This window comes from Nocardia sp. NPDC056952, from assembly GCF_042674185.1.
Lineage (GTDB): Bacteria > Actinomycetota > Actinomycetes > Mycobacteriales > Mycobacteriaceae > Nocardia.
This window is the reverse complement of the sequence record NZ_JBHURA010000003.1, coordinates 287,510-344,888: the sequence shown is the minus strand read 5'-3', so window position 1 is coordinate 344,888 and position 57,379 is coordinate 287,510. Positions and strand designations below refer to the sequence as shown.

General features: G+C 66.1%; 51 protein-coding genes and 3 pseudogenes (2 of these 54 cut by a window edge). 28 read left to right on the top strand and 26 right to left on the bottom strand.

The genetic code is table 11. The features are described from left to right. Positions 1-279, bottom strand: the 5' end (the start) of a protein-coding gene (locus ACFTS5_RS13225; RefSeq protein ID WP_378630605.1) for a hypothetical protein. Its footprint begins 567 nt before the window's first position; 279 of the gene's 846 nt are visible here — the first part of the coding sequence; the start codon lies at positions 277-279; its stop codon lies beyond the left edge, outside the window. Between the two features lie 432 nt (positions 280-711). Between ACFTS5_RS13225 and ACFTS5_RS13220 the strand changes: the two genes are divergently transcribed. After that, positions 712-1,371: a hypothetical protein gene (locus tag ACFTS5_RS13220; protein WP_378630603.1), complete on the top strand. Its 660-nt coding sequence runs from the start codon at positions 712-714 to the stop codon at positions 1,369-1,371. Between the two features lie 53 nt (positions 1,372-1,424). Here ACFTS5_RS13220 and ACFTS5_RS13215 read toward each other — a convergent pair whose 3' ends face one another. Further along, on the bottom strand, positions 1,425-1,991 hold the full coding sequence (locus ACFTS5_RS13215) for a TetR/AcrR family transcriptional regulator (protein WP_378630601.1): 567 nt from the start codon (positions 1,989-1,991) through the stop codon (positions 1,425-1,427). An 86-nt stretch (positions 1,992-2,077) separates the two neighbouring features. Between ACFTS5_RS13215 and ACFTS5_RS13210 the strand changes: the two genes are divergently transcribed. The 3 genes from ACFTS5_RS13210 (at position 2,078) to ACFTS5_RS13200 (ending at position 4,113) form a co-directional block, all read left to right on the top strand. Continuing rightward, positions 2,078-2,647 carry a hypothetical protein gene (locus ACFTS5_RS13210; RefSeq protein ID WP_378630599.1) on the top strand — a complete coding sequence of 190 codons (570 nt, stop codon included), beginning with the start codon at positions 2,078-2,080 and terminating at the stop codon, positions 2,645-2,647. Positions 2,648-2,688: 41 nt separating this feature from the next. Further along, positions 2,689-3,486 (top strand): SDR family NAD(P)-dependent oxidoreductase, encoded by a 798-nt coding sequence (locus ACFTS5_RS13205; RefSeq protein WP_378630597.1) that lies wholly within the window; start codon positions 2,689-2,691, stop codon positions 3,484-3,486. A 129-nt stretch (positions 3,487-3,615) separates the two neighbouring features. Continuing rightward, entirely contained in the window at positions 3,616-4,113 is a 498-nt protein-coding gene (locus tag ACFTS5_RS13200; protein ID WP_378630595.1) for a DUF6764 family protein, read from the top strand. A 189-nt stretch (positions 4,114-4,302) separates the two neighbouring features. Here ACFTS5_RS13200 and ACFTS5_RS13195 read toward each other — a convergent pair whose 3' ends face one another. After that, a complete protein-coding gene (locus ACFTS5_RS13195; RefSeq protein WP_378630593.1) occupies positions 4,303-5,238 on the bottom strand; it encodes an NADP-dependent oxidoreductase in 936 nt (311 codons plus the stop codon). Positions 5,239-5,315: 77 nt separating this feature from the next. Continuing rightward, a complete protein-coding gene (locus ACFTS5_RS13190) occupies positions 5,316-6,197 on the bottom strand; it encodes a DODA-type extradiol aromatic ring-opening family dioxygenase (protein ID WP_378630591.1) in 882 nt (293 codons plus the stop codon). Positions 6,198-6,316: 119 nt separating this feature from the next. Between ACFTS5_RS13190 and ACFTS5_RS13185 the strand changes: the two genes are divergently transcribed. The 3 genes and pseudogenes from ACFTS5_RS13185 to ACFTS5_RS13175 form a co-directional block, all read left to right on the top strand. Next, the gene (locus ACFTS5_RS13185) at positions 6,317-6,790 is read left to right on the top strand and encodes a MarR family winged helix-turn-helix transcriptional regulator (protein WP_378630589.1); all 474 of its coding nucleotides are present in this window, start codon (positions 6,317-6,319) and stop codon (positions 6,788-6,790) included. Between the two features lie 44 nt (positions 6,791-6,834). Then, positions 6,835-6,933 (top strand): annotated as a pseudogene (locus tag ACFTS5_RS13180) (gamma-glutamylcyclotransferase); the annotation flags it as partial. A 328-nt stretch (positions 6,934-7,261) separates the two neighbouring features. After that, positions 7,262-7,549: pseudogene (locus tag ACFTS5_RS13175) on the top strand (SDR family NAD(P)-dependent oxidoreductase); the annotation flags it as partial. 35 nt (positions 7,550-7,584) lie between these two features. On the opposite strand, the pseudogene ACFTS5_RS13170 reads toward ACFTS5_RS13175, so the two are convergent. Then, positions 7,585-9,309 (bottom strand): annotated as a pseudogene (locus ACFTS5_RS13170) (CocE/NonD family hydrolase); the annotation flags it as partial. Between the two features lie 390 nt (positions 9,310-9,699). On the opposite strand from ACFTS5_RS13170, the gene ACFTS5_RS13165 reads away from it, so the two are divergent. Continuing rightward, on the top strand, positions 9,700-10,374 hold the full coding sequence (locus tag ACFTS5_RS13165) for a TetR/AcrR family transcriptional regulator (RefSeq protein ID WP_378630587.1): 675 nt from the start codon (positions 9,700-9,702) through the stop codon (positions 10,372-10,374). 7 nt (positions 10,375-10,381) lie between these two features. Here ACFTS5_RS13165 and ACFTS5_RS13160 read toward each other — a convergent pair whose 3' ends face one another. Continuing rightward, the gene (locus ACFTS5_RS13160; RefSeq protein WP_378630585.1) at positions 10,382-11,407 is read right to left on the bottom strand and encodes an AraC family transcriptional regulator ligand-binding domain-containing protein; all 1,026 of its coding nucleotides are present in this window, start codon (positions 11,405-11,407) and stop codon (positions 10,382-10,384) included. 160 nt (positions 11,408-11,567) lie between these two features. Between ACFTS5_RS13160 and ACFTS5_RS13155 the strand changes: the two genes are divergently transcribed. Then, positions 11,568-11,915: an Lsr2 family protein gene (locus tag ACFTS5_RS13155; RefSeq protein ID WP_378630583.1), complete on the top strand. Its 348-nt coding sequence runs from the start codon at positions 11,568-11,570 to the stop codon at positions 11,913-11,915. Positions 11,916-12,055: 140 nt separating this feature from the next. On the opposite strand, the gene ACFTS5_RS13150 is transcribed toward ACFTS5_RS13155, so the two are convergent. The 5 genes from ACFTS5_RS13150 to ACFTS5_RS13130 all read right to left on the bottom strand — a co-directional run bounded on the left by ACFTS5_RS13150 (position 12,056) and on the right by ACFTS5_RS13130 (position 17,492). Beyond that, on the bottom strand, positions 12,056-14,056 hold the full coding sequence (locus ACFTS5_RS13150; protein WP_378630581.1) for a CocE/NonD family hydrolase: 2,001 nt from the start codon (positions 14,054-14,056) through the stop codon (positions 12,056-12,058). Between the two features lie 423 nt (positions 14,057-14,479). Beyond that, the gene (locus ACFTS5_RS13145) at positions 14,480-14,617 is read right to left on the bottom strand and encodes a hypothetical protein (RefSeq protein ID WP_378630580.1); all 138 of its coding nucleotides are present in this window, start codon (positions 14,615-14,617) and stop codon (positions 14,480-14,482) included. Positions 14,618-14,921: 304 nt separating this feature from the next. Further along, complete coding sequence (locus ACFTS5_RS13140) at positions 14,922-15,680, bottom strand: SGNH/GDSL hydrolase family protein (protein ID WP_378630578.1); 759 nt, start codon at positions 15,678-15,680, stop codon at positions 14,922-14,924. Between the two features lie 233 nt (positions 15,681-15,913). Next, positions 15,914-16,819 carry an esterase/lipase family protein gene (locus tag ACFTS5_RS13135; RefSeq protein ID WP_378630577.1) on the bottom strand — a complete coding sequence of 302 codons (906 nt, stop codon included), beginning with the start codon at positions 16,817-16,819 and terminating at the stop codon, positions 15,914-15,916. 256 nt (positions 16,820-17,075) lie between these two features. Further along, positions 17,076-17,492, bottom strand: a complete 417-nt coding sequence (locus ACFTS5_RS13130; RefSeq protein WP_378630575.1) for a BlaI/MecI/CopY family transcriptional regulator — start codon at positions 17,490-17,492, stop codon at positions 17,076-17,078. A gap of 666 nt (positions 17,493-18,158) precedes the next feature. Here ACFTS5_RS13130 and ACFTS5_RS13125 point away from each other — a divergent pair. The 3 genes from ACFTS5_RS13125 (at position 18,159) to ACFTS5_RS13115 (ending at position 21,217) form a co-directional block, all read left to right on the top strand. Next, positions 18,159-18,572: a hypothetical protein gene (locus ACFTS5_RS13125; protein ID WP_378630574.1), complete on the top strand. Its 414-nt coding sequence runs from the start codon at positions 18,159-18,161 to the stop codon at positions 18,570-18,572. An 81-nt stretch (positions 18,573-18,653) separates the two neighbouring features. After that, the gene (locus ACFTS5_RS13120) at positions 18,654-19,799 is read left to right on the top strand and encodes a PLP-dependent cysteine synthase family protein (RefSeq protein WP_378630572.1); all 1,146 of its coding nucleotides are present in this window, start codon (positions 18,654-18,656) and stop codon (positions 19,797-19,799) included. Beyond that, entirely contained in the window at positions 19,796-21,217 is a 1,422-nt protein-coding gene (locus tag ACFTS5_RS13115; RefSeq protein ID WP_378630571.1) for an MDR family MFS transporter, read from the top strand. Before ACFTS5_RS13120 ends, ACFTS5_RS13115 begins: the two co-directional genes overlap by 4 nt. Positions 21,218-21,289: 72 nt before the next feature. On the opposite strand, the gene ACFTS5_RS13110 is transcribed toward ACFTS5_RS13115, so the two are convergent. After that, entirely contained in the window at positions 21,290-22,234 is a 945-nt protein-coding gene (locus ACFTS5_RS13110; protein ID WP_378630569.1) for a M56 family metallopeptidase, read from the bottom strand. A 170-nt stretch (positions 22,235-22,404) separates the two neighbouring features. Further along, positions 22,405-23,685: a lipase family protein gene (locus ACFTS5_RS13105; RefSeq protein ID WP_378630568.1), complete on the bottom strand. Its 1,281-nt coding sequence runs from the start codon at positions 23,683-23,685 to the stop codon at positions 22,405-22,407. Positions 23,686-24,167: 482 nt separating this feature from the next. Here ACFTS5_RS13105 and ACFTS5_RS13100 point away from each other — a divergent pair, with 482 nt between their 5' ends. Continuing rightward, positions 24,168-25,724, top strand: a complete 1,557-nt coding sequence (locus tag ACFTS5_RS13100) for an FAD-dependent oxidoreductase (RefSeq protein WP_378630566.1) — start codon at positions 24,168-24,170, stop codon at positions 25,722-25,724. 56 nt (positions 25,725-25,780) lie between these two features. Here the strand turns inward: ACFTS5_RS13100 and ACFTS5_RS13095 are convergent, their stop codons facing one another. Then, on the bottom strand, positions 25,781-26,617 hold the full coding sequence (locus ACFTS5_RS13095) for an LLM class F420-dependent oxidoreductase (protein WP_378630564.1): 837 nt from the start codon (positions 26,615-26,617) through the stop codon (positions 25,781-25,783). A 451-nt stretch (positions 26,618-27,068) separates the two neighbouring features. On the opposite strand from ACFTS5_RS13095, the gene ACFTS5_RS13090 reads away from it, so the two are divergent. From ACFTS5_RS13090 to ACFTS5_RS13080, 3 genes are all read left to right on the top strand, one after another. Then, complete coding sequence (locus tag ACFTS5_RS13090) at positions 27,069-28,763, top strand: S8 family peptidase (protein ID WP_378630563.1); 1,695 nt, start codon at positions 27,069-27,071, stop codon at positions 28,761-28,763. Positions 28,764-28,777: 14 nt separating this feature from the next. Beyond that, complete coding sequence (locus tag ACFTS5_RS13085) at positions 28,778-30,127, top strand: hypothetical protein (RefSeq protein WP_378630561.1); 1,350 nt, start codon at positions 28,778-28,780, stop codon at positions 30,125-30,127. A 271-nt stretch (positions 30,128-30,398) separates the two neighbouring features. Further along, positions 30,399-32,687: a S8 family serine peptidase gene (locus ACFTS5_RS13080; protein WP_378630559.1), complete on the top strand. Its 2,289-nt coding sequence runs from the start codon at positions 30,399-30,401 to the stop codon at positions 32,685-32,687. Positions 32,688-32,776: 89 nt separating this feature from the next. Here ACFTS5_RS13080 and ACFTS5_RS13075 read toward each other — a convergent pair whose 3' ends face one another. Together ACFTS5_RS13075 and ACFTS5_RS13070 are read right to left on the bottom strand one after the other, a co-directional pair. After that, positions 32,777-33,220 carry a hypothetical protein gene (locus ACFTS5_RS13075; protein WP_378630558.1) on the bottom strand — a complete coding sequence of 148 codons (444 nt, stop codon included), beginning with the start codon at positions 33,218-33,220 and terminating at the stop codon, positions 32,777-32,779. Between the two features lie 196 nt (positions 33,221-33,416). After that, a complete protein-coding gene (locus tag ACFTS5_RS13070) occupies positions 33,417-34,052 on the bottom strand; it encodes a TetR/AcrR family transcriptional regulator (RefSeq protein ID WP_378630556.1) in 636 nt (211 codons plus the stop codon). Positions 34,053-34,160: 108 nt separating this feature from the next. Between ACFTS5_RS13070 and ACFTS5_RS13065 the strand changes: the two genes are divergently transcribed. Further along, on the top strand, positions 34,161-35,840 hold the full coding sequence (locus ACFTS5_RS13065) for an alkaline phosphatase D family protein (RefSeq protein ID WP_378630555.1): 1,680 nt from the start codon (positions 34,161-34,163) through the stop codon (positions 35,838-35,840). 375 nt (positions 35,841-36,215) lie between these two features. Continuing rightward, on the top strand, positions 36,216-36,923 hold the full coding sequence (locus ACFTS5_RS13060; RefSeq protein ID WP_378630553.1) for a histidine phosphatase family protein: 708 nt from the start codon (positions 36,216-36,218) through the stop codon (positions 36,921-36,923). A 502-nt stretch (positions 36,924-37,425) separates the two neighbouring features. Here ACFTS5_RS13060 and ACFTS5_RS13055 read toward each other — a convergent pair. Continuing rightward, positions 37,426-38,511 carry a hypothetical protein gene (locus tag ACFTS5_RS13055; RefSeq protein WP_378630551.1) on the bottom strand — a complete coding sequence of 362 codons (1,086 nt, stop codon included), beginning with the start codon at positions 38,509-38,511 and terminating at the stop codon, positions 37,426-37,428. Between the two features lie 333 nt (positions 38,512-38,844). Then, positions 38,845-39,495 (bottom strand): TetR/AcrR family transcriptional regulator, encoded by a 651-nt coding sequence (locus tag ACFTS5_RS13050; protein WP_378630550.1) that lies wholly within the window; start codon positions 39,493-39,495, stop codon positions 38,845-38,847. A 109-nt stretch (positions 39,496-39,604) separates the two neighbouring features. Here ACFTS5_RS13050 and ACFTS5_RS13045 point away from each other — a divergent pair, with 109 nt between their 5' ends. From ACFTS5_RS13045 to ACFTS5_RS13030, 4 genes are all read left to right on the top strand, one after another. Then, entirely contained in the window at positions 39,605-41,032 is a 1,428-nt protein-coding gene (locus tag ACFTS5_RS13045) for a cytochrome P450 (protein ID WP_378630548.1), read from the top strand. Then, the gene (locus tag ACFTS5_RS13040) at positions 41,029-41,220 is read left to right on the top strand and encodes a ferredoxin (RefSeq protein WP_378630546.1); all 192 of its coding nucleotides are present in this window, start codon (positions 41,029-41,031) and stop codon (positions 41,218-41,220) included. The genes ACFTS5_RS13045 and ACFTS5_RS13040 overlap by 4 nt, the downstream gene beginning before the upstream one ends. A 261-nt stretch (positions 41,221-41,481) precedes the next feature. Next, complete coding sequence (locus ACFTS5_RS13035; RefSeq protein WP_378630545.1) at positions 41,482-42,378, top strand: SMP-30/gluconolactonase/LRE family protein; 897 nt, start codon at positions 41,482-41,484, stop codon at positions 42,376-42,378. A gap of 218 nt (positions 42,379-42,596) precedes the next feature. Continuing rightward, positions 42,597-43,040: an SRPBCC family protein gene (locus ACFTS5_RS13030; protein ID WP_378630543.1), complete on the top strand. Its 444-nt coding sequence runs from the start codon at positions 42,597-42,599 to the stop codon at positions 43,038-43,040. Positions 43,041-43,257: 217 nt separating this feature from the next. Here ACFTS5_RS13030 and ACFTS5_RS13025 read toward each other — a convergent pair whose 3' ends face one another. Together ACFTS5_RS13025 and ACFTS5_RS13020 are read right to left on the bottom strand one after the other, a co-directional pair. Further along, positions 43,258-43,992, bottom strand: a complete 735-nt coding sequence (locus ACFTS5_RS13025) for a flavodoxin family protein (protein WP_378630541.1) — start codon at positions 43,990-43,992, stop codon at positions 43,258-43,260. A gap of 158 nt (positions 43,993-44,150) precedes the next feature. Further along, positions 44,151-44,588 carry a VOC family protein gene (locus ACFTS5_RS13020; RefSeq protein WP_378630540.1) on the bottom strand — a complete coding sequence of 146 codons (438 nt, stop codon included), beginning with the start codon at positions 44,586-44,588 and terminating at the stop codon, positions 44,151-44,153. A gap of 153 nt (positions 44,589-44,741) precedes the next feature. Between ACFTS5_RS13020 and ACFTS5_RS13015 the strand changes: the two genes are divergently transcribed. Beyond that, a complete protein-coding gene (locus ACFTS5_RS13015) occupies positions 44,742-45,509 on the top strand; it encodes a hypothetical protein (RefSeq protein WP_378630538.1) in 768 nt (255 codons plus the stop codon). A gap of 131 nt (positions 45,510-45,640) precedes the next feature. After that, on the top strand, positions 45,641-47,200 hold the full coding sequence (locus tag ACFTS5_RS13010; RefSeq protein ID WP_378630536.1) for an alpha/beta fold hydrolase: 1,560 nt from the start codon (positions 45,641-45,643) through the stop codon (positions 47,198-47,200). Here ACFTS5_RS13010 and ACFTS5_RS13005 read toward each other — a convergent pair. The 5 genes from ACFTS5_RS13005 to ACFTS5_RS12985 form a co-directional block, all read right to left on the bottom strand. After that, the gene (locus ACFTS5_RS13005; protein ID WP_378630533.1) at positions 47,140-47,838 is read right to left on the bottom strand and encodes a response regulator; all 699 of its coding nucleotides are present in this window, start codon (positions 47,836-47,838) and stop codon (positions 47,140-47,142) included. The two genes, ACFTS5_RS13010 and ACFTS5_RS13005, sit on opposite strands and share 61 nt — an antisense overlap. After that, positions 47,835-49,010, bottom strand: coding sequence for a sensor histidine kinase (locus ACFTS5_RS13000; protein WP_378630530.1), 1,176 nt, complete (start codon positions 49,008-49,010; stop codon positions 47,835-47,837). Before ACFTS5_RS13000 ends, ACFTS5_RS13005 begins: the two co-directional genes overlap by 4 nt. Before the next feature lie 136 nt (positions 49,011-49,146). Continuing rightward, positions 49,147-49,998 (bottom strand): CPBP family intramembrane glutamic endopeptidase, encoded by an 852-nt coding sequence (locus ACFTS5_RS12995; protein ID WP_378630528.1) that lies wholly within the window; start codon positions 49,996-49,998, stop codon positions 49,147-49,149. 142 nt (positions 49,999-50,140) lie between these two features. Beyond that, positions 50,141-50,797: a response regulator gene (locus ACFTS5_RS12990; RefSeq protein ID WP_378630526.1), complete on the bottom strand. Its 657-nt coding sequence runs from the start codon at positions 50,795-50,797 to the stop codon at positions 50,141-50,143. Next, positions 50,794-51,933 (bottom strand): sensor histidine kinase, encoded by a 1,140-nt coding sequence (locus ACFTS5_RS12985; RefSeq protein WP_378630523.1) that lies wholly within the window; start codon positions 51,931-51,933, stop codon positions 50,794-50,796. The genes ACFTS5_RS12990 and ACFTS5_RS12985 overlap by 4 nt, the downstream gene beginning before the upstream one ends. Positions 51,934-52,092: 159 nt before the next feature. On the opposite strand from ACFTS5_RS12985, the gene ACFTS5_RS12980 reads away from it, so the two are divergent. Together ACFTS5_RS12980 and abc-f are read left to right on the top strand one after the other, a co-directional pair. Beyond that, positions 52,093-52,581 (top strand): DUF6326 family protein, encoded by a 489-nt coding sequence (locus ACFTS5_RS12980; protein ID WP_378630521.1) that lies wholly within the window; start codon positions 52,093-52,095, stop codon positions 52,579-52,581. A 235-nt stretch (positions 52,582-52,816) separates the two neighbouring features. After that, positions 52,817-54,424: a ribosomal protection-like ABC-F family protein gene (gene abc-f, locus ACFTS5_RS12975; protein ID WP_378630518.1), complete on the top strand. Its 1,608-nt coding sequence runs from the start codon at positions 52,817-52,819 to the stop codon at positions 54,422-54,424. A gap of 46 nt (positions 54,425-54,470) precedes the next feature. On the opposite strand, the gene ACFTS5_RS12970 is transcribed toward abc-f, so the two are convergent. Further along, on the bottom strand, positions 54,471-56,192 hold the full coding sequence (locus ACFTS5_RS12970) for an ABC transporter ATP-binding protein (protein WP_378630516.1): 1,722 nt from the start codon (positions 56,190-56,192) through the stop codon (positions 54,471-54,473). Between the two features lie 112 nt (positions 56,193-56,304). Here ACFTS5_RS12970 and ACFTS5_RS12965 point away from each other — a divergent pair, with 112 nt between their 5' ends. Beyond that, positions 56,305-56,865, top strand: coding sequence for a TetR/AcrR family transcriptional regulator (locus ACFTS5_RS12965; RefSeq protein WP_378630513.1), 561 nt, complete (start codon positions 56,305-56,307; stop codon positions 56,863-56,865). A 138-nt stretch (positions 56,866-57,003) separates the two neighbouring features. Next, a protein-coding gene (locus tag ACFTS5_RS12960; RefSeq protein WP_378630511.1) for a serine hydrolase domain-containing protein crosses the window boundary here: on the top strand, positions 57,004-57,379 show its 5' portion. The gene runs 902 nt beyond the window's last position; the window shows 376 of its 1,278 coding nt (coding positions 1-376); the start codon lies at positions 57,004-57,006; its stop codon lies beyond the right edge, outside the window.

Sequence of the window (57,379 nt, the reverse complement as noted above, 5' to 3'; positions counted from 1 at the left end):
GCCGCCGGTGCTGAGGTCACGATACTGCTGCTCGGTCAGCGCGTCGGCTCTGTCGAGACCCACCTGACCGGCGATCGTGTCGGCCAAGGCCTGACCGAGCGGCTGGTTGAGCTGGTCCGGACTCGTCAGCAGCGGTGGTGCGACGTGTTCATAGGCGGGCGCACCGGCGAAGGGGATCGCGAATCCGGTGTCGGAGGTGTTTGCCATAGGTTGCCCGGAGACGGCCTGGGTAGCCGTCAAGGAGAGCAGGCACGCACCGATCAGTGCCAGAACCGACATGACTCCGCGGCGGGCGGACGATCCGCGCCGATGCCCCGGGATCGCTATCCGCGTATTGCCCATCGTCGACCTCTCAGAGCGCTGTCGTAGGAGGTGGAAACCCATTTCCAAGTCAGTCAAAGCCGTCCCCGGCGCCCCTGTCAAGCCCCGCGCCACGTCGCGAAGAGGACGCGCGCGTCCCCCTGACCGGATCGACGGACCGGCTCACCCACTCGCGGCGACATGCCTTTGCGGATAAATTGCCGTCGAGACTTCGACTCGAGGGGAACAGCAGCGTCTGTGTCCGGATCGCACTGAGCACGCTGCCGTCCGACCGAAACAATATCGGCGAAGGAATCCGCGGCGGGCGGTGACAAGAGGCGCTCGACCAGCACTATTCACGTCGCTGGTGCGCAGCCCTTCGCAGAAGTTCAACATCGGTACTGTGCGTGCATGAAGCAGGAGCCGTCCGGCTACGAACTCTATTTGGCGCGCACCGCCCCTGCGCGGCGCTGGGACGATCGAGACAGGGCGCTGCACAACGATTCCCGGATTGTCGACCGCTCGACTGCGGCGTTTCGAGAGGCCTACTACGCCGAGGACTCCCGGCGTGCGCGGCGAGCACAAGAGGAATTCGACGCGCGGAGTTGGGAATTCGTCATCGATCCGGCGATCGACGAGTGGGCGCGAGCATGGGTCGTCGGCGCACCGGCGGCCTTGCAGCTACGCCGGTCGACGTTTCCGGACTGGGCCGATCTGCTCGGTTTCCGCACCCCCGACTTCGAGATCGAATCGGCACTGGAAACGCTGATCAACCGTGCGGCGGCCGGCGGTCTGGTGCGCTCTCCCCACCCGGGCGTTCTCGCTACGGCCTACTCCAGTCGTCATCCGTACACCGAACTCACCGACGGAGTGGGCTACGGCTTCTATCCGGCGGACACCGAAGAGCTGATCGTCCACGGGTCGGCCGCAGTGCGATACGAGGACTTCGACAGCAGACCCGAACACGGTCCGGGTGCCGTCGTTGCCGCGATCCGAATGGTGATGGACACCTTCCGACAGCCTCGGTCTGGGCATATGCAGCCAGGGAGGTATTGGCAGCCCCCAGGTTGACCATGTCGGGGCAAACGATCCGCTCGTAACAACCCGATCTCGACGACTGCCGGTCAGCTTGTCCCGGTTCGGCTGGAGGCGGCGGTGAGGCTGTGGACGAGCAGGTCGATGACGGCTCGCTTGCCCGCGTCGTCGCGCTGGTGAGTGAGGAGGCCTTCGATGACGAAGGTTCCGATGGCGGTCATGGCGGCGAGGTCGGCCTCGGCGGCGCCCGCCCTGCGGAGGTCGTCGGCGAACAGGGCGTCAGCCAGCTGATGGAACCCGGCGTGCCAGGTGTCGATGACGGGCGAGGCCGGGGCGCGGGTGTGCACGGTGTTGACGAGCCCGTGTAGCCGTTCCAGCTGGTCGACCACCCACAGCAGCCGGTCGTTCAGCGGCAGGCCGTCGACCGACGCGTAGGTCGCGAGCGCTTCGGCCAAGACGCGATCCAGGACAGCGATGAGCAGCTCGTCCTTGTCCTGGAAATACCAGTAGATCGTATTGACGGCGACTCCTGCGCTGCCGGCGATCCGTGCCGTGGACGCCGACTCGAAGCCGTCGTCGATGAACAGCCGTTGCGCGGCGACGATGATCTCTTCGCGCTTCTCCTCGCGGTTCTGTGGGCGTCGATTCCGGGGCACCCCATCATCTTATCTTGAGTGGTGCTCAAGAAAACGCTACGCTTCTTGAGCACCACTCAAGAACCGAGAGATGAGGTGGGTTTCCCTTGGACACCGACAGTGTGGCCGCCGAACTGCGAGAGCTGGACACCGACGGCCTGCTTGCCCTTTTCACCACTCTGGAAGCCCCCACGATCAGCGAGCTCAACGGCGAGTACGCCGCCTGGCTGCTGGCCCAGCCGAACCTGTTCGCCGAGGTGACCGGAAAGGTGGCCGTGGCCAACCCGCTCGGTCCGTGGCTGTGCAAGGCATTCCGGCCCGTCGACGAGAACGGCGGGCGCGGCTACAACACTTTCGGTGAGTTCGGCCGAGTCCGGCAGCGCTACCCGATGCGCACACTGCTGGCCCCGTCCCGCTACGACGGCGCTCCGGCCTACACGCTCATCTATCGCGCCTACACCTCGATATGCGGCTCGCTCCATATGGTGGACGAGGTGCGGCGTGCCGCGCCCGGCGTCTACCTGGGCATGGGCACCTGGGGATTCACCGACGCTCAGCGCCGCGTGCCCCGCCCCTTCCTGCTGACCGGCCCGGTCGGCTCCTACCGCGGTGACATCGGCAATGCCCGCCATGACTTCACACCCGGTCCCCGCGAGCTGCCCGGCCCACCCGCCTGAACACCGCCCACCTGTCGGCCCCCATCCGAAACGAAGGACCCATGACCACATCCCCCCGCACCGCCCTGATCACCGGCGCGTCGGCCGGCATCGGCGCGACGTTTGCCCACCATCTGGCCGCAAGCGGCTACCAGCTGCTGCTCGTCGCCCGCCGCGCCGACCGGCTTCAGGAGCTCGCCACGCAGCTGACCGAACGCCACGATGTGCGCTGCGAGGTGTTCGCCGCCGATCTCACCGACCCCGCCGCACCCGCCGCGATCCTGGATTACCCCGCCCAGCAGGGCTTGGACGTCGACGTCCTGATCAACAACGCGGGCCTGTCGGGCAAGACCGCGTTCGCCGACACCCCATGGGACGCCCTGGCCGGGGAGATCCAGCTGATGGTGACCGCCCCGACCGAACTCGCTCGCCTGGTCATCCCCGGCATGAAGGAACGCCGCTGGGGCCGCATCATCAACCTGTCCTCGGTCGCGGCGTTCGCCCCGCCGGGAGCCGGTCTGCTCTATACCGGCATCAAGTCCTACGTCCTCAACACCTCGCAAGCCCTCGACATGGAACTCAAGCCCCACGGCATCCATGTCACCGCGCTGTGCCCCGGCTTCACCCGCACCGAATTCCACGACGTCATGGGCACTCGCGACGCAGCCGACCACCTGCCCCGGATCCTCTGGCAGCAGCCCGAAGCCGTCGTCGCCGAAGGCTGGGCCGCGGTGATGAAAGGCAAACCCGTGTGCATCCCGGGCATCGTCAACAAGATCTCCGCCGCCGCCATGAAGCCCCTGCCCATCCGCCTGGGCTACCTCGCCGGAAAGACTCTCAACCCCTTCAAGAACAGCTGAGCCTCTTGCATCGAATTTGCATCGTTAGGTGCGTAGGCTGAAGGTTGTCCAACTCAGATTTCAGCTCGGCCGGGCAGCCTCGTGGGTTGTGGGGTGCGAGCGACACGATCGAGAGCGAGGGTGACCCCAATGTTCAACTTCACTGCTAGGCGCGCCGCGGCCCTATTGGTAGGTGCGGGTGCGGTTTCACTGTCAGCTCTGGCCGGCGGCCCGACAGCGAATGCCGCGCCGGTCGCGGCCTGTCCGGCTCCCGGCGCTACTGCTGCCCAGGCAGACGAGGAGGGTGCGTCCTGCGCCGCGGAAAGCGAGGCCATGGGGGCGGCCGCGGCGTACGGACTCGGTGGCAACGCCGACGCCGACGCCGCGCCGACCAGCCTGTCGCTCGCGATCGCGGCGAACGGCGGCGAGGCTGCCTCCGCCTCGCAGTACCTGTCCGGACCGGCCGCGATCGCGGTGGGGCCGGGCGCCATGGCGGCCGTCACCGGCGTGCGACCGGGACTGTCCATCGGCATCGCCGGTCCCGGAGCCACGGTGACTGTCACCGGGACCTCGACGCCCACCTGCACGGGCGGGCCCGGATTCGCGGGTGACTTCCAGACCCTGCAGGGATGCGTGTCGATGGGCTGATGCCCTCGATCCGGCAAGACCCGACCAGGATCTTGCATTCCACCTGGTCGGCGGCGGGCTCGCCCGGGCGGGTCGTTCGGCGGTATTCACCGAAAGATGCAGCAGGACAGGCAACTCCAGGCAGTGCGGTGTGCTCGATGGAGAGGGTGCTTCCCGTCTAGCGGGAAGCCCCACCTCGGTCGAGTGCGATCAGGGGGCGAGCACGATGGTCTTCCCGGTCAGGCGGCCCGCGCCCGCGTCCGCGTGCACCTCGGCCAGCTCCGCGACCGGGCGACGGTCGGCGATGTGCAGGTGGAGCTTGCCGGCGTCCACCTTGGCGACCAGCTCGCCCAGTTGGGCCCCGTCACTACGGACCCACAGACTCTCGCTGCGGACCCCGCGGGCGGTGTCCTCGGGAATCGGGCCTGCCGAGCTTACGGCGATCCCGCCGTCGGCGACATAGTTCGTCAACTGTGCGAGTTCCTCGGGGGAAACGCGCACATGGTTCACCACGACCTGGAACGGACCACCCACCGCGTCCGGACCGTCGGCGAGGCTGAGCGGGCCTTCGACCCGGACTGCGCCGTAGCCGCCGAGTCGGTCCGCGTGTTCCGGCGCGTCCACCGCGGTCACGTGCGCTCCCGCATCGACAGCGAGCTGCACCACCAGGCTGCCCACCGCACCCGCCGCCCCGTTGACCAGGACCGTCTGACCCGGCTTCAGCTCGGCGAGCTCGAATGCCAGCTGCCAGGCCGCGAGGCCGGTCAGCGGCAGCGCCGCGGCGTCGGCCAACTCGATCGTCCGCGGTGCCGCGGTGAGGGACTCGGCGGGAACCAGCGCGAATTCGGCTGCGCCGCCCGCGGAGTCGAGGGGCAACATCGCCACGACCCGGTCGCCGATCGCCAGGCCTGTCACGTCCGCGCCGAGTTCGACGACGGTGCCCGCCAGGTCGATGCCCGGCACATACGGCAGCACGATCGGGAGCATCTGCGCCAGATGCCCCGCGCGGATGTGATCGTCGACCGGGTTGAACGAGGTGGCGACGACCTGCACGAGTACCTGCCCGGGCGCGGGGACCGGACGTTCGACGTCGTCGTAGCGCAGGACTTCGCTGGTGCCGAACTCGTGAAAACGGATGGCCTTCATGGAACTGTCCTCCAGAGTGTGCGATCTCGTCGCCGCGGGGATGAGGCGATCGAGCGGGAAGGGAAAGTCGAACCGGCTCAGGTCAGTTGGACCGAGCGGATGGAGTTGCCCATGACCAGGCGGTCGATGGCGCTCACCGCGCTGGCGGGGTCCGCAGCGGCACCGACGGTCAGCAGCAGCGGAACGAAGTGTTCGGCCGTCGGGTGGGCGACCGCGACACCGGGCGCCTTCGTGCGGTAGTCAGCCAGAGCATCGACGTCGCCGCGGGCGAGAGCATCGACTGCCCATTCATCGAAAGCTGTTGTCTCGGTGGCGAGCTCTGGACGGCGGAAGACGGCGAAGCTGTGTGTCATGAAGCCCGAGCCGAGCACGAGGATGCCTTCTTCCCGTAGCGACCGTAGGCGTGCGCCGAGTTCGAGGAGCGCACGGGGATCGAGGCTGGGCATCGAGAGCTGGACGACCGGGACATCAGCAGCGGGGTACATGGCCATGAGCGGGATGAACGCGCCGTGGTCCAGGCCGCGGTCGGCGAATTCGTGCACGGGTGCTGGGCCCAGCAGACCGGTGAGTCGGCGGGCGAGGCCGGTGGCGTCCGGGGTCGCGTAGGGAAGGGTCTTGTAGTGGGGGTCGAAGCCGCTGAAGTCGTAGTAGAGCGGAGTGCCTGCCACGGCCGCGGTGACCGCGGCCGGTGCTTGTTCCCAGTGGGCCGAAACAACAACGATGCCACGGGGTTTGGGCATCGACTGAGCCCAGGCGAAGAGGTCGCTGAGCCACTGCGGATCGTCGAGGGTGAACGGGGCACCGTGGCTGACGAACAGGCTCGGCAGCGGCCCGTCGGCCTCACTCCACAGGGGTTGTTCGCGCGCCTGTGGCATGACACGGGCGAGGAGATCCGTGTAGGCGGCAGCAGGCTCACCCGAAGCTCGGCCGTTCGCGGAGAAGCGGCGGCTTGTTGTCATCAATATCAGCTCCTTAAGTTGCCCTGGAAAGTATTTTCACTTGCCTAGGCAAGTAACAAGGTAGCGCACAATGACTTGCCCAGGCAAGTACATGTTTCCTGGGCAAGTACGATGAGCGCATGAACACCCCGTCACCCTGGCTCGATGAGGACCAGCAGGAGCTGTGGCAGGCGCTCCTCACGGTCGTCACCGCCCTCCCCGCAGCTCTCGACCGTCAGCTACAACGCGATGCGGGCATCTCCAACTTCGAGTACGGGGTGCTGGCCAGGCTGTCGATGGCCGACGACGACACGATGCGCCTGAGCGACCTCGCCCGGGTCTGCGACAGCACCCAGCCCCGGCTGTCGAAAGCCATGGACCGCTTCGAAGCCCGCGACTGGGTCACCCGCCGACCCGACCCCAGCGACGGCCGATACACCTTCGCCACCCTCACCGACGGCGGCCGCCGCAAGCTCGCCGACAGCGCCCCGGAGCACGTGGCGCAGGTGAAGCGGCTCGTGTTCGATCCACTGACCGCCGCTCAGCGCCGCAACCTCGGGACCGCACTCACCCGCATCGCCGCCACCGTGCGCGGGGAACTCGAACGGAGCTGAGCCGACTCAGCCCCCATCCGCCGCATCGACTCGATCGCCGAGAGGGCAGCGATGCGCACCCGGCCCTGCGCCCGGCAGGCTGTGCCACCAGTATCCCCGGCACCGTATTCACCATCAGCGCAACCGATCTCGCGGCGGCGGACGAGTCCGACCAGGTCCCCATCACCGAGAACCGGCGCTTCGAGCGACGGCCGAGACGTGATGGAATCCGTTGCTCACGATTCGCCGAATACACCTACAGTGTTATTACTCTGAGGGCATAGCGCCGGGCAATCCGCTCGACCGCGATAGTCACCACAGGTGACCGAGTAGCGCGATCTCACCGTAGCTTCCCCATGTCGCTCCCGGTCAAATAGATGTCGCGATGGGTCAAGAATCTCCCACCATCGCTTTTGATACTGGACGTATGAGAACCATCGTGACGAAGTCCGCTGCCGGACCTTCTCTGCGAAGGGTCGCGAGGATCCAGCATTGAACCTTCAAGACAGAGTGGCGGTGGTAACCGGCGCTGGATCGGGCATCGGACGTGCGCTCGCAGTCGAGCTCGGGCTCAAGGGCGCCCGGCTCGCGATCAGCGATATCGACGAACACGGACTGGCCGATACGGAGCGTCGACTTCGAGCGAATGGTGTCGTCGTCGACACGCAGCGACTCGACGTGACGGACCGTATGGCGTTCTTCGCGTATGCCGATCGCGTGCAGGCGCTGTTCGGTGTGGTGAACGTTGTCATCAACAATGCCGGCCTGACTGCAATCGGAAGAAGTGCGGGGATCATCATTCCCCGAGGGAAATTGGCGGCGTAGACGTCCACCCGCAGCCGATGCCCGGGTTGCAGGATCGCATCGGTGGGGATCAGCCCGATATCCAGTGAGGTCGGCTGACCTGGCACGACCGGCCGTCGATCTTCGAGGGTGATTTTCGGGAACGGAGCGGTGTAGTCACCGTTGGCCAGGCGCTCGCTCTTGCTGTCGTCGTTCTCGCGCAGCGACGCGGTGAGCTGCCCCGCGGTCAGGACGGTCGAAGTTCCGTCTGGGGCAACATCGTTGAGAGTGGCCGACCAATACCCGTCCGTCGCGTCCAGAACGGTATTGAGGTGGACGTTCACCGGGCCGGAGATCACGGTCGGTTCGGTGACCGGATTGCCGGTGAAGGTGAGCGCGGCGGTTTCGGCGAGACGAGAGTCTTTGCCGCACGCGTCGATTATCCCGACGATTCCCGCCGTGCCCTGAGCGCTGTCACGCGAGCAAATGGTGGACAGCCCCGGTGCCACCGTCAGCGTAGTCGGGATAGCGGGCGGGGCCGGGTTGAGCGAACCGTCGTGCACCACATCGCCTGTGGTACCGCTCGGCGCCGCGGACAGGTACTGGCGTGCGTAGGTCATTCCGGCGCGGGGGAATTGGCCGTCACTCGTCCAGCCACCGCCCTGCTGGAACAAAGTCACCGGACTGTACCGATCGACGCCGTTGTCGATCCCCTTGAGCCACTTGTCGAACCAGGCCCGCTGCAGAACGTCGATGCGGGGCGGCGCCCCGGCGACCCCCAACCCCGCGCCGGTCGTGCTGTGGTACCAATCGCCCATCAGGAGTTTCTTCTGATCCGTCGGCAGCGGAATCGCGTTGATGATTTCCGGTTCGGAGTTGGCGAATATGTCGTGCCAGCCGCCGATGACGAAGGTGGGGACTTCGATCTTTTCCGGATGTCCGGTAACGCCTGTGCGGAACTGCCCTTCGGGGTCCAAGTACGCTTCCAGATCCGGCGGAATATTGTCGACGGATGTCACAACGAGTGCTCGTATCAAGGTGTCGATAAATGTGATCGGATTGGCTACCCGGTCCGCGAGCCACTTCCAGTCGAACGTGCCGTTCGCTATCGATGCCAGATCAGGAATCCATTTTCCGACGTTGACTGCCGCCAGCCACAGGGGAATGAACCCCACGTCGAATCCGCCGCCAGGCGCCACGGTGTCGCGGAGCAGGTCGCTTCCGGGGATCGTGGCGAACACCGCCTGCACCGAAGGTGGCCGTTGCTCCGCGCCTTGGAGCGCGCTGATCCCGCCGTTGGACACCCCCGACAACCCGACCCGGCCGTCGGACCAGGGTTGATCGGCCGCCCACTCGGCGATCTCGGAGGTGTCCTGCTTCTCACGTTGGCTGAAGGTCTCCCACTTGCCTTGGGAAAAGCCGGTTCCCCGAACGTCGGCGACGATCTGGGTATATCCGCTTCGAATCAGATTGCGATCGACCGCGACCGTGCGGGCCAGGCCGCCAGAGGCGACTTTGATCTGGTCGCCGAGGGCCGAGAACGGTGTTCCGTTCAGATTGAAGAGGTCGAATCTGTTCATCAGTGTCACCAGCGAGTCGTACAGGTACGGGATCGACACCGCCGACTCGAGAAGCATGTACAAAAGCTTCGTGTAGGGAGTCATATTGACAATTGTCGGCAGCGGCTCTTGCACGATCCGGCCTGCGGCGTCCATCGGGCGATACACATTGGCTTTGATCACGACGCCGTCGCTCATCGCGATCGGCACATCCCAATCGACGTGTACGCCAGGGTAGGTCGGCGGTGCGTCGGCAGTCGCCGTCCAGGCTGCGGCCATCGCGGCATCGCCGAGGTCTGCCCGCGTAGCGGGCGCTACGAGAAGGCTTGCCGCCATCGTGGCCGTAACCACCACGGCACTCGTGACAACTCTTCGAAACGGCAACTTCATCGCACCCCGACCAGCCCTTCATTGACGGCAAACAAGACGAGAAACATCGGAGTACCCCACACCCGACAGAGAGGTACTGTAGCGTTCCCCACATTCGATCACAAGGGTCGCCCGCACCCTTCCGAGCCAGACCGCGGTGACCCCGCGAGCAGCTCATCGACTGCCGATCGTCGCGGCTCGCGTTGATACCCTCACTGGGTGAACGCCCCGATGCCCGATCAACGGTTGCCCCGTGGCCCGCACCGGATGACGCGTGCCGAGGTCGCCGAGTCGCAGCGGGGCCGACTCCTGCTCGCGATGCTCGATGCCATCGCATCGCACGGCTACAACTCTGTGACCGTCGCCGACCTCGTGTCGCGCGCGAGGGTCTCTCGGCGGACCTTCTACGAACTGTTCGATTCGAAGGAAGATTGCCTGGCCGCGGCGTTCGAAACGATCTTCCGGATTGTCGAGGTGCGGCTCACGGACGCGATCAAGGGTGCGGGACAGCTGAACTGGCGCGAGCTGATCCGAACCTCGTTGGCCGCCTACCTCGATATCCTCGCCGAGGAACCTGCGGTCGCCCGCGCCCTCCACGTCGAGGCGCTCATCGCAGGCCCAGCACTTGCCGTCTACCGCGCCCAATTGATGAGCGAACTCGCGAACCGCATGCGCGCGGCCCGCGAACTCGCCGTTCAGCAAGGCGAGCTCACCGGTTCTCTGCCCGACGGTGACTTCGATTTCCTGATCGGCGGCATCGACGATCGCATTCGGGACTGCCTTCGGACTCGCGGTCCTTCGGCACTGCCTGCACTGGGGCCACCGCTGTCGCGCGTCACCTTGAGACTTCTCGGCGACTCACCCGTCGACGGCACGGCACAGGTGGGTCAGTGACGCTCTCTCAACGCTGTTCCGCCACTTCTCCCCGGCGGACACCGCTGGGGGTCGTCCCCCACCATCGCCGACAGCAACGAGCCAACGCGGATTGTTCCGAAAGCCCGACCAGCGCAGCCACTTGACTCAGCGGCATCCTGGTCGTCGTCAGATATAGGTACGTTTGGCGGCGGCGTACGTTGTCCAGGATTTCACTGAACGAAACACCTTCGGCAGTCAGCTGGCGTTGAAGGGTCCGTGGATGCATCGCCAGCAGCCGGGCGACGCTCTCGACTTCGGCATTGCTCGTTCCCAACGATTCCTGCAAGATTCCGCGGACACGCGGCGCGATCGCGCCTCCAGGGCCGTGCGGCTGCTTCGACAAGAGTGCCAGGGCGATCGGAAGCAGCTCCTCGTCGCTGCCGGCAACCGGCATCGTCTGCAGGCGGAGAGGGACACGCAGCAGTGCGTCGGGCCGGTCGCATCGAACCTGCGCCCCGAAGAACTGCTCGTACCGTGCGATGGGCACGCGTGGCGAGTACGGCAGCTCGACCGACAGCAAGCTGTAGCTTCCGCCGACCAGGAATCGGATCGACCTGTGAATCAGCCCGAGGCACAGATCAGTGCCCTGAATCGGATTCGGCCTGCCCCGAACAGACCCGAATCGCAAGGCGACAGCACCGTCGGCGCCGTACGGGTCAGGTACGCGGGTGACGTTGAGTGGGCGGGCGTGCATGAACAGATATCGCGAGGTGTACTCCAGAGCATCGGCCAAGGTGGCGGTGTTGCGCACCGCCAACCACAGGGGCCCCAGCACGTTGAGGTCCTGACGACCGGCGATCCGAAGACCCAGATCATGGCAGTCCAGGTCGTGGGCGGCGATTTCGAGCGCGCGGGCGATCGCTACGTCGGATACGAGCATGTCGTCGATGTCGAGAGCGGATACCGGCAGACCGGCCAGTTCCGCATAGTGGTCGGCATTGCCTCCCAACTCCGCCACCGTTGCCCGGAATCCGCGTAGCCCGGCCGAACGGATCAAGTACTCATCGCTCATGTCATCCATCGTCAAGTTACTGTCGTGTCAGGTCAAGAAATGCCCGATCTCGCCAAAGATACTGAAGGTGTGATCCTGCGCGGGGTGACGTCTGCCATCACCAGGCCGCGCGACGAATGATAATTCCCCGCGCTCGCAAGCACTGGAAAGGACCGTTCGAGTGACATGGTCACCGCCCAGCGGCATCGCCGATGACATCGACTACGAACGCGTTGCGGATGAGACCGTTTCTTTTTCTCTCGATGGCGTCGACTACGACATCCGATTGTCTCCGAAGAGCGCGCACAGGCTTCGTACGACACTATCGTGGTGGTCCAGCAAGGCGCGCCGAATCGGCGTTGCCGACTCACGCGAGATCGCGTCAGGATCATCGCGAGAGGTTGACGAAAATTCAAGTGCCGCAATTCGACAGTGGGCGCGATCCAATGGATATTCCCTGTCCAGCCGCGGCAGGATATCGAACGAAATAATCCGAGCCTACATACACGCGATCGAACAACGCGCCTAGCCATTACCCACGCAAGCGATGTGAAGGGCAGCGGTGCACGCGTGTGTGCCGGTGAGCTCCGCTTGGTTGCCGTGCGCGGTGGGAGAGACCGGAATCTCCCCCACCGCAGCATGGAACAGTCGCTGAGACTTCGCGCAGCCTCAGGCGATCGGGCGGTCGCTGGGCACGTTCACCCAACTCGGCGCCGACGGATCGAGCACCACGGTCTCGGGCCTGAATCCCGCGACAGATGTGCTCGGGCCGGTCGGCAGTCCCTTCAACAGATTCAACGCGAACACGTCGACGCGAAGACGGTGACCAGGTCGCAGTACCAAGTCGGTGGCGTGAGAACCGATCTCGAGCACGGTGGGTTGTCCGGGCACGACCGGTTCGGGCTTGCTGATGTCGATTTCGTAGAAGGGATCGATCATGTCCCCGTTCGGCGCCACCACAGACTTCGACGGATCGTAGCGGCGCATCGTGCTGACCAGCTGGCCGCTGCTGACGACGGTGGAGGTCCCGTCGGGTGCGACATCGGTGACCATCACGGAGAAGTATCCGTCCGGCGTTTCGGTGGTGGTATTCAGGTGGACGTTGATCCGGCCGCTGATCCGCGTCGGTTCACTGACCGCGGACGAGGTGAACGACAGAGCGTTCGACTCCGCGAGCCGGTTGTCCTCGGCGCAGCCGGTGAAGATGCTCAGCACGCCGACGCTGGCCTGGGCGGCATCGCGCGAGCAGATCGTCGACAGGCCGGGGCTGATCGTCCAGTTCTCCCGCCGGTCGCCTGGCGCTGTCGTGAGCGAGCCGTCACGTACCGCGTGTGCCGCTGTTCCGCTCGGTGCCGGGTTCAGGTACAGGCGACGGTAGCTCTGACCACCGACGGGGTAGTCATCACTCTGCACCCAACCGTTGCCGTAGGAATGAATCGTCGCGGGCGCGTAGCGGTCGATGCCGTTGTCGATTCCCTTGAGCCACTTGTCGAACCACGCCTTTTGTAGCGTGTTGATTCGCGGTGGCTCGCCGGGGCCGCCCATATCGGAGCCGACCGTGAAGTGGTATCCGTCGCCGATGATCAGCTTCTTTCGGTCGTCAGGTACGCCGGTGAGATCGTCGAGCATACGGGCGCCGGTATTGAGGAACAGGTCGTTCCAACCCGCAACCGCCATCGTGGGGATCTCGATCTGATCCAGGGGTGTGCTGTACGCATCGCGCACCGAGTTACCCGCGGTGATCAAATCCCTCGTCAGTGGGGACATCTGATCCACCGACGGGAGCAGCAGCGCTTCCAGGACCTGCGGGACGTAGGTGACCGGATCGCTTACCCTGTCGCCCAGCCACTTCCAATCGAAGTGGCCGGTGAGCATGGACTGCACATCGGGAATCAACTTCTGCTGATTGACCGAAGCGAGCCATGCCGCGATGAAGGTGATACCGAATCCCCCACCGGGAGCGAGGACATCACGCACGATGTCGGCGCCCGCGACGACCGGGAAGATCGCCTCCAGTCCCGCCGGTCGCTGCGCCGCGGCTTGCAACTGGTTGATACCCGAGTAGGAAATGCCGGTCATACCCAGCTTGCCGTTCGACCACGGCTGGGTGCGCGCCCACTCCAGAACCTCGATGGTGTCCTGTTGTTCCCTGTCGCGCAGGACATTCCACTGTCCCTGGGAGAACCCGGTGCCGCGAGCATCCACCACGACGTAGGTATAGCCGCTCTTCACCAACTGCTGATCAACACCGAAGCTGTCCAGCAGGCCGCTCGACAGTGCCCTTTTGAGGTCGTCGATTCCCGCGATCGGTGTGCCGGTGAAGTTGATCGAATTGACCAGCTCGATCGCGAACGGCACCAGCACCGGCTCGCTCAGCGCGGTGGTGACCAACATCGATGCCAACTTCCCGTACGGGGTGATGTTGATCAGCACCGGCGTCTTGTCCGCGACCGCCGCACGGGACGCGTCCGCGGGTCGGTAGACGTCCGCCTTCAAGACTGTGCCGTCCGACATCGTCAGCGGGACGTCCCACTGGATGTTCACGTCCGGATACGGCTGCGGACCGTCGTAGGTGGCAGTCCACGCGGCGGGCGCGAGACCGGGGTCCGCGCTGTCCGGCGCTGCGGAGGCGACCGTGGAGCCTGACGCGAATACGAGGAGAACAGCCAAGACCGGCGTTAGTGACTCTACGAGACGGCGTCTCGTTCGAGGATGACACAACATGAAGTAGCTCTCCTGTTGGTGGTAGGTGTGGCGCCCCATCGGTTCCGAGTGCCATCACGTGGCGGCAACGACGACCACCTGGGTCGAGGGCAGATTTCGTCGGCTCCAGGCCGAACGAGGGATGAGACGAGAAGCCGCACTGTCTCCGCAGCTCGATCAATGCGGTGCCCGTGATCGAAGTGGGACTCTTCAGTATTCGGCTCGGCCGAGTCGGCCTCACCCGCGGTAGCGGGTATTCATTGTTCTCAGGGTCGCTCGCGGCTGCTGTCCTTTACGAATGTCGCGCCCATATCGACGCCGAGGAGCGCATCATCGGGAGGTGCCCGACCGTTCGACCACAGCGGTCATGAATTTGTCCTCGACCTCGAATCAGGGCACCGAGACCGACATCGGTGCATGCACGAAGATGAAGTCGAGCCGCTCGACCGCAAATGCCGCCGCAGTTTCAGGGTCCTTCGCATCGAGCGCGAAGCAGTTCACCCGTTCGATACCAATCGGGGGCACCATCGATCTCCTCGGCCGTTCCATTGTCACGACGTTATCGTCTGAGGCGTGAGGCTAAGGGATCGTGTCCACTGGTACAAAAGGCACACGCATGTTCGTATGGGGAGGCAGGCGCATCGCTGGGAGATCCCGAAAGCAGCCGAGCGGATCTACGACGCCGCGGCCGCGACGTCCGAACCGGCGAGGGAACACCCGCGCCCGGCGACGTCGTGCTGCGGGTCGACGACTCAGTGCGGCCTGGATCGAGCAGCGAATCCGCGAGATGGCCTAGTCCACCCGACGGGCTGACCGACATGAAGCAGCTCGATCAGCCTGCCAACGCGGCTGCGACAAGAGCTGCAATCGCTGCTGCCCCACGCGCATTCGGATGAATGGGCGAAGTCACCTCGGCCGGAATCAGCGGTTCAACCCATCGAACGTCCGCTGATCGGCACATGTCATAACCTGCTACCCGATCCGGGCGGACAACAGTGGCACCAGCGTCTTCCGCCGCGCCGGTGAGTTTTTCGAGAAACATCGTGTGACGGATGTATGCGTACTCGATAAGCGACGCGGGTAACCCGGGCAACGTCGCGCAGGTACCACTCGGCGGGAAGAGCCGCGCATATCCGACGTAGACGATCAGCGCCTTGGGAGCGCGGGTGCGAATCGACTCGATTGTCGCGCGAACGCCGTCGGCAGCCGCCTGTGCTCGCGTCCGCCATCGCTCACTTTCCACTGCCGATAGGTCAGCAGGGCAAGTTGCCCTGGTATCTCCGAGGGCAGGGCCGACGTCGCACACACCCGCCTGAGCGAGAAAGCCCATATCGTTCGCGCCGATCGTCACAGTGACCAGGTCGACATCGGCAGAGAGCCGATCGAATTGTGCCGGATTCACGCCGAATGCCGTCTGCTGCGGCTGCACCATGTGCGTTGTCATCGCGTCACCGCATCCGGCGGAATCGAAGCGCGCGGCTCCGATGATCGACTGCAGCACATAGGGATAGCTTCGCGTACTACGCATGCAGCCGGCATCGGCCAGCCGAGTATGGTCTGCCATCGCCGAGTACGAATCACCCAACGCCACGTAGTGACTGTATTGCGTAGGCGCGGCCGATCCGGTCCCCGGTACAACGCCTGATATCGCCACCGTCGCTGCTGCCACCGGGACGATCCACCGAATGATTGTCACAATTCTCGGTTCCTTCCGCACGCGAGCCGCGCACCAGCAGCGTATCCGGAGTCGGCAATTCGGATCGTACATCGGCTGGAGTAGCGGACTGTCACATCGTCGGTGTCAGGCAGCCGAGACGTACCCGCTCAGCGAGCGAACGGTCCGACATACGGGAGTACGACAGTGCATCCAACGGGCTGCGCACGGTCCGGATCGAGCGCATTGAGCACCACGTGCACAGCGACGGGGTCATAGGTCAGTTCACTGTGTTCGGTGAAATCAGTCGCACAGAGGTCCTGTACCACGACGTTGTCGACGTTGGGGCCGTCCAGCAGGCCCGTCGTGAATGGTGTGGAGATCTGGTCATACCGCGTGACGATCGTGGTGAAGCGGATGTTCGGGGCGATCGTGGGATCCGGATTCAGGTCCCGCAGGAACGACGAACCCACCGACAGCGCGCACGGACCGCACTGCTGAACCAGTTCGCGCCCCAGCGGGGTGGATTCGGGCGGCTGCACGGCACCGAGCCCGCTCAGTGTGCTGCCGTGGAACGGCGCCGCGAGGGCGACAAACCTGTCGACCTTCGGTACGCCGCCGAGGTGATTCAGGTAGTAGAACGGGATCGCCGCACCGATGGAATGACCGACCAGGTCGACCTTGTCGGACTTCGTCGCTGCCCGCACCCGGTCGATGAAGTCGGCGATCTGTGCGGCACTGTCCGGCACCGGAGCGACGGCGCCGATCACCGATCCCAAGGCCCCGGTCCCGAACGTCATGGAGTAGACGCAGTATCCGGCGGCGGCAAGCACCGGCGACATCGTGTTCCAGGTGATCGTCTGATTGCTGAGGCCGTGCAGAAGTACCACCGGATTCGGGTGTGCCGCAGCAGGTTCGCAGTTCCAGTCATTGGCACCGGGCGGTGACTGTCCCGGATCGGCCAGTTGCGCGGCCAAGCCGCTGGGGTAGTTGTACGAGGCAGGATCCGCCGTAGCGGTGGCAGCACTTGCCGACAGCAACACAACAACAGCAACACAGGTGTGAGCGAATCGCACGATGACTCCTAGGTTTCCGGTGACCGATCGGAATCCCGACCCACCGACGATATGACCGACCGGTCGGTCATATCGTAGCGCGAGCCGTGTGAAAGCAGATGAGAATCTTCAGAGAACGCTCGACTTCACACTGGATCATGGCTCGCCCCAGTCCCGATACTTGCGAGGGTCGACAATCGCCGGTCGTTCCTCGAGCACCTCTCACGCCGTTCCGTGAGCAGAACCCGAGCGATGCCCACGGTGCCCTCGGTCGAGGTCAGCCGTCGTGGGAACGCTTGGGCCGCAAACGGCGCAAGACAGCGCGTAAGGCGTCGGTTTCGTCGTCGGTGATCTGTTCGACGAAATGCGCGAGAACGAGGTCGGATCGGGTTCCGACGAGTGCTTGGCGCATGAGTTGGGCGCTGTACTCCTCGCGGGTCAGGGTCGGCCAGTACAGGTAGGCCTTGCCGTCGCGCTCACGATCGAGCCAGCCTTTGCGGTGCAGGTTGTCCATCGTCGACATCACGGTGGTGTAGGCGATCTCGCGTTCGAGCCGCAAACTCTCGTAGATGTCACGGACGGTGAAGTCCTCCTCGGAGGCCCAGACTCGGTCCATGATGACAGTCTCGAGGTCGCCGAACCTGTGCGCCACGACTTCCTCCTCTCCAGACACCACCGACCTACGTAGTGACATCGTAGATCAGCCGTTCGAGTCATGTCACTCCGGTGACGAATCGGACAGGCCCAGGCGACACACCCTTCGATCGACGAAGTTCGGCCGCCCGGACACCGCGCCGTCGGGCTACATCTGACAGCACGAGGCCATCATCGAGCACATCAAGTCGCACAACATCTTCAGCGGGTTCATCAGCGAATCACCTCCCCTCGTAGTCCTTGTCATCGTCGGGTGCCGGCCCGCGGCCGGAGGTCGACCGCGCGCTCGGCGCCAGGAAGCGGCGCCGCGACCGCGGCAGAGAGGCGAAGACCCGGTGTGCGGGCACGACTTTCCTTCGTCGTACGAAATCCGGGTCGGCCGAGAACCATTCGGAGCTGATCAGCGTGGTCCCGCGCAGCGCGGCGAGCAGAGGTCGACGTCGTCGATACTATGTACGTACCGAGATAGTAGATTGATCGGAGCGGATGTCAACCAGTACTGTCCGACGCACGCCACCGATCATGAAAGCTGTTCGCAACCAACATATTTGACAAAGGAGGGCGACCGATGCGTGAATCCGCAACACAAAAATCGTCCACCCTGGTCCACCAACGAGCTCATCCCGTACGTACCTTGACCGTTTTCGTTGTTACTGGCGTGTCAGGATTGCAGGTTCCGTTACAGCACCGTTACCATCGGTCCGCAGTGAAACTCTTCGTTCGGTTGCGACACGGTGGCTGGCCGGCCGCGCTGCTGATAGGCGCGCTGCTCATGATCCCTGCTATCGATTGCTCGCTGATGCGCGAGCACTCCCACACCGACGGCCATCACGCCACGGCGGCAGACGCGTCGAAGTCGGCAACCGACAGCCACGACATCCTCGCGGCCATCGCGGCCGCGCATTGCGACGCCGACACCGTCCACTGCACGGCCACAGCGATCCCACCCGGCATCACCTCCCTCACCCTCTCGGCACTGTTGCTCGCCGCGGTCACCGCGGTGATGTCAGCGACACCCACACCGCCCGCGGGTGGAGTCGGAGTCCGTGGACCGCCCCGACGCCCGCGCTCGCCCTCGGGGCGCACCATCCTCTCTCTGCACTGCATCGCCCGACGCTGACCGGTCAGCGCCAGGCCGACCACCCGTGTCGGCCGGGGACCGCTGTCCATCGTCGTGGCGCGCCGCCGAACGCGGCCGCTGATGCAGAAAGAGACAACCACCGTGAACAAGGTCCTGCTCACCAAGAAGCCCGACCACTCCCCTCGCCTACTCGGTGCGCCGGATGCCGCGCACGCACCACGTGGGCTGGTCGGCAACACGCCCGTACTGTGGATCGGCGAGCCGCTCGCCGACGCGGGTCGCGGATTCTGGGCCAAGCTGGAGGGATGCAATCCCGGCGGAATGAAGGACCGTCCCGCGCTGCACATGGTGCGACGCGCCCGTGAGCGAGGGGATCTGCGCCCGGGTGCACGCGTCATCGAGTCGACCAGCGGCACACTCGGACTCGGTCTCGCCCTGGCCGGAATGGTGTACCAGCATCCGGTGACCGTGGTGACCGATCCCGGTCTGGAACCGATCGTGGCCAAGATGCTGGCGGCGTACGGCGCCCAGGTCGACCTCGTGTCCGAACCACACCCGAGCGGAGGTTGGCAGCAGGCCCGTCGCGACCGCGTGACGCAGCTGCTGGCGCAAGAACCTGACGCGTGGTGCCCCGACCAGTACAGCAACCCGGACAATGTCGACGGCTACGAATCCCTGGCGCTGGAGCTGATCGAACAGCTCGGCACCGTCGATGTACTGGTGTGCGCGGTCGGCACCGGCGGCCATTCCGCCGGCGTAGCGCGAGTGCTGCGCAGCTTCAACCCGGCGATGAAGCTCATCGGCGTCGACACCGTCGCCTCGACGATCTTCGGTCAGCCCGCCGGCCCACGCTTGATGCGCGGCCTGGGTTCGAGCATCTTCCCCGCCAACGTCGATTACGCCGCTTTCGACGAAGTCCACTGGGTCGCGCCCGCCGAATCTGTCTGGGCCGCCAGAACATTGGCATCGACACACCACGCCACCGGCGGATGGAGCGTCGGCGCGGTCGCCCTGGTGGCCGGCTGGGTCGCACGGGTCGGCGACGCGGGCACCCGCATCGCGGCCGTGTTCCCCGACGGACCGCACCGCTACTTCGACACCATCTACAACGACACGTACTGCGCCGAACACGGGCTGCTCGACGCCGCGCCACCGGTCGAACCCGACACGATCGCGCACCCAGGGGACCGTGTCGTGCAGCGCTGGACGCGGTGTGCGGAAGTTCCGTCACCGTTGTCGTGGACGGTCGGGGAGCTCGCTTCATGACCGTATTCACCAAGTTCGCCGGTTTCGACCGGCCTGCCCAGCTGTTGATGGTCAACCAGTTCGGCATCAACCTGGGCTTCTACATGTTGATGCCCTACCTCGCCGGCTACCTTGCCGGACCGCTCGGGCTGGCCGCGTGGGCGGTCGGGCTGGTGTTGGGGGTGCGAAACTTCTCCCAGCAGGGCATGTTCCTGATCGGCGGGACACTCGCCGACCGGCTCGGCTACAAGCCGCTCATCGTCGCGGGATGTCTGCTGCGCACGGGCGGCTTCGCGCTGCTGGTGTTCGCGAACTCGCTGCCGGGTGTGCTGATCGCCTCGGCGGCAACCGGTTTCGCCGGGGCGCTGTTCAATCCCGCGGTGCGCGCGTATCTGGCCGCCGACGCCGGTGAACGCCGGGTCGAGGCGTTCGCCGTGTTCAACATGTTCTACCAAGCGGGCATCCTCGCGGGCCCGCTGGTGGGACTGGCTTTGATGACGGTCGATTTCCGCGTCACCGCGGGCGTGGCCGCGATCGTGTTCGCCGCGTTGACCGTCGCCCAGCTGTTCGCGCTCCCCGCCCGCCGATCCGACACCTCGACGGGGAAGACCTCGGTCCTCGACGACTGGCGCACCGTGGTGTCCGATCGCCGATTCCTGGCGTTCTCGGTGGCCATGATCGGCTCCTACGTCCTCTCCTTCCAGGTCTATCTCGCGCTGCCACTGCAAGCGGAGTTCATCGCCGGCGCGCGATCTCAGGCGCTGGTGTCGGCGTTGTTCGTCGTCTCCGGTGTGGTCGCGGTCGTGGGCCAGCTCCGGATCACCGCCTGGCTGCGAGTCCGGTGGGGGCCAGGCCGCAGCCTGGTCGCCGGTATGACAGTTCTCGCGGCGTCCTTCGTCCCGCTGATCGTGGTGCCGGGGCCTGCCCGGTTCGGGACGATCGCCGCCGTCGCCGCCTTGCTGATCACGACGACGCTGCTGGCGATCGGCACTGCCGCGGTGTTCCCGTTCGAGATGGACACTGTGGTCTCGCTGTCCGGGGATCGACTCGTCGCCACGCACTACGGGTTCTACAACACCGTCGTCGGCGTCGGCATCCTCATCGGCAACCTCGCCACCGGAGCCATTGTCGGTGCGGCCCGCAACGCCGGAATCGACTGGGCGGTCTGGGCAGGGCTGTCCGCGATCGGTGCGATCTCCGCCTGCGCGCTGCTTCGCCTCGCGCGTGCCGACGACACCGCAGCACACGGCGGGCGACACCGACTACCTCCGGGCCGCCACCGGCTCGACGAGCAGCCGGCTCCCGCACGAACCACCGCCCAGCGCTCCAACCCGTCGCGCACCAGCCCGCCTCGCATGGGCCCGCCGGCTCGCCCTCGTCCCACCAGCGGCGACGAGCGGCGCCGCAATGCCGCAGGTTCGCCGGCGGCCAGGCGGTGAACCGCACCCGCTACCGAGTCAGGAACACCACGCACGGAGTTGATCGCCGAAGCCCCACGTGCACGCGATCCCCTAGAACGCGCATACTCCGAACCCCGCGGCCGCCGCGAGCGTGGCAACCATCGGACCGGCGAAAACCGCGGCGGTGGTCAGTGCCGAGACGGTCGCGGACATCGGGCGGGCGGCGGGATAGGGGGCCGACAACCGGAACACCCGGTCGGCGAGCCCGACCTCCGGCGCACCGAACGAGATCGGGGTGCGAGTCCCGGCCAGCGCCAGCAACGCCTCCCGAACGATCTTCGGTCCGTGCAGCGAAGCGGCCGCGTCGTCTGCCGACATCTCGACCAGTCGGGCAACCTGAGCCGCACCGGTCACGAACAGATCGATCCGCGGCAGCACCGCCGCCAGTGCCCGGGTCACCGCGAGAAGAAGATAGTGGCGACCGGTCAGATGCGCGCGTTCGTGGGCCATGACGGCCTCGAGGTGCTCATCGTCCAGCGCTGCCACTATCCCCTGCGTGAGCACGATGGTGTTCGGATTCCCAGCCACCGAGTAGGCCGCGGGTTCGGGGTGATCGATGACGACGGCGTCGTAGCGGTCATGCGGTCGTCCGATGATCCTCGCCGCGTTCGCATGGCGGTGCGTGGCCGACCGCGCCCGCGCCAGGGCCGTGCCCAGACGCGAGGCGAGCACACCGACGGCGACGACTCCGAAAGCGATCAACACCAGCAACCCGACCTGCACCGCCCCGCCATGGACACCGATCGCCGCGTCATGGAGCTGGGTGAAGCACCTGCTCAAACTCAGATGCTCGCCGGCCAGCAGGTCACGGCCGATATCGACGATGACGAATGTCGCTGCGGCGACCCATGACACCAGGACCGACCCGATCGCGCTGATCCAAGCGATCAGACCGAGACCGGGATTGCGGCCGCTACCGGTGGAGCCGGTCAGCACCGGTGGTGCGAGGACCAGGACAACCAGGCTGTAGACGAGCAGACAGACCGCGCCGCTCACTGGCGAACCTCTCCCGATACGAGCTGCGCGATCATCGACTCCTTGGCTTCGGGCACGGGAGACTCCTCTGCCGCATCTACATCGGTTGAGGCTGCGGGTTTACAGCTCGGCAACATTCTATCGGCGCTGGTCTCCGGACAAGCTCAGCCTCTTCTTGGAGATCAGCGCGGCTAGGGCAGCGACGCGCAGTTCACCGGAGCCGGCACGCCGGCGAGGCGATCGACCATCCACGGCTGCGAACTTGTCAGCGACGGGAAGAAGCCCAGATCGTGGGTGCCCAAGAAGCCCGACATCGCGGGCACCGCGCTGTCCGCGTCCAGTTGTACCGCCGCGCCGCCGCCGCACCATCGCGCGACCAGATCGCGCGCGGCGGGGTAGGTGGCCTTGTCGTCGTGCCTGGCCGAATAGACGCGCACCGGCGCCGCAGGAGTGGACCCGCCGAGCCGCTGCTCGTCGAATGCCCGCTTCAACTCGGGGGAACCGTCGATCACGGCCGTGAGCGGCCGCCCGCTGGTCGTCCACCGCGACGTGTCCTGGGGCTGGACGAAAGTCTCGGAGAGACCGCCCCCGCACGTGCCGATGGAGCTTTGCAGGATCGCCTTACCGGTGTCGTTGAGCTCGGCGTCGAGTACCGGGCGTGTCTCGGGGTAGTCCGCGGCGATTCCGTTGAGCACCCACGCGATGGCAGGCGCGACGCCGGGATTGCCGTCACTGCGCACGATGAAATCCTGCGGCCCCACCACCGGCCCGCCCACGTGTACCCCGCGCACAGCGAGTTCGGGTGCGTATTCGGCCTGCAGTTCGGCGGCGGCAGCGGAAGCCATCCCGCCCTGGGAGTAGCCGTAGATGATGACCGGCGAGTCCGGGCCGAGCCCCGAACCGGGCAGCCGCAGCGCGGCCCGCGCGGAATCCAGCACCGCGTGTGCCTGCGTCCTGCGGTTCAGGAAGTCGTGCACTCCCGGTACCCCGAAGTCGTGATAGTCGGTCATCACCACCGCCATCCCGCTCGCCAGGAGTTGATAGATCGCGATGATGTCGTATTCGAAGACCACGTCGGCAGGCGGCTGGTACCGGATCACCTGCGCCAGCATCGCCGACGGCGAGCAGTCGGCGTTCTGCCCCTGTGCGCCGCCCGCGTATGCCACCAGTGGTCGCGGGCCAGGGCCGGTCCAGGGCTGACTCGGCTCCAGATAGGTGCCGACCACCGTGTTCGGCGCGCCGTGGGTGTCGTTGCTGGTGTAGACGAGGCGGGTGGATCGTGCCGGGATCGGCCCGGCCTGGCCGGGGATCGTGATCGCCGTCGCCGAACCATCGGCACGGACGATGTCACCCCCCGCCACCCGCAACTGCGGCGGCTGGGCCCCTACCGTCGGTGTGGCCACGACTCCGACGCAGACAACCACGAGGGTTCCCGTGAGTGCTGCGATCCACGCGCGTTTTCCGCTCTTCATACCGATCCTTCGTGCGAGGTGATCCGTCCAGGGCAGCTATCGAACCGAACAGCACGATCGCCACGGATGGAGCGCAACACCGCTTGTCAGCGGATCGTGAGCAGAAGGCGTGATGTTCGACCCGAGAGATCTTGATCGAAACTGCGGGCATCTCCGTCGAGCACAGAACCAGGCACCGATATCACGTTGCCGGGGCCACAGCATACGCCATGGTGCCGACATCGCCGCGCGGGCTACTGCTTCGGATCACCACCCGATCCAGAGGCCGGGTGCCCCCCTCGGGAGTAGTAGTCGCCTGTCCTCGCCCAGCAAACCTGAATCGACCGAGCAGGCATCGAGCGCTCAGCGTTGCGCCGGTCGTCAGCGGCGCCGGCGGCCGAGCCCGCACTGGTCTCGAATGAGACGTTCCCGAGAGAAGCGCTTAGACCAGCGAACCATCGGTGACTTTCGTGCCGGCCGCGAGGACGATCGATAGAGATGAGATGGTCGCAACCGAGACGCTGGAGCGTGACATCGCTACAGCCCACTCTCTGAATCAAGAGGCTCCCCAGGAGGTCGCGGTGACAGGTGACGCCGCGTCAGCCGAGACGCCCGTTCGGGTAGAGCGCTGCGACGTCTGCGTGGTCGGAGCGGGCATCGCCGGAGTCAATGCCCTGTTCGTCGCCAGTCGATACTTGTCTCGCTCGCAGAAAGTGATCCTGGTCGATCGCCGCGATCGGTCCGGCGGTATGTGGGTCGACACCTATGCGTACGTACGACTGCACCAACCACATGGCCTATTCACCGCGGGCAATATCAAGTGGACACTTGGCGAGGATCGCTCCTACCTGGCAACCAAGGACGAGGTGCTCGCCCACTTCGAACACTGCCTCGAGATCGTCGAACAACGAGTGCAAGTAGAGGAGTACTTCGGCTGGGCACTGGAGTCACATGTCGAGTCCGGCAACATTGTGCGCCTCAACTGCAAGTCGTCGGACGGCCGGCTAATGATTATCGAGGCGAAGCGACTGATCAAAGCCAGCGGATTCGGGATCGTGCCCAACGGCCCGCTCGAGCTTTCCAGCACACGTGTCGTATCGGTGTCACCCGACTTCTGCGACATGCGCGGGGACGAGATGCGGGCGAGCGACGCCCCTGTGTGGATCGTGGGCGGGGGAAAGACCGCGATGGATACCGCTCACGCGCTGATCACGCAATACCCCGGCCGGGAAGTGAATCTCGTGGCAGGTTCAGGCACGTTCTTTTCTGACCGTGACCGCTTGTTCCCTACAGGCGGCCGACGATGGTGGGGCGGCACGCTGGCAACCCACATTTTCACGGAACTGGGCCGGCGCTTCGACGGGACCAACGAGACAGATGTCGCGACGTGGTTACGCACGACTTACGGCACGTGGTTGACCCCCACCACAGGAAACTTCCTGCTGGGCTTGCTGTCCGGATCGGAGAACAAGACGATTGCCGACGGCCTGAACGAGGTGATCATGGATCACGTCGTTGACGCCGTCGACCGTGACGGCGATATCGACTTGATGTTCCGCAGCGGATCAGCCCAGCAGATCCAACCGGGCAGCTGGATCGTGAACTGCACCGGATATATGCTGCACGGCGATCCGCCCTATGAGCCCTACATTTCCGACAGCGGTGCGGTCGTGTCGGTTCAGCCACGCTCTGCCACATTCCATCTGACGTCGTACATGGGCTACTTCTTGACCCACCTGTTGTTCTTGGGCAAGCTCAGCGAAGTCCCGCTCTATGAACTCGACGCGCTGGATCTACGGAAGAAGTCGAATGCGGCACTTCCCTATGTGCTCGGCTCGCTGGCCGTGCACAACCTCAGCCTCGTCCTCGACAGCATCCCGAACAAAGTGTTCCTCGATTGCGGAATCGATCTCGATCGCTGGTACCCGCTGCCGCGCCGCATGATCGAAACGACGCGGTTCATGCTCACCCACCGCCACGGACGCGAACATCTCCGGCAAACCCTGGACACTGTGCGCACACGATTCGATGTTCGCTGCGGTCCACTGAACCAGGCGTAACCGTCCCGGCCGTAGTCGTTCGTCACCGCGCGCAGCCGCCGTGGCGTGGTCAGCCTTCACCGAGTCAACGGCAGTACCGCGGCCAGCGCGCGTAGCGCCTCGAGGTAGTCCTCGTTCAACGGCTGGATCGCGACATGGTCGGCGCCCGCGTCCAGGTGGGCCACCAACCCGGCCGCGACTTCGGCAGGCGTGCCGTTCACGGCGAGAACATCGATCAGGCGATCGCTTCCCGGCTTGGTGATGTCCTGCTCCGAGAAGCCCACGCGGCGCAGATTGCTCAGGTAGTTCACCAGCCCCAGATACATGGAAACCGTGCCCCTGGCGAGCCCGCGCGCCCGCGCCACATCGTCATCGAGGACTACCTTCTGCTCCGCGACCAGAAGCGCGTCTGCACCAAGCGTTTCCCGGGCGCTCTTGGTGTGCTCGGGCGGGGCGAGGTAGGGCAGCGCACCCGCGGTCCGGTCACGGGCAAGTGTCAGCACGCGCGGTCCGAGTGCCGCCAACGCCCTGCGCTCCTTCGGCACACCCGCGGCGTCGAGTTCGTCCAGGTAAGCCACCAGCGCGTCGTACGGCTTGACGGCCCCCGCACCGTTGGCCTCCCGATGACCCACCCCGATGCCGAGCAGGAAGCGGCCGGGAAATCTTCGGTCGATGCGGTGAAAGGACTCCGCGACGGCCTCTACAGGCGCTGTCCAGATATTCACGATGCTGGTGCCGACAGTCAGCGATTCCGTTGCCTCCAGCAGCGATTCGACCACGGGCAACTCGGCAGGCGGCGATCCGCCGAGCCACAACGCGCCGTACCCTAGTTCTTCGATCTCGCGAGCTGCCGCTGGGGCGAACCCCTTGTAGTGGCGCCACACACCGAATTTCCCGAGATCGCTAATGGTCATGCCGGAGGCAACGCGGGTCCCATCACGACTATTCCGAGGCCTGAGTCGGCCGGGTGGCCGCCGATGCATCCGGCATCCGACGCCCGGCCTGCCGGTCGCTCCTGCTCCGGCTCGCACAACACGACGTCGACACTCCGGCGCGCCTTCATCAGTCCGCCGGGTTTCGCAGTTCAATCGGAGTATGCGCTCGAATTCGCCGAGCAGGGCGACTGCCTGTTCCGCGGACAGCGGCGGATGAGCTGGGAGCTGCAACCCAGTCGCGCACGTCTGCGTCTCAGAGGCAACGCCGATGTGCTCAGTGGTCAATAAGGCCACCTTGTTTCCGGGTCTGGATGGTGATCGTCAACTCAATCGGTCCAACTCACGCCTTCACGACGGGTGATGACGGCAGCGCACGAGAGGTCTACGTCGAATTGCACCATGAGGCATCTCCTGAAAGGGACGAACGCTGATGACGACATCGGGACCCGAGGGGCGCGCACCTCGCAAGCGGCGGCATACCGCAGCACACGGCAACCAGGAAGTCGGACAGCAATTCGCACGAACGTTCGCTCCGCCCGGGCTCTACGACAAGGAGCGACGTAAGGAATGGCGGCTCGAGGAGGAGCCCGGAAAGCGTGGCCCCTACATCGTGGAGTTGAACCTGCAGCACACCGAGGGTCTGCTCGGCGCAGTCGCGACACTCAAGGAGTTGCACGCGGAGGTCATGCGGAACGCGCCGGAGCCGACACCGATCTCCCGCACTTACTACCTGTGTCGCATGTCGTGGGCCGAGTGTAAGAAGCTGCTCAAGCAGGACGAGCGGCAGGCACTGGCCAAGGCGGGCCGAACAACGGGCAATCCCATGCGATTTCGGGCGATTTACAAGCTCTGGCCGGACTTTCCCGTCCGTAGTCAGGTCTACCGGTCGCTGCCGACGATCAAGGCGAACGCTGCCCGGCGCTCCTTCGAGGCCGAGGGAGAAGGAATCGTCTGGGCGGTGATCGACTCCGGCATCCAGGGAAGCCATGCACACTTCCAGAAATACACAACCGTCGAGGCCGAGGGGGTCAGGAACCTGCACCGTAGCTTCGTGGAGGAAGCAGTCGAATTGGATGGGGTCCCGCTCGAGCCACGACCCGCACTGGACCCGGACGACCCGACAATCGACAAGGACGAACGGACCCGGCGCGTCGATGCCCATCGCAAAGCGGCGCTCACCGACGAATACGGACACGGCACGCACGTCGCCGGGATCATCGCCGGGTGCGCTCCGCTCAACCGCAAGGAATATGGGGTGCGGTTGTTCGAGCGCGTCGACCGCCCCAGCGCCCGCGGGCAACTCGAGCGGACCAGCGCTATCGTCCAGCAGTTCAACGACCTGGAGCACCTACACGGCGTGGCTCCGCAGTGCCGACTCGTGAGCCTCAAGGTGCTCGACGAGGTCGGTGAAGGACGTTCCAGCGACGTGATCCGCGCTTTGGAGTACATCCGCGAGAACCTCAACGACAATCCCAAGCTGCTCCGCGTGCACGGGGTAAACCTCAGCGTCGGATACGAATTCGATGCCGAGATGTTCGCCTGCGGCCAAAGCCCGATCTGTGCCGAGGTCGACCGGCTGGTCCAGTCGGGCGTGGTCGTCGTGGCGGCCGCCGGGAATACGGGCTACGGCAGCGTGGGGTCGAGTACACGGGAAACAAGGGTGGGGCTGTCGAATACCATCAACGACCCGGGCAACGCGGAGCAGGCCATCACCGTCGGCGCTACACACCGCGACGCGCCGTACATGTACGGCGTCTCGTACTTTTCCTCGAAGGGACCCACCGGCGACGGCCGACTCAAACCCGACCTGGTGGCCCCCGGCGAACGGATCACCTCCTGTGGCGCGGGCACTCGCCTGCACGAGGCCATCCGGGCCGCCGACGCCAGCGCGTCGGCGAGCGGAGATGTGGCCTTCGCCGACTACATGGAGGACAGCGGCACCAGCATGGCCGCACCGCACGTGTCCGGGGCGATCGCGGCCTTCCTGTCCATCCGGCGCGAATTCATCGGCAAGCCCCGCGACGTGAAGCGAATCTTCACTTCCACGGCCTCGCCGCTCGGTCGTGAGCGCTACTTCGAAGGGCACGGTCTGGTGGACCTCGTCCGTGCCATCCAATCCGTCTGATCGGAGCAGCGGCCGTGCACAGTTTCGATGTCGAGTTCACCAGTGGCGGAACGCTTTTCGATGCCGGCCAACTGCAGGATCTGGTCAGTGGCCTGGACGCCACCGACCTGATCGTTGTTTCGCACGGATGGAACAACGACATGCGGGAGGCCGCGGACTTGTACGACGAGTTGCTGGGCAACGTGCAACGCCTGCTGGACTTGCGCGCCAATCCTCAGGCGCCGACAACGCTTCGCCGTCTCGACGGCCGCACTTTCGCGGCCTGCCGTGTGTTCTGGCCGAGCAAGAAGTTCGCGGACAAGGACCTCATCCCAGGCGGCGGCGCGGCCAGCGCGACGGCGGCGAACGACGCGGCTCTCGAGCTGGTACTGGACAGACTGGCCGAGGACCCGACGCGACTGGGCGACACAGCCAAGTCCCCCGCGCGTCACCAGAAGGTCACCTCGGCGATGGCGCTCGTCCCGCGACTGGCCTCGGATCCCGACGCTCGTGCGACGTACGTCGATATCCTGAGATCCCTTGTCGATGTGGACGATTCAGCAGATGACGACGGCGCGGCCGCGTTCTTCGTCGCCGACGCCGAGGATCTGTTCGCCGCCATGGACGGTCCCGTTTCCGCGCCGGGCGCCGAGACAGGCGGGGGCGGCGCCGCAATCGGAGGCGGCGCAGGCGATCGGGGCGCCGACAACGGCGGCGCCGCCGGCGTCCTGGATCGCCTCGATGGGGTGATCGCCGCCGCGCGGCGGCTGGCGAACCTCACGACATATCTGCAGATGAAGTCACGGGCCGGAACAGTCGGGGCCAACGGCCTTGCCCCGATGATCCGGCGGGTCCGCGCGGAACACCGAGACGTGCGCGTCCACCTCGTCGGCCACAGCTTCGGCGGGCGGCTGGTGACCGCCGCTGCCCATGCTCTGGACGACAACACACCACAGGTCACGCTCAGCTTGTTGCAGGCGGCGTTCTCGCACAACGGGCTTTCCGGCGACTTCGGCGGCGGGAAGGCCGGCGCATTTCGGGAGGTCCTCACCGACCGCCGCGCATCCGGCCCGATCCTCATCACCCACACCAAGAACGACAAAGCTGTCGGAATCGCATACCCGCTCGCGTCGCGAATCGCCTTCCAGAATGCCGCTGCGCTCGGTGACCGCGACGACCCTTACGGCGGCATGGGCCGCAACGGTGCCCAGCGCACCCGCGAGGCGTTGGGCAACGAGACGGTGCTGGCCGCGGTCGGTCATGACTACGGGTTCGCGCCCGGCAAGGTCTACAACCTGCTGGCGGACGATTTCATCGTCGACCACGGCGCCGTTCGAGGTATCCAGGTCGCCTACGCGATCCTGTCCGCCGCGTCCGTGGCGTGAGGATCCCCAGCCGCTCGACTTTGCTGCTGTAACACTCACAACCCGGGATGCCCAGGTGCGGACTTGTGCGAAACTTGCACTCGTACTGCCGTCCGGCACTGAGCCGAGCGCTGCGTGAATCCATCGATCTTCCCAGCTCACCGAGCATTCTTCTCATTGCTCTACGTTCACGAACCCGCACGTCGGCGGATCGAGGCCGAGTCCGCGGACTCGGCGCGACGGTTCACACCGCTCATCGGCTTCGGACATACATTCGTGGAGGGAGTCGGACATGGACCGCACGCTCAAAGTGATCGCGACGAAATCTGAGCAGGCCGCGCTCGCACGGGACCACACCGTGACAGCCAACTACGACGCGTTCGCGTTGGTACAGGCCGATGAGGCCGAAGCTCGGGAGTTGAGCCAGCGCTACCTCGTCGAGGACATCACCGCGCAATACGAGATTCCACTCGGACCGACCGCGACAGACGCGATCGACACCACCCTGCCTCGAATCACCGGCGCAGCACGGCCTTCGGCCCATCCCGCCTACCAGCGCACCCGGCGCCTGGACGCCGGACCGCACCACTACCTCGTCCAGTTCGTCGGGCCGATCAAGCCGCAATGGCGCGCAGCGGTCGAGCAAGCAGGTGGATCGATCGTCGATGCCCGTGCTGGTTTCACGCTGGTCGTGCGCGCGACGGCCGAGCAGATCGCGGCGATCGCCGCGTTGCCGGAAGTGCGCTGGGCTGGTCATCTGCCCGACCGCGCACGCCTGGACGTGACCACCGAACCCGCACTCCCCCGAACGAAGTTGCTCCCCGACGTCCTCACCGTCGAGTTCTTCACGCCGGCCACCGCACGCGCCGCCAAGGCGAAGATCCGCAAACTCGGACTGAAGATCATCGGAGATGGCCCGGCGACGCTCATCGTCGAGGCGCCCGAAGGCACCGATGCCGCTCGGCGCAAGCAATTGGCCGCCCTGTCGGCTGTCCATGGTGTGCGCATGGTGCGCAACCGGCCGATCAATCGCATCAGCAACGACGTCGCCGCGACCATCATGCGCGGAACCGCGGCAACGCTGGGCGGGGTTTCCACCCTCGACGGTGAGGGCGAGACGATCGCGGTGTGCGACACCGGGTTCGACACCGGCACCACCTCGCCGGTCCATCCCGATTTCGCCGGCCGCGTCAAAGCCGTCATGAGCTTTCCGATCACCTCGGAATTCGCTCCCTACGTCAACAACGCCGGCGGCGACGACGGAGCGGCCGACCTCGACTCCGGCCACGGCACCCACGTCACAGGATCAGTGCTCGGCGACGGCGTCGCGAGCACGGCGGTGCCGGGGCAACCGGCGATCCGCGGTCTGGCCACCAAAGCGAAGCTGGTGTTCCAGGCCGTCGAGCAAGCCTTGGACTGGAAGAACCCCGCCTTCGTGGCGAAGTACGGTCGCTACCTGCTCGCGGGAATTCCGGTGGACCTCGCCGACCTGTTCACACCCGCGTACAACAAAGGCGCGCGCATCCACACCAATTCGTGGGGTGGCGGCGATCCCGGGGTCTACGACGACCAATGCCGTGCCGTGGACAAGTTCATGTGGGAGCACCCGTCGTTTTGCATCCTGTTCGCCGCAGGCAACGACGGCAGCGACTCCGACGGCGACGGCCGGATCAACCTCGGATCCGTCACCTCACCCGGCACCGCCAAGAACTGCCTGACCGTCGGAGCGAGTGAGAACCTGCGACGCTCCTTCGACAGCGAGCGCTACGGCACCTGGTGGCCGGGCGACTACCCGGCACCGCCGTACAAGAGCGCGGCGATGGCCGATGACCCCGATCAGGTGGTCGCGTTCTCCAGCCGTGGTCCGACCGCGGACGGGCGCATCAAACCCGACGTCGTCGCCCCGGGCACATGGATCCTGTCGACGAAGTCGACGATGCTCAGCCCCACCGCGACCGGCTGGAAGCCGTTCCCCGGCTCTTCGAAGTACTTCTACATGGGCGGCACGAGCATGGCCACGCCACTGACCGCCGGCGCGCTCGCGCTGCTGCGCCAGCACCTTCGCCGCGACCACGGCATCGCGACGCCCTCGGGGGCACTCCTCAAAGCGGTAGTGATCGCCGGCGCTCGTCGCCTGCCGGGCACAGCGCCCGCAACCACGGTGGCCGACAACCACCAGGGCTTCGGTTGCGTCGACGTGGCTGGGGTCGTTGCCCCGACGGCACCGTCGACGCTGCTGGTTCGCCAGGGCAGGAAAGTCTCGACGGGACAACTCCACACCCTCGAGATCGAGGTGACTTCGGCAGCTGTTCCGTTGCGGATCGTGCTCGCCTACAGTGACTTTCCCGGCGAGACGTTGGTCAACAACCTCAATCTCGTTGTCCGGGGCCCGGACGGAGCGCCCAGAGTCGGAAACGGCGGGCAGGGCCCCGGATTCACGATGGACTCGATCAACAACGTCGAGGTCGTCGAAGTCGGTGCACCCGCCGTCGGTACGTGGAAGATCGATGTCATCGGCTCGAATGTCCCGCAGGGGCCTCAGCCCTACGCGCTGGCGATCCTCGGCGCGGCGGCCGGCTGATTCCTAGGACAGCCACCCTCTGGCAATCACGAACGGCGCCTCCGGAATTCCGGGGGCGCCGCTCGGGCACTTCGCACCGCGTCAGCGGATCAGGCTTCGCGCACCGCCGTGACGATGGCGACGACCGCCGCGGACAACGCCCCGATCACCACCCCGCCGAGCACCACCGCTGCGGCAGCGACCGTGAACTGATCCCAGCCCACCATGAGCGCGGCCACGCCGAGAACCACGAGGATCGCGTCGACGCCGACGGCGGCCAAAACAGCGTCGTCGCGGCTCAGCAGCCGAGCAGTCAGCGCAACGGTGGCCAGGCCGAGCAGGACGGATACCAGGCCGACCGCGACGAAGACGGGGACGGCCATCCCGGTGCCGACCTCGGTCCCCAGGATCAGCGTGGCGAACGGGACGAGGCCGTACAGGACACGGATCGCGCCCACACCGCGCAGCGTCCACGAGGACACATCGACGGGGGCGCCCCCGGTGGAGGTCTTGGTCGCGTACGCCATGCGCACAGTTGCCACCTGGCTGGTCATATCCCGCTCCTTCGACATTTTCACACCTTCGTGCAATTGCACGTAACTGTGAAACTACGTCCCTTGCACACCGATGTGCAAGAACTCGTGAAGGGACTCACACCCCACCCGGGTTCGTGCCAGCGAGCACACCGTGGATCCATTCGGGGACAGCATGTTCGACGAGCGATCGCCCGCCTGACGAGCGCACCTGCGATCAGTGCTGCGCGGCCTCGGCGGCGGACCGGGCGATCTCCGCGGCACTGGAACGGTCGACGCCGACCGCGATCAGGCAGGCCAGAGCAGCGTCGCGCGCGGCTTCGGCATCGACCCATTCACCATCGCTGTGCGCGTTCAGCAGCTCGAGCACCAGCGCCGTGAGCACCCTGGCCAAGGCCGCGGGCGGAAGGTGACCAGCGAAGGTTCCGTCGGCTTGACCAGCCGCTATCAACGTGATCAGCCGCGCGCGGACGGGCGCGAGCCGGTCGGCCATCCGGGCCCGCGACCCGGCTTCGTCCAGGCGCAGCAGCAACTGGAACTCGTCGCCGACAGCCCACAGCGCGACCGTCATATCCGCGATCGCCCGGGCCGGAGGTTGCGCGGTGTCGATACCGTCGAGTGCGCGACCGACCTGTTCGAAAGCCTCGTCGAGCATGCCGTCGATCAGCGCTTCCCTGGTGGGGAAATGACCGTAGAGGGTGCGGCGGACCATCCCCGCGGCGACGGCGATGTCTTCCATACTCGCCAGTGGGTTGCGCAGCAACTCGTCCCCGGCCACCGCGACGATGCGTCGCCGGTTGGCCAGTGCGCGCGGCCCGAGGCCGACGGTGGTCGAGTGCGTCGTCGCAGTCACGTCCGTCCTTTCACCCACCACCATCCCACACCTGCGCAAAGGTGTGCAAAAGGCCGGCTGCGGCTCATCGGCCTGCTCGACAGCCGGTCCACGGCATATTCTGGACAGATGGCACGGCTGCCGGAAAGTAGGACCGAACTGGTTCTGGGTCCGTTGCTGCGCCATGTCGGCGAATGCGACGCCACCGTCTGGGTCGAGACGTCGGCACCGTGCACTGTCGAGGTCCTCGGCCACCACGAACACACCTGGACCATCGCCGGACACCACTACGCTCTCGTCCTGATTGCGGGACTGGCGGCCGGTTCCGTCACGCGGTACGAGGTCAGTCTCGACGGGGAGCGCGTCTGGCCGCTGCCCGACGCCCCGCACCCGTCCGTCATTCGCACGCTCAGAAGCGACGCCGATCTGATCCTCGCCTTCGGCTCGTGCCGATTCGCCACACCGACCGCGACGCAGGACGACGACAACTTCGACGCCGACGCTCTCGACGCCTATGCGCGGCGAGTCATGGAACGCCCACCCGAAGATCTGCCCGACGCATTGTTACTGCTCGGCGACCAGGTCTACGCCGATGAGCTGTCGCCCGAGATCCTCCGTCGCATCGACGAGTCGCACGACCTCGACCAACCGCCGGGCGCCCAGATCCGCAACTTCGAGGAGTACACGTGGCTCTATTGCGAGTCATGGTCCGACCCGCAGGTGCGCTGGCTGCTGTCCACGGTTCCGTCGTCGATGATCTTCGACGACCACGACGTCATCGACGACTGGAACACCTCGAAATCGTGGCGTGACGAGATCGAGGCCACCGGCTGGTGGGAGGAACGCATCGTGGGCGCGTTGTCGTCGTACTGGGTCTACCAGCACCTGGGCAACCTCTCGCCCGCAGCCCTGGCCGACGACGAGCTCTACCAGCGGATCCGATCCGAGGGCGGCGACTGCGCGGAGTTGCTCCGCGAGTTCGCATCCGCAGCGGACGAAGAAGCCGACGGCGCCAAGGGAGCGCAATGGTCGTATCGCCGCGATCTCGGCACCACCCGGCTGCTCGTCATCGATTCACGGTGCGGACGCATACTCGCCGGCGGCACGCGGTCGATGGTCTCCGAGCCCGAGTTCTCGTGGATCGAACGCCAGACCGAGGGCGACTACGACCACCTGCTGGTGGGGAGCTCGCTCCCGTGGCTGCTGCCGCGCGCCCTCCACGACCTGGAGTCGTGGAATGAGCGCATGACCTCAGGGGTGCGGGGCAGACGCGTGGCCGGATGGTCCGAAAGATTGCGGCGCTCAGCGGATCTGGAACATTGGGCCGCCTTCCGCGATTCATTCGACCGGCTCGCCCGGCTCATCGCCCGCGTCGGGCGCGGACAGTGCAGCGGCCCGGGAGGACGGGCGCCCGCCACGATCTGCGTGCTGTCCGGCGACGTTCACCACGCCTATGCCGCGCAAGCGCGGTTTTCCGACGCGGTCAGGTCCCGGGTCTACCAGCTGACCTGTTCGCCGATGCACAACTACGTTCCGACCGCCATGAAGGTAGTCTTCCGGCTCTCGTGGAGTCGGGCCGCCGAACGGGTGACGCGTTTCCTCCTGGACCGGGTGTCCACCGTTCCCCCGGTGCCGGTCGAGTGGAGTCGCGTCACCGGCCCCTTCTTCGGCAACCAGATAGCGACGCTGCATCTGCGCGGCCGGACCAGCCGCCTCGTACTGGAGCAGGTGAGCACCGACGGCGGCCGTCCCCATTTGACGACGGTCGCGGACGTGGTGCTGTCGACCGAGACGGACGGCTCGCCCTGAAGTGGCATACGCCGAGATCCATGAAGGACCCGGTCGCTGCGGAGCCCGCCGGCATCGAGTGGTGACCGGCTTCCGACGCACAGCACGCGCTGCGGCGACGTCGTCGCCATCGGGCACCCTCCGGAAGCGGTCCGGCGAGCCGAACGCAAAGGGCGACTCGCTCGCACCTCCGCTACCGGGGTTTCGCCTGCGCGCGGTCCAGTGCGAAAGCTCCCGATCAATGGGATACCCCGTATTTGATTCGGGCAAATAGCTGCTTCTGTGAGACGCGACACCCCAAATTCCGGTTCTTCGACATACCTGAATTGGCGTTCGCCACAATGAAAGGCATTCCCACCCATGCGAATCCGATCTCTTCGATTGCCCATAACGGTGATGGCGGCCGCGGTCGCGGCCACAACCGCTACCACCGGCGTCGCGTCCGCCGATATCGACTTCGGAAACTCCGGCAGCAGCTCCGGCAGCAGCGGCGACATGGTCATCACCCTGGTGCGCCATGCCGAGTCCCTCGGTAACACCTCCGGCCTGATCGACACCAAGGTGCCCGGACCCGACCTGACCTCACGCGGCCGGACACAGGCAGACAATCTGGCCATCCAGCTGGGCGACAAGAATTACGACTGCGCCTTCGCGTCCAACATGGTGCGTACCGAACAGACCGCGGCACCGACCGTCGCCAAGCAGGACCTGAGCCTCGACATTCAGCCCGGTTTCCGGGAGATCGAGGCAGGCCAGTACGAGGGCACCCCGGAGGCCGAGGCGCTGTCCGGGTACCTACAGGCGCCGATCAAGTGGCTCTCCGGCGACCTGAACGCTCGGATTCCAGGCTCCATCGACGGCACCGAGTTCGACGGCCGCGTCGATCAGGCACTGCTCGATGTGCAGCGCCGCGGCTGCGCCAACCCGGTGATCTTCTCGCACGGCGGCACCATCATGTTCTGGTCGATGATGAACGCCGACAACGCCGACAAGAGCAAACTCGGCACCGATCCGATGCGCAACGGCGGCCGCGTCGTCCTCGAGGGCAGCCCGCAGAAGGGCTGGACGATTGTCGAGTGGGTCGGCCACCCGGACCTGGGCTGATCCACCCTTCCGCGCCCCGGATGTCACCGACACCATCGATGGCACCGGGGCGCGGTCGTCTCTCAGCACAAGGCCCCCACAGCACAGTCATCCACCGCACCCGCTGGGATCACCGTCATCGAACTGCTCGCCCGCGGGAGGTTCCCGCACCAGCGGCTGCTGGGCCAATGGTCACGCGCCGACGAAGGCACTCTCGGCCACCGTCACCCGGACCTTTCCCGCAGACAGGACCGACTTCCCGGTCTTGGCATTCACCGACCCGCGCTGGGATCCAGCGTTGTTGGAGCGCAGGCGTCGTGGGTTGACTGGTGCGCCAACAAGATCAGCAGTGGTCGGCCGATCACCAGCGCGTCGCGGCCGAAGACGCCATCGGTCGTCGCTTTCACCGAGAGCGGTGAGTGACTCGTCGAGCAGCGGGGTTGATTCCGGCGGACCGCTACCGATCGCAAAGGCGATCGCCAGCGAGCAACGACGGGCACGTGTGCCGCACTTGCCGTGCCCATCACGCCCGGTTCGAGCTACTGCTTTGTTCGTCGATGCGCCGGCGCTGGCGGGCCCCGTACGCCGCTTCCTTGACCGCAGTGTCGTCCTCGAGACCGGACCCGAGCGCTCCACCGATGGTCGCGATAGACGCCAGCAGCCAAGCGAGGGTGAGGTAATCGGAGAAGTTCACCCCGTGCCTCAGAACGGAGGACAGCAGTTCTGGTGAAAGAGCCAGGCCCGCGGTGAACAGCAGCAGGCAGAACAGTGCCACATGCAGGACGCCGACGCCGACGCCCAGCGTGATCACGGTCGCCAGGTTGTACAACACCGATCTATTGCGTTCGGCTGCCGACTGCGGTCGCTCCCAGAGTTCGTGGTCGAGGATCAGCCACAGAATCATCGCCGCGACTGACAGGACCGTTGCCGCGCTCATCCGCCATGGGCCCATCGTGTCGGCGAACATCCAGATCGTGTCGGTGGCCAGTGCGATCGCTCCAGTGGCGAACGCGCCGACGAGGACCTTCGAGAGTCCAGTGACCAGTCGCCACGGCCGGTTGGCCCGCACCATCCCCGACACCAGGCGCAATCGCCGCAGTCCCGGGGGTGTGAAGTACCGGATGCCACTCGCGATCGGTACAGATGGAAACCGTCGCGCCGCCCGGGCCGGCGCGAGTTCCGGCTCACCGAGCATGTGAGAGATCGCGAGTTCGGTGACAGTGCGGACGCGTCGCTCGATCTGGATGCCGCCCACCCCAGGCACGGAGATAAGAGCGAATCGGTGGTCGGCACTGACATCGGCCACCACCGGAAGCGTGTCCTCACGGCGCGGCAGATCGGTGAGGTACACGACGAGGTCCTCGGATTCCGCAGACGGATCGACCGCGTCGATCACCTCAGCGAAAGCCGCTCCCTCGGCGAGAAGGTAGGGCTCGAGGCGCACACACGTCGACCATTGACGCTCGAGCCTGTCACGGCCTTGCAGACGTCCCGGCAGGCACTCCGCGAGGCGTTCCGCGACATCGGCCGGCTTGCCCGGATCCGCGATCAACAACACCGAGACCCGCTCACCAGCCGCACCGGCTCGCCAGTGCTCGTTCGCGTCCACCGCCCTCGCGTACCCACTCGAGCTGGACACAAACTCCAGACAGCAGGAGCGGACGACGAAAGCAACTGCTTCGCGTGACGCCGCCTGGGTCATGCGGCCACCCACAGAAAGGGGACTTAACACTCCAACGGACCTGGTCCGGACCGCCGTCCATCCGCGCGAGATCGCAGCCACCAGCACGGCGGCCGACTAAATTTCCGCGTCTCTTCGATCACCGACAGTCGTCGCCACGGCGAACATCACGCCCGGCCCGACGGCCTATCGGAGGAGAACCGGAAACTCGGTTGGCAGACAGGACCTAGCAGCCGATGGTTCCACCGTCCGTGTGCGTATTCAATGCGCCAATCGAGCGGCCATAGTGGTCAGGTTGTCGGCGAAGGTCAGCACGAATTCGACGCACAGGTTGATCAGTTCGTCGCGGCTGATGTCCATACCGCCGTCGAGCCAGGCCAGGACCAATTCGGCGGCGCCGCCGGTGATCATCAGAGAGACCGCACGGACCAGGGTTTCACTGCCGGCCGGCGGGTCCAACAGTGCGCGTTCCTGTTCGGCGACGACGTCGGCGATAGTGCGCATGCCGGCGGCGCGGCGTCGCATCAGGATTTCGCTGCCGTGCGCCTCGGCGAAAGCGATGCGGGCGCGGCGGGGGTCCTCGACGACGGAATTGAGGATAGCGGTGACGGCTGCCCGCGTTTTGGCTGCGATGTCATCCGGCGCGGCGGTGAGGGCGTCCAATGAGCTGCGGATCGCGGTGTCGATGATCTCGTCGTGTACGGCGGCGGCCAGTGCGTCGAGGTCGTCGAAGCTCTCGTAGAAGAACCGCGGACCGACCTTGGCCTGTTCGCAGACTCCGCGCACGGTGGTCGCGGCCCAGCCCTGGGTGCCGATGATGTCGAGGGCAGCGTCCATCAGCCGCTGGCGGCGTTCGTCGCGTCGCTGTTCGGCCGAGGTGCCGCGATAGATGCCCGTCGCTGCCCGTGTCACAACCCTCAGTATGCCGCACCAGAAACAGGAATCAATCGTTTACGGAAACGACTGATTCCTATATGCTCCAAGTCACACCACATCGCAACGGTGCGAGAGGACAACGAACATGATGTCGACCCTGGGCCGACGGGCCAAGTCCGCCGTATCCGCTATTGCCGAGCGATATCCTTCGCAGACCCGCGCGCTGGCAGACCCGCTGCCCGGCAGCGGATTACGTCCGATCATGGGCGATTACGGCGTCCCGCTCATCGGGCACGCGATACCCGCGATGAGCGACAGTCTCGATTTCGCCCGCCGCCGTTTCGACAAGTACGGGCCGGTGCACTGGGCCGGACTTGTCGGGCGACGCGTTGTCATGGTCGCCGGACCGGAGGCCACCGAAGAGGTACTCGCCGACCGCGACAAGGTGTATTCCGCGCAGCGCGGCTATACCTTCTTCATCGGTCCGTTCTTTCGCGGCGGCATCCTGCTGCGCGACTTCGAGGAACACCGCTACCATCGTCGGATTCTGCAGCAGGCCTTCACCCGACCGCGGTTGGTCGGCTATCTCGATATCACCAGTCCGGCCATCGAGCGCGGTATGCGCGACTGGACGCCGAATCGCGATTTCCAGCTCTACCCGGCGGCCAAACGCCTGCTGCTCAGCTTGTCCTCAGAAGTGTTCATGGGGGCGAATCTCGGGCCGGAGGCCGCCGGGCTGGAGCGGGCGTTCATCGATGCGGTGCGTGGCGGCCAGGCGCTGGTGCGCACGAATCTGCCCGGCGGATTGTGGGCACGCGGACTGCGCGGGCGCGCAGTGCTGGAAGATCACTGTCGTCGCGAGCTGCCTGCCAAACGCGCGGGAAACGGCGAGGATCTGTTCAGCGTGTTGTGCCGCACCGCTTCCGAGGAAGGCCATACCTTCACCGACCAGGATATCGTCGACCATCTGATCTTCGTCCTGCTCGGCGCGCACGACACCAGCACGATCGCGGTGTCGATGATGGGGTACCAGCTCGGATTGCATCCCGAATGGCAGGACCGGCTGCGCGCCGAATCGCAGGCGTTGGGCAAAGAGTCACTCGACTATGCAGATCTGGACCGGCTGCCGGCCCTGGATCTGGTCTTCAAAGAGATTCTGCGGATGTACTCCCCTGTCGGACAGCAGATCCGCGAAACCGTGCGGGATGCCGCGATTCAGGGTCAGTTCGTCCCCGCCGGCACCTTGGTGATGATCGGGTCGTACTCGGCCATGCGTCAGGCCCGCTGGTGGAACGACCCCGACGTGTTCGATCCCGAACGGTTCACGGCCGAACGGCACGAGGACAAGGCCCACCGCTATACCTGGGCGCCTTTCGGTGGTGGCGCACACAAATGCATCGGACTCTATTTCGGCGGTATGACAGTCAAGGCGATCATGCACCGCATGCTGTTGCACTACCGCTGGACCGTGCCCGCCGACTACACGCCGCCGATGGGCTGGGCGACCGGCCCTGTCCCCCTCGACGGCCTACCCATCCGGCTCGAACGCCTCGGCGCCTCGGTGTCCGCATGAAGATCGCCGCCGACCGCACCCGGTGCGAGGGCCACGGCATGTGCGAAGCATTGCTGCCCGACATCTTTCGGGTCGACGACGAAGGCAACGTGACGGTGCTGACGGACCAGGTAACCGATGCCGACCTCGACGACGTGCGGCTGGCGGTCGACAGCTGCCCGGTGGCGGCTCTGCGCCTGTTCGACTGAAGTACCCTCGCGCCGCCGATGACGCCGCCGGCGCTCTGGGGAGAACGAGGCGAGGTCGGCCGCGTGGCGATCGGCGACCCTGGATCGCACGAATACGATCGACGCTGTGCAGCCGTCCTCGTCCCCGGCAACTGTGACCGAAGTCGGTAGGCAGGTCGACAAGTAGTTCCACCTCATCCGGACCGACGAGCCACCCGACATAGCGAGGTACGCGTGCAGGCCCTGCATCGAATTGTCCTACCCGTCACAGCAGCGGCGTTCATGGCCGCGACAGCCATCTCCGCACCGCACGCACAAGCTGCCGCCGACTGCCCGGGCGCCGGTCAGTCGGCGGTGCAGGTAGGTGCTGTGTCGGGTGCCCTGGAAGGTCTCACCGTCGATTCCCAGGGCCGCGCGTACGCCACAGACCTGGTGAGCGGACACGTCTTGCGGATCGACGCCCCCGGCGCCCCCGCGGTAGTCATCGCCACCGTGCCCAGCGGCGGCGCCGGTGCGCTCGCCTGGACCCGAGACGGCAAACTGCTGGTCGGTTACGGCGCGGACGCCCGGGTCGTCATCGGCGATCTGGTGCACCTGGCAGGCATCGTCCAGGTCGACCCCGATACCGGTGCGGTGACGCCGTTCGCCTCGGGTCTCAGCGCCGCCAACGGCATGGACGTCGCGGGCGACGGAACCGTCTACGCCACCAACGACTTCGGCAACCTCGTCGGCCGTGTCGGCCCGAACGGCGCGGTGCAGGCGGACTGGGCGAGGTTCCCCAGCGCCAACGGTGCTGTGCTCGACGCCGACGACGAATACCTCTATATCTCACGGACTTTCGTCAACCCTGGCGTCAGCCGGATACCCACCGCGAATCCCGGTGCACCACAATCGCTGCTGGACCTGTCCGGTACCGACACCTTCGGTACACCCGACGGGCTGACCTTGGACTCACAGAATCGACCCGTCGTCCCCTTCAACCTCTCTGGCCGCATCGTCCGCATCGACTCACCCGGCCGGTACTGCGTCCTCGGCACCGCAGCCCCGTCGACCAGCGTCGTCACCTACGGTCGCGGTACGACCGGCTTCTCCGCCGGCCGTCTGTTCGCCGCCACCTTCAGCGGCGCGATCTACGAAATACCGGGTGCCTTCGACTCCAATGCCCGAACCGCCCCCTGATAGCTGCCTCGTCCAGGAAGGTTACTGCGGAAACGGATGTCGAGTTGATCGTGTGCCCGTGACCGGTGATTCTCCCCGATGAAGGTGGTACCGACGGCCGAGAAGACGGAAGTGTTCGTGCGAGAGGTGGCCCTCGTGCACGCCGACATACCGTGCGCGTCTCCGCCAAACCGTCCCGGTCCCAGCCGGACCGTGGTGAACCGAAGGGATTTCTGTCCATGACAGTCGTGAAAGTGCAACGCAGCATCGACGCCCCGATCGAAGTGGTGTTCGACGCCTACACCGACCATGCGGCGCTGGCGCTGGTGCCCGGCATCGCGTCGGCCGCTGTGGTCCGGCCCGGCGACACCGAACCGAACGGGCTCGGCGCGATCCGCGAGGTGAACGCCGGCATCGCCTGGTTCCGTGAAGAGATCACGGCCTTCGACCGGCCCGTCCTGATGGAGTACAGGATCCGCAAGGCGCGGCCACCGTTGCAGCACAGACTCGGCCGTGTCGAGTTCGAGCCGACCTCGCCAGGCACGACCCTGATCACGTGGACATCGGAGTTCGATTCACCCGTGCGGGGTATCGGATTCGTGTTCGGTCCCGCCAGCAAACTCATCGCCTCGGCCGCGTTCAGCTGGGTCTTGAAATGTCTCGACGACCGCATCGGGTCCTGACTGTCACCAGCCTCGCGGAATCCGGATCCGGCGTCGCTCGTCGTGGCAGCGACCGACGCGTTCTGCATCGACATGCACACCACCGACCTCGCCAAGCACGGGGTGCCTCCTCCGGTGACCTGATGTCTGTCGGCGGTGGCCGCGCGCTCACCGGATCAGCGCCGGTATTCGGCACGCGGGCAGGCCATACCGCGCTCGATCCATTCCTCGGTGCGTTTCATCGGTGCTCCGGATTGTCGAAGTCGGGCCTGCATCCGGCGTCCCACTCGCTGCGCTGGTTTCCGAAGGCCGGGATTCCGCCGTTGCGTCGCAGCATGGCCGCCACGTGCATGAGGTTGAAGGTCATAAACGACGTATTGCGGTTGGTGAAGTCGTTGTCCGGTCCGCCCGAATCCGGATCGAGATAGGACGGTCCCGGACCGACCGACCCGATCCATCCGGCATCAGCTTGCGGCGGAATGGTGTATCCGAGGTGCTGCAGGCTGTAGAGGATATTCATCGCGCAGTGCTTGATACCGTCTTCGTTACCGGTGATCAGACACCCCGCTGCCCGCCCGTAGTAGGCGTATTGACCGGCATCGTTGAGCATCGACGAGCATCCGTAGAGGCGTTCGATCACCCGTTTCATCACCGAACTGTTGTCGCCCAGCCAGATCGGTCCGCACAAAACCAGGATGTCGGCGTCGAGCACGCGCGAGAAGATCTGCGGCCATTCATCGGTCGGGGCTCCGTGCTCGGTCATGTCGGGCCACACTCCGGTCGCGATATCGTGGTCGACCGCGCGCAGCTCCTCGACTTCGACACCGCGCCGACGCATGATCTGCGCACTCAACCGCACCAGCCCGTCGGTATTGCTGGGTTCGGGCGAACGTTTGAGCGTGCAATTGATGAACAGCGCCCGCAGATCGTCGAAGCGCGGGCCCGGTTCGGTCACCGCCTCGGGCCCGGTCATCGCCTCGGCCCGACTCGAAGGCCGAGCACCCGGCAGAGCAGTAGGCGGGGATTGTGTTGCGGCACTGGTGCTCCCATCTCTTTGGTGTGACTGTTCGATCACTCGAGTCGCTGGAGCGCGGTGGATTTCGTCGCGAACGAGCGACGGTAGCGTGTCGGTCAGTCGGCGAAGATGCCTTTCAGCATCCCGGTGGCCTGACCGACCTCGATCAAGTAGCCGTCAGGGTCGCGCAGGTAGCACCGCAGTTCGGCTTTGCGGTCCAGCGGCTCGGTCAAGAACTGTGCGCCTTTGGCGGTGGCGTCGGTATAGAAGGCAGCGATGTCGGCGACCCGCACGTTGAGAAACGACGAGACCACCTCGCCGGCCGTCGGCGGTGCCAGCGTGATGTCGGGCTTGTCCGGGGTGGGTCCACCGCCGGGATTCATGATGATCCAGCTGTTGGCGACCTTGACGATAGCCGGATTTTCCGCGAGAACGACCTGGCCACCAAGAATGTCGGCGTAGAAATCGCGCGAGCGGACCACATCGCGCACGGTCAGGAAATGGGTGAGGATCAGACCCTGTTCGGGCGCGGGGAGGTCTGGGCGACTGGTCACGAGGGCTCCTTCGGTTCGAGTTACCGTGCGCGTTCCCACTCCCGATCTGTTGACACACTCGCTGCGCCGCAGTGCGACCAGCGAACTGCCCGGCCCCGCTGACAACCGCACAAGACGGCTGTAGGCAGCGAGGACCGCTAGGCTGCGACGGCTATGAGCATCCGCACCCCCGAGCGGAACGTTCTGCCGGACGAGCCGCGGATCCGGCAGGTCTTCCGGGACGTCATCGCCGAGCGTCTGACAGACCCGCGGCCACCACAGGCCGCGATGTTGTTCCAGTCCTCGGTGGACCCGTACTGGACGGACGACAGGTTCTTCCTCGGAGACTTCTACGACGGGTTCCTCCATCAGGACACCTGCCAGCCGCATACCGCCGAAGGCGTCCCTGTGCTGGCAGCGCTGGCCGTCGATGACCGGGTGCCACCGCAGCAGCGTTTCCGGGCGATCAGCCTGCTGTTCAGCATCGCGACTGTCGCGGACCGCCGCCTGGGCGACTGCTGGCCCGACACACCGCGGTACGCAGATCCCGGCAACGAGGACCGAGCCCGCGAGGCGGTCCGCTCTTGCACACCGGACCTGCTCGCCCGGTGGGCACCCGAATGTCCGGCAGTCCGGCTGGCGCTCGCGGGTCTCGCCGTCGTATTCCCTACAGTCAGCACGCTGCCCGCCTTGACCCCGCGGCTTCAGGGTTTTGTCGAGCAGCACCCCCTGGGCACCGACATCGGCGACTACGTGCGTTTCATTCTGGTATTTGCCGCCGGGAACGACGACCAGACCCTCGCAACCGTCGAGTCATTCACCACCGCCTACTGGAAGAGCACCTCCCCCGGAGCGCCGACACCAGCCCGAACTCTCCACCTGCTCGGCCAGATGCTGAACCGGGTCGGGATGGGGCTCACACGATCACATTCTGGAGGATGACCTGACCGTCGGGGTGATGGCGTGAAGGGTCGCCTGGCAGTACAGCTGTTCTTTCCGGAGTAGGTCGGCGGGGCCAGATCTCGTTCGGAGGGTAGACGCCCGGACGGGTCGCCGAAAATACCGTGGAACGGGTGACTATCTCCAGAAACGAATTCGCCACGGTGGCAGTGGCCTCGATGGTGTGTGCCGCTGCGATCACCGGGTGCGGACCTTCCGAAACGCCCGACCCGACCGAAAAACACCAGATCGGCTTCCACGACCAGACCATCGCATGGCACGACTGCGAGGCCGGCGCGGACGACGAGGTCGGGCGGCGGCTGGCGGCCGCGGGCGCGCAGTGCGGTGAGTTCAGCGCTCCCCTGGACTACGCGGCGCCAGCCGGGAAAACGATCACCGTCGCAGTGGCACGTCGCCCCGCTGGTGATGCCGCGCGGCGCCTCGGCACGCTCGTGGTCGAGACGGGAGGGCCCGGACCGTCTCGCGATGGGGTCGCGCTGCTGATCGACGGACCGGAAGGGGGTCATGGCGCACCGGAGCTCGCCGAGCGTTACGACGTGGTCGGCTTCGATCCACGATTCTTCGGAGCCAGTACGCCGTTGGAATGTGGTTGGCCGACAAGCGAGTATCTGAACGTGGCGCAGGCGGCGCCAGTCGACCGAGCCGGATTCGATCGCGTTGTCGTCGCCGCCCGCGATCTGGCGTCGGGGTGCGAACCATGGCGGGATCTGTTGCCGCACGCGTCCACGCGCACGGTGGCGCGGGACCTGGACCTGCTGCGCACACTGCTCGGCGAAACGTCGCTGTCGTATCTGGGGTGGTCGTGGGGCACCTATCTGGGTGCGGTGTATGCGCAGATGTTCGGCGAGCACGTCGACCGCCTCGTTCTCGACAGCCCACTCGATCCCCGTGCCGCCGGGCCCGATCTCACCCGCGACACCGCGCCGGCCGATGCCGCGGCCTTGGCGGACTGGGCTCGCTGGGCCGCCGAGCAGGACATCGGTCTCGGTACTACCTCCGCAGCGGTATCGGGCGAGATACGCGACCTCGTCGATCGCGTGCGCGACGCGCCGATCACGCTGGCCGGGATCACCGTGACCGCGGACCTGATCCCCGGCCTGCTGCTCACCGTCGACGACTCCGCCGAGTCGTACAGCGCCTTCGGTGATCAAATCCGAGCATTGATCGATGCGTCGCGAGGAGTGCAGGTCGAGCCGCCGCCCGGCCTGGCGATCAAGTTGGGCCTCTACGCCGACACCGCCGTGACGCCCGAGTTCGGCTTCAGCGCAACGGTCGCCAATCAGTGCGCGGACCGTCCGGCCCGCGCGGCGGAGGACTACTTCACCGATATCGAGCTGCATCATGCTGAGGAGCCCCTGTTCGGCGCGCTGGCCCGTCACCTCGGCCCGTGTGCGATGTGGCCGGTATCGCCGAGCGAGCCGCCGACCGAGATCGACAACCAGATCCCGGCGTTGCTGGTCGGCGCCGACGGCGACCCGGTCGCCCCGTCGGCAGGACTGCGGGCGTTGCGGACGGTCATGCCCGCGGCGCGGTCGCTGACCTTGCGACCTGCATTCAGGCACGGTGTCTATCTGTTCGACAGTTCGGCCTGTATCGATGACACCGTGACGGCCTACCTCCTGGACGGCGTCCTTCCGTCCGGCGACGCGACCTGCGACCGGGCCGAACCATGACCGGCGAGGCCCGCCTCGTGCGCCACGATCACCGCCCGTACTCGATCCCGGACCGCGAGCTTGGTCAGAATATGGCGCACATGGGTTTTCACCGTTCCCGCCCCGATGCCGAGTTCCGCGGCGATCTCGGCATTGGACAGGCCGCGCGCCATGACCCGCAGTACCTCGACCTCGCGGGTGGTGAGGGCATCCACCAGGTGGCGCGCGGTGGGGTCGACGGGCGGCGCGAGGCGACCGAGTAACCGACGGGTGGTCGAGGCGGCCAGCACCGCGTCACCGGCGTGCACCGAACGGATGGCGGACAGGAATTGTTCGGCCGGTGCGTCTTTGAGCAGGAAGCCGCTCGCACCGGCTCGAACAGCGGCCAGGGCGTAGTCATCGAGGTCGTAGGTCGTCAGCACCAGCACACGCGGAGGCCCGGACAGCGCCAGGAGTCGGCGGGTGGCTTCGATACCGTCGGTGCCGGGCATGCGCACATCCATGACGACTACATCCGGGAGTAGCCGTGTCGCGGCTTCGACGCCTTGTGATCCCTCACCCGCCTCACCGACCACCGTCAGGTCGGGCTGGGAGTCCACGACCATGCGCAACCCTGTGCGCACCAGTTCCTGATCCTCGACCAGCAGAACTCGGATCATCGTTGCTCCGTCAGCGGAATCCTGGCTGCCAGGTGATGCCCTCCGCCGTCGCGGTAGGCGAGAGTGACGGTGCCGCCGTAGGATTCGACCCGTTCGCGCATCCCGATCAGGCCGAACCCACCCGGGCTGCCCGTCGACCCGGCGTGCCCGTCGTCGGTGACTTCGACTCTCAGCCACCTGGCATCGGTGCGTACCGAGACCTCGGCGCGCGCTGTCGGACCCGCGTGTTTGACAACATTGGTCAAGCCTTCCTGCACGATGCGGTAGGCGAGCAGTCCCAGCCCGGTATCGAGCGGATCAGCGGGCAGATCGGTGGACAGGGTGACCGACAGCCCTGCCGCGCGCAGGTCGTCGGTGAGGTCTGTCAGCTCGGCGATTCCCGGGGTGGGCGCCGGGTTCGGTTCCCCGTGGGTGTCTTCCCGCAGGACGCCGATGGCGCGGCGGGTATCGGCGAGCGCGGCCCGGCCATGGTCGCCGATCGCTTGCAACGCATCGATCGCGCGGTGGGGTTCGGCCCGGGCCGCGTAGCGACCGCCGTCGGACTGAGCGATGATCACCGCCAGCGAGTGAGCCAGGATGTCGTGGAGATCGCGCGCGATCCTGGTGCGCTCCTCGAGCACAGCGAGCCGTGTGCGCTGTGCGCCTTCCCGCTCGAGCAGCGCCGCGTGCGCCGCCAACGCGGCGAACTCACTGTGTCGTGATCGTTGCCATGCGCCACCGAGCCAGGCTGCCGCGACAGTTCCCGCCAGCGCCGACCCGACCAGTAGATGGGCCACCGCAGGCATGGGCAGTTGCGGCCAGCTCCAGCCGCCGAGCACCGCGCCACCCAAGCCCGCGACGAGCGTGAGTCTGCCTGCGTCGCGGCTACCGTGTGCCGCGACGGTATAGACGACGACCGGCACGGCGAGATCGGCGGGCAGCGCGCCGATGGTGTCGCGCACGGTCAGCCATTGCACGCCCGCCGCCGCCGCGACCGCCACCGCTGTAGCCGAGGGCCACCGTCGCCGCCCGATGAGTGGCACCAGCAACGCGACCGTGAGCCCGAAGTACACGACCCCGCCGTTGACGAGCAAACCCATCAGCACACACACGCCGAGCAACGCGAACGCGGTCCCTGCGTCGGCCGCCACCGGATGTGCCCGCCACCAACGCACGAGCCCTTCGTCCACCATGTGCTCACCCTAGATTTTCCGACCTGACCGGCGCGTCGCTCTCAGGAGTGACAGCCGGGCACATCGACCACAACTTCGGGTAGATGTCCTGCGCGGATTACTCGCCGGGCCAGGGGTTTCCATGGGGCGCTACCGTTCAGCCTCGCGGAAGGGCGTGAACTTCAGCGGCTCCCTGCACGACCGGCGCCGGGCTCGTGCGCACCAGCCACAGCGCAGCGGCGAGCGTCAGCACCCAGCCGATCACCTCGATGAGCAGATGATCTGTCGCATCGGGGACCGATTGCAGCAGGTACACCCGGACGCTGTTGATCGCTCCGTGCGTCATGACTGCCGGCCAGACACTGCCCGACCGCCAGCGAAGCGCGAGCAGCAGCGGCGCCCACGGCAGCATGCCCGCGAAATAGATGACGATGTCCCACGGTGGGCGGTCTCCGATGACGGCGAGCACCGGCAGGTGCCAGACGATCCAGACCACACCGCTGGCAAGGGCCAGCGGCCAGAATCCCCATGACGCGGCGCGGGTCGCCAGCCAGCCGCGCCAGCCGAACTCCTCGCCGATCGCGAAGACCGACTGCAGGAGGAAGACCGGAATGACCCATATTGTCGCCGCCAAGATCTGGTCGAGCGGGTTGAGCGGCCAGATCCCCGATGCCAGTGCGATGCCGGCCTGGATGGCGGCGATCGCGGTGATGAGGCCGATGCCGATGCCTGCCCACTTGGGTGTGCCGCGCCACCCGGTGGCGAATGTTTCTCCGAACGTTCCGGGTCGTCGGACGAGCCACATGATGATCGCAGCGAGCAGCGGGGTCATTTGCAGGATCGGAACGATCAGGTTGTCGAAGTCCGTGGAGACCAGCCGAAAGACCATCGGAACGGACAGCGCGTAGCACAGCACGATGGCGATCGCGAAGAACCACGCGATTTCGATGACATTCGATTCGGTAGCACTGCCGCGCGCACGGACTGTCCTGCAGGCATCATGGTTCATTCACGGACCGTAGCAATACGTTTCGGTCTCCGAATCCCGGAAATACCCGGAGTTTTACCCTGAAAAGCTCCCCTACCCGACACCCACGACCGGCCGCACTCATCGTTGGGCGAGCGGACCTCACGGGTGTGATGTGGACCCGCTAGTCGGCTCGCACGCGTCTGGTGTCGTATGCCCACATCGCGATCTCGACGCGGTTGCGGGCGTCGAGCTTGGACATCAACGATGCGACGTGGGTCTTGACGGTGCTCAGGCCGACGAAGAGCTCGGTGGCGATCTCGGCGTTGGTCCGGCCGCGCGCCACGAGCGCGAGCACCTCCTCCTCGCGGTCGGTGAGCGGGTCGATCGGCTGGACCGGTACCACCGGCGCCTGGCCGGCGAAGGTCGCCAGCAGCCGGCGGGTGACGTTGGGTGCGATCAGCGCGTCGCCGTTGGCCGCCGCGTGGATGGCCTGCACGAGGAGCTGCGGCCCGGCGTCTTTGAGCAGGAAGCCGCGGGCGCCGGCGCGTAGGGCGCCGAGGACGTACTCATCGAGGTCGAAGGTGGTGATCACGACGACCGCCATCGGGTCCGTGACGCCTCGCCCGGCAAGGCGTCGCGTCACCTCGACGCCGTCGAGCCCGGGCATCCGGATGTCGACCAGGAGGACATCGGGACGCAGCCGGGTCGCCAGGTCGAGTGCTGCGAGCCCGTCTGCCGCCTCTCCCACGACCTCGAGGCCGGGTTGCGCGCCGAGGATCATCACCAGCCCGGTCCGGACCAAGTCCTGGTCGTCGGCTACGACAACACGAATGCTCATGCCGGCGCCTCCACCGGAAGCACGGCCTCGACCACCCAGCCGCCCTCTGGCCCCGGCCCCGCGGAGAGCGATCCGCCCAGGAGCTGGGCGCGTTCGGCCATGCCGCGCAGCCCGAATCCAGGCTCCGGGACCGGCCCCGGCTCGGTCTGTCCATCGTCGCTGACACGCAGCGTGACGGCGTCACCCTCGCGGCATACGTCGATTCCGACGCGGGTCGCGCTCGGGGCGTGCCGTACGGCGTTGGTCAGCGACTCCTGCGCGAGCCGGTAGAGCGCGGCGTCCACGGGCCGTGCCAGCCGGGTCAACGAACCGGACAGCGAGACCTCGACGGTGGGCGTCGCGTCGGCGCGCGCCAGAGCAGGCAGGTCCGCGACACCGAGCTGCGGTGCGTAGGCGACGGCGTCCTCCTCACGCAGCACCCGCACCATGGATCTCATCTCCGCCAGGGTTCGCGACGCTTCGGACTCTATCGCCGCCAGGATCTCGGCAGCCTTCTCGGGCTGGATGGCGGCGACCACGCCACCGGCCTGCGCCTGCACCGCGATGGCCGAGACGTGGTGGGCCACGGTGTCGTGCAGCTCGCGCGCCAGCGCTACCCGTTCCTGATTGCGGATCTCGCGCTGTTGGCGATGCCAGAGGTCCACCCGGTAGCGGAACACCGCCGCCAGGGCGACGAGCAACAGCAAGAGGACGCTCCCGCCGAAAACATCGGACCAGCCCGCGGAGGAGGCGTACATCCCCAGCGCGACAACGACTGTCACGAACGCCGTGCCCAAGACGATCTCCCGTCCCGAGCCCCACCGCACCAGGGAGTAGAGCAGGATCAGGACGGCCATCGTGGAGTAGAGGCCGAGGTCCCCGGCGTGCGTGGTCAGCTGGAGGATCGAGAGCAGACCGGCGACGCCCCACCCGACCAGGGCGGCCATCAGGGGGTGGCTTCGCCGCCAGAGCAGGGCAGGCATCAGCGCCAGCGCGAGCACCACCACAACGGGTCGCCAGGCCAAGCCCGGCGCAACGATGCCTTCGACCAAGGTGGCGCCCGTGAACACCCCCACCAGCAGCCAGTCGAGACGACCGATGGGTGGGGCGTCAGCGGGCCGAGGCTCGTGCCAGATGGAGCGACGGACAGTGACCACGGCTCCAGCCTAGGGATCGGCGCGCCTCGGCGTATCCGCCGAAAGTACGAGACGGAGACCATGCCATCGGCCAGGTGAACTCCAGCCTCCGGGCGGGTGTGCCCGGCGCCGGGCTCAGCGATCGTTGACCTACCGATCCGCCCCACAACGGAGCCCATGATGAAATCACGTCAACTCACCACCACCCTGGAAGACCAGCCGATGCCGGTACGAGCCGAGCTCGCCGCAGCATGGACGAGCTTCATGTTCCTGTACGCCTACGTGGACATTCTCAACTTCTTCACGCCCGGCGTCGTCGAGGACATCCTCGACGGCAGGGTCTTCGAATTCAGCCTCTCCCAAACCTTTTCGACCTCAGCGCTGATCCTCATGGCTATCCCGATCTTCATGGTCGTGCTGTCGATGACGCTGCCCGCCGGGGTCAACCGCATCGCGAACCTCATCGTGGCTTCGCTCTACGTCCCCGTCACGGTATTCAATGTGGTGGGCGCGTCCTGGCTGTACTTCTACGGCCTCGGCGTCGCATTGGAATTGATCCTTCTCGCCCTCATCCTGCGGTACGCCTGGACCTGGCCCCGCACCGCACCTTCGGCGACCATGGCGACCGGCCCGGACCTCGAAACCGTTCGCGCGCAGCAGCAAGCGTGAACCAAGAGTGAAGCCGGGTTCGCAGGCGTTGATCCGTACCTGCGGGGAAGGCTTTCACAGACTGGTCGGGCACCATGTCCACAAGGACTTCGAGCGGCCGTGATCAGGCCATCGTCGTCTTGCTACCGTGGTGCGACAGTTGCCGTACGCAAGCGAGGTTGCCCATTCTTCCGAGCTTTTCACCCGGCCCCGCGGTCCCCCGACTGCGTCGTCCTCGAATGCTTCGGAGTGTGCCATGCCAACCCAGATCACCGCGCTCGCGGTCAGCAAGTCTTACGACGGCGATCCCGTTCTCACGGATGTGACATGTTCGCTCGACGTCGGCGAGCGCACCGGGATCATCGGCGAAAACGGCTCCGGCAAGACCACCCTCCTGCGTCTGTTCGCCGGGCGGGTGCAGCCCGATCGCGGCGAGATCGTCGTCCACGCCGAGGGTGGTGTCGGCTACCTCGCGCAAGACGAGCAACTCCCCCAGCACCTCACTGTGCAGCAGCTCATCGACCAGGCCCTCACCGAGCTGCGAGCGGTCGAAGCCCGCATGCGCCGCCTCGAGATCGCGATGGCCGACGGCGACGAGTCCGGAATCGACGAATACGGTGACCTGACACTACTTTTCGAACATCACGGCGGCTACGGCGCCGATGCGCGAGTGGAACAGGCTATCCACGGACTGGGATTGGGCCTGGTGGATCGCGACCGCACGATCGGCGAGCTGTCGGGCGGTGAGCAGGTCCGACTGCGCCTGGCTGCGGTGCTGGCGGCTGCTCCGGAACTGCTGTTACTGGACGAACCGACCAACCACCTCGACGACGTCGCCCTGACCTGGCTCGAAGACCACCTGCTCGCCCGGCGGGGCACAACGGTGGCGGTCTCTCACGATCGGGCCTTCCTCGAACGGGTGACTACCAGTCTGCTGGAGGTCGACGCGGACCGCCGGCGCGTCGTCCGATACAACGACGGTTACCCAGGATTCCTGGCGGAAAAGGCAGCCGAACGAGCGCGATGGGTGCAGGCGCACGCGCAATGGCTGGCCGATACCGAACGATTCCGCGAGGCCGCCGACACCACCGCCCGCAGGGTCGCACCGGGCCGGGCGATGGCAGACAACAACAAGATGGCCTACGGCCGAGCCGGTGGACGGGTGCAGCAATCAGTGGCCAGCCGGGTTCGCAATGCGCAGGAACGGCTGCGGCGCCTGCTCGCCAACCCGGTGCCGGCACCGCCGAAACCCCTTCGATTCGCGGCCACCCTGGCGACCACACGCCCACACGGGGCCGGGCTCGAGGCCACCGGGATCTCCGTCGCAGGCAGACTCGAGCCGACCAGCGTGACGCTCGCCGCGGGCGACCGCCTGCTGATCACCGGCCCGAACGGCGCGGGCAAGACCACCCTGTTACGGGTGCTGGCCGGCGAGCTCGCACCCGACACCGGCACCGTCGCCCGGACCGGCAAGATCGGCTACCTCGCGCAGGAACCACCGCCCGCCGTCCGCGGACGCATGATGTTCGTCGCCTTCGCGCGCGATCGCCCGGGTGACCCAGAATTCCACGGCGACCAACTGCTCTCACTCGGCCTGTTCGACGTCTCCCAGTTCACGACGCGTGTGGAGGACCTGTCCACCGGCCAGCGCCAGCGCCTCGCCTTGGCGCGCTTGGTCACCGAACCCGTCGACGTGCTGCTCCTCGACGAGCCGACCAACCATCTGTCGCCAGGTCTGGTCGAGGAGTTGGAAACCGCGCTCGCTCATTTCCCGGGAGCCATCGTGGTCGTCAGCCACGACCGGCGACTGCGCAGCCGCTGGGAAGGCACCCACCTCGCCTTACAGGCGTCGGCCTCCGTGTGAGCTGTGTAGACCTGCCGCGGCCCGCCATGGCCGAGACAACATGCGATTATCCGAATCCACCGGCACGGACCATCCGCGCGTAGAGGTCGTCGGCGCGCATCAACTCGTCGTGCGTCCCGACCGCGCGTACGCTGCCGTCGTCCATCACGACGATCCGATCGGCGTGCCGCACGGTCGACAAGCGGTGAGCAATCGTGACGACGGCGTGGGTGCGCGCCCGCACGGCGATCGCTTCGACGATCGATGCCTCGGTCAGAGTGTCGATCTGCGACGTCGCTTCGTCGAGAAGCAGCACGTCGGCGTCACCGAGCATCGCGCGTGCCATCGCGATCCGTTGCCGCTGCCCGCCCGAAAGGTCGGTGTCGCGAACGTGGGTGTCCAGGCCTTTCGGCTGGGCCGCGACGACCGAGTCGAGTCGGAGAAGGCGAAGAACCTCGGCCACCTCGTCGTCGGTGGCACCGTGCCGCAGGAACCGCAGGTTGTCGCTCAATGTGCCCGGCACCAAAGGGGATTCCTGCTCGACATACGCGATCCGCGCACGAACCTCCGACATCGTCAGGTTCCGGTACGCCACGCCGCCCACCGAGACGGTCCCGGTGTCGGGTTCGACGAATCGCAGGATTGTCGAGAACACCGTTGTCTTGCCCGCGCCGGACGGACCCACGATGGCTGTATGGCCGGTCGCCGGAATCCGCAGCGTCAATCCCTTCAATGCGTGCGGTGCGTCAGGTGTGTAGCGGACCGTGACGTCGTCGAAACGCAAGGCGGCGTCGGGCTCGGCGGTCGTCGCCGGCGCAGGCTCGTGCGCCACATCTGCTTCGGCGTGCAGCGTCTCCATCTCCCGAATACGCATGGCGGCCGCGATACCCGACTGCATGGCCGTGATGTGCGTGGTCAGTTCTTGGATCGGTCCCATCAAGGTGAACGCGTACAGCAGGAACGCGATCAGCGTCGAGACGGTCAGCGAACCGTTGTCGACGCGCCAGGCGCCGATGGCCAGGATCGCGATGATGGCGCCCTGCACGCCGGTCCACGCGACGGTCCATGCCGTCGCCGAGACGCGCACCGACTCGATCGCGTGTGTCCGGGCGTTGCGTGCGTCGGCGCCGATCAACGTGGCGATGCGATGCTCGGCACGTGCCGCCTTGACGGTGCGCACCGAACGCAGACTGCCTTCCAGCACGCCGCCGAGGCGGCCGAGCGATTCCTGAGTTTGCGCGTCCGCCTTGGCAATTCGCGGCATGAGAGTTCCGAACAGCATGCCGACGACGACGATAGCCAGCACGGTGACGCCGAGGAGCATCATGTCGAGCACACCCATGAGAATCACGGTGCCCACCGTCAGGAAGGTGGCGTTGATGATGCCGATCACCGCTGACGACGCGGCCTCCTTCAGCAGCAAGGTGTCGGCCGTGACGCGCGTGACCAACTCGCCGGTGGGGCGCGCCTGCACCGACGGAACCGTCGCGCCGAGCAGTCGTCGAACGAGCGACGTGCGCGCGTCGAAGACGATGTTCTCGGCGACGGTCCCGAGCAGGATCCAGTAGCCCCATCCGAGTGCGGCGCCGATGACGAGCAGCACCAACAGGGCACCGGTCGGGCCCATGATCGACGCGCCCGTGCCGAGTGCGTCGAGGATCGACTTGGTCACCATCGGCGTCGCCATCACCGTCGCGGAACTGCCGAGGGCGAGTACGAGTCCGATCAGCAGGGTGCGTGTGTGCGGTCGGGCATAGCCGATCAGGACACCCAGGTTCGACATGGTCATCGGTGGAGCGGTTTCGATGGGAGGCGCTATCGTCGTCACCCCACCAATGGAACATCATTGTTCCATTTTAGTAAAGTGAATATCCAGGATGGACCTCGTTTATGCTGCCTCTGTGGAGGATGTCGAAGAGACCAGTGCCCGCGAACGCACCCGTCGCGCGATTCTCGATGCGGCAGTGGCGACGTTCGCGAAATCGCCCAACGCGTCGCTGACGGAAGTCGCCGCGAGGGCGCGCGTCGGACGTACGACGCTGCACCGCTATTTTTCCGAACGATCCGACCTGATCGCTGCCGTCGGGCGGCTCACCGAACAGGCCGTGGCCGACGCCTCGAAGCGTGCGTGCCTGGCCGACGGGACAGGGCTCGACGCGGTCCTTCGGCTGTGTCAGGAGTACTTCGAACTCAGCGATGTCCTCACGGTCATGTTCTTCACGTCAGGCGTCTACGACGAGACCACATCGTGCCTGTCCGACGACGCCGCGATCGCGGCGATAGAGCGGGGGCGCGACGACAGCTCGATCGACGCAGCGCTCGACGCCTCGTGGATCCTGAACATGATGTGGGCGCTGCTGTATGCCGCCGTCGACCACGTCAACCGCGGGTCGGCCAGCCGCATGCATGCGCAGACACAGGCACTGACGAGCCTGCGCAAAGCAATACGCTCACCCGGGTGACCGATATCTGGGCCACGTGCTGCGGCTCGACCCGCCCGAACACCCCAGCCACGCGTCCGAATTTCGGGGTCACCGCGGCGTAGAATCGCCTATTCGGTCGAACCACATTTCGGGGGACGGTAGCCAGGAAGGTGACCAATGTCCGTTTCTCGGAGCGTTCTGGTGTTCGTCTGCACAGTGGGTCTGCTGGCGGCGGCCTGTTCATCGAACGAGACCGCGCAGGATTCCCGATCGGCCTCGAGCGCGCCCTCGACGTTCACGAGTGAAGACCCGGTGCAGGCCGAGGCCGTCATGAAGATCGTCGACGATTACATGGCGCAGGCGCACCTGAAGTCGGTGATCGTGCGCGTGACGGTCGACGGGAAAGAGATCGTCACCGCGGCCAGGGGCGAGTCCATGACGGGCGTGCCCGCCACCACCGCGATGCATTTCCGCAACGGTGCCGTCGCGATCTCCTACGTGTCGACCTTGCTGTTGATCCTGGCCGACGAGCGGAAACTGAGCCTCGACGACA

Bases quoted from the DNA above. Each gene is read 5' to 3' on its own strand.
- ACFTS5_RS13220 (WP_378630603.1), top strand. From the start codon at position 712: ATGAAGCAGGAGCCGTCCGGCTACGAACTCTATTTGGCGCGCACCGCC.
- ACFTS5_RS13205 (WP_378630597.1), top strand. From the start codon at position 2,689: ATGACCACATCCCCCCGCACCGCCCTGATCACCGGCGCGTCGGCCGGC.
- ACFTS5_RS13200 (WP_378630595.1), top strand. From the start codon at position 3,616: ATGTTCAACTTCACTGCTAGGCGCGCCGCGGCCCTATTGGTAGGTGCG.
- ACFTS5_RS13195 (WP_378630593.1), bottom strand. From the start codon at position 5,238: ATGAAGGCCATCCGTTTTCACGAGTTCGGCACCAGCGAAGTCCTGCGC.
- ACFTS5_RS13190 (WP_378630591.1), bottom strand. From the start codon at position 6,197: ATGACAACAAGCCGCCGCTTCTCCGCGAACGGCCGAGCTTCGGGTGAG.
- ACFTS5_RS13185 (WP_378630589.1), top strand. From the start codon at position 6,317: ATGAACACCCCGTCACCCTGGCTCGATGAGGACCAGCAGGAGCTGTGG.
- ACFTS5_RS13160 (WP_378630585.1), bottom strand. From the start codon at position 11,407: ATGAGCGATGAGTACTTGATCCGTTCGGCCGGGCTACGCGGATTCCGG.
- ACFTS5_RS13145 (WP_378630580.1), bottom strand. From the start codon at position 14,617: ATGGTGCCCCCGATTGGTATCGAACGGGTGAACTGCTTCGCGCTCGAT.
- ACFTS5_RS13130 (WP_378630575.1), bottom strand. From the start codon at position 17,492: ATGTCACTACGTAGGTCGGTGGTGTCTGGAGAGGAGGAAGTCGTGGCG.
- ACFTS5_RS13120 (WP_378630572.1), top strand. From the start codon at position 18,654: ATGCAGAAAGAGACAACCACCGTGAACAAGGTCCTGCTCACCAAGAAG.
- ACFTS5_RS13115 (WP_378630571.1), top strand. From the start codon at position 19,796: ATGACCGTATTCACCAAGTTCGCCGGTTTCGACCGGCCTGCCCAGCTG.
- ACFTS5_RS13105 (WP_378630568.1), bottom strand. From the start codon at position 23,685: ATGAAGAGCGGAAAACGCGCGTGGATCGCAGCACTCACGGGAACCCTC.
- ACFTS5_RS13100 (WP_378630566.1), top strand. From the start codon at position 24,168: ATGGTCGCAACCGAGACGCTGGAGCGTGACATCGCTACAGCCCACTCT.
- ACFTS5_RS13095 (WP_378630564.1), bottom strand. From the start codon at position 26,617: ATGACCATTAGCGATCTCGGGAAATTCGGTGTGTGGCGCCACTACAAG.
- ACFTS5_RS13090 (WP_378630563.1), top strand. From the start codon at position 27,069: ATGACGACATCGGGACCCGAGGGGCGCGCACCTCGCAAGCGGCGGCAT.
- ACFTS5_RS13080 (WP_378630559.1), top strand. From the start codon at position 30,399: ATGGACCGCACGCTCAAAGTGATCGCGACGAAATCTGAGCAGGCCGCG.
- ACFTS5_RS13075 (WP_378630558.1), bottom strand. From the start codon at position 33,220: ATGACCAGCCAGGTGGCAACTGTGCGCATGGCGTACGCGACCAAGACC.
- ACFTS5_RS13065 (WP_378630555.1), top strand. From the start codon at position 34,161: ATGGCACGGCTGCCGGAAAGTAGGACCGAACTGGTTCTGGGTCCGTTG.
- ACFTS5_RS13060 (WP_378630553.1), top strand. From the start codon at position 36,216: ATGGCGGCCGCGGTCGCGGCCACAACCGCTACCACCGGCGTCGCGTCC.
- ACFTS5_RS13045 (WP_378630548.1), top strand. From the start codon at position 39,605: ATGATGTCGACCCTGGGCCGACGGGCCAAGTCCGCCGTATCCGCTATT.
- ACFTS5_RS13040 (WP_378630546.1), top strand. From the start codon at position 41,029: ATGAAGATCGCCGCCGACCGCACCCGGTGCGAGGGCCACGGCATGTGC.
- ACFTS5_RS13035 (WP_378630545.1), top strand. From the start codon at position 41,482: ATGGCCGCGACAGCCATCTCCGCACCGCACGCACAAGCTGCCGCCGAC.
- ACFTS5_RS13030 (WP_378630543.1), top strand. From the start codon at position 42,597: ATGACAGTCGTGAAAGTGCAACGCAGCATCGACGCCCCGATCGAAGTG.
- ACFTS5_RS13025 (WP_378630541.1), bottom strand. From the start codon at position 43,992: ATGACCGGGCCCGAGGCGGTGACCGAACCGGGCCCGCGCTTCGACGAT.
- ACFTS5_RS13015 (WP_378630538.1), top strand. From the start codon at position 44,742: ATGAGCATCCGCACCCCCGAGCGGAACGTTCTGCCGGACGAGCCGCGG.
- ACFTS5_RS13005 (WP_378630533.1), bottom strand. From the start codon at position 47,838: ATGATCCGAGTTCTGCTGGTCGAGGATCAGGAACTGGTGCGCACAGGG.
- ACFTS5_RS13000 (WP_378630530.1), bottom strand. From the start codon at position 49,010: ATGGTGGACGAAGGGCTCGTGCGTTGGTGGCGGGCACATCCGGTGGCG.
- ACFTS5_RS12995 (WP_378630528.1), bottom strand. From the start codon at position 49,998: ATGAACCATGATGCCTGCAGGACAGTCCGTGCGCGCGGCAGTGCTACC.
- ACFTS5_RS12990 (WP_378630526.1), bottom strand. From the start codon at position 50,797: ATGAGCATTCGTGTTGTCGTAGCCGACGACCAGGACTTGGTCCGGACC.
- ACFTS5_RS12980 (WP_378630521.1), top strand. From the start codon at position 52,093: ATGAAATCACGTCAACTCACCACCACCCTGGAAGACCAGCCGATGCCG.
- abc-f (WP_378630518.1), top strand. From the start codon at position 52,817: ATGCCAACCCAGATCACCGCGCTCGCGGTCAGCAAGTCTTACGACGGC.
- ACFTS5_RS12970 (WP_378630516.1), bottom strand. From the start codon at position 56,192: ATGACCATGTCGAACCTGGGTGTCCTGATCGGCTATGCCCGACCGCAC.